The sequence below is a fragment of the Brevibacillus sp. FIR094 genome (assembly GCF_050477165.1).
Classification (GTDB): domain Bacteria; phylum Bacillota; class Bacilli; order Brevibacillales; family Brevibacillaceae; genus Brevibacillus.
This window is the reverse complement of the sequence record NZ_JBEAES010000004.1, coordinates 57672-115342: the sequence shown is the minus strand read 5'-3', so window position 1 is coordinate 115342 and position 57671 is coordinate 57672. Positions and strand designations below refer to the sequence as shown.

Below are 57671 nucleotides of genomic sequence, written 5' to 3'. Positions count from 1 at the left end.
TACTGGGCTGCGGAGCACAATCCATCGGACAGATTCAAGCCGTCATGGAAGTCCGTCCACTGACAAGCATTTATCTCTATAACCGCACACGTGAGAAAGCGGACGAAATGAAACAAACACTACTCTCGCTCTACCCAGAGTGGCAAGGCGAAATCACGGTTATGGACGATGCCAATGAAGCGGTTGCGAATGCCGAAATCGTGATTTGCAGCACCAAGGCTACCAGCCCGTTGTTTGATGGAACACGCTTGCGTCCTGGTACGCATATCAATGCCATCGGTGCTTTTCTTCCCCATATGCAGGAGGTCGACTTGACTACTGTACAAAACAGCAAAGTCGTGGTCGATACATTGGAGGGAGCCGCGCACGAAGCCGGCGATCTGCTCATTCCGATTGAACGCGGCGAATGGAGCTTCGAACAAATGCACGCAGAGCTGGGAGACATTCTGATTGGGAAAAAAACTGGCCGAGAAAACGATGAAGAAATCACGCTGTACAAATCCGTGGGTGTTGCCTATTTGGACACAGCCGTTGCCAAAACGGTTTATGAACGTGCGAAAGCAAACGGCATTGGAATAGAAATCAGCTTGTAAATCTTGGCTTATAGAAAAACAGCCGCCTTTCCACCCGGGATTTGGCGGCTGTTTGCTTTTTCCTATCTACAAAAGTCGTGCGATTGCATCGAGTATCTGCTCTTTTTGAAAAGGCTTCACGACGAAATCACTCGCTCCTGTTTTCATCGCTTCCAGCACCTTCTGTCGGTGCCCGACTGCCGAGCAGATCAAAATTTTGGCATCACAGTCAAAATCCAAGATGTGACGCATGGCTTCAATCCCGTGCATGTGCGGCATGGTAATATCCATCGTGACAATATCTGGCTTGAGCTCCTTGTACTTTTCAATTGCCTCCAAGCCATTAGTCGCTTCTCCACAAACCTCATGTTGTTCGCCTAACATATCCGTCAGCACCCTTCTCGTGAAGGCTGCGTCATCTACTATCAGCAATCGGGCCATGCAGTCTTATCCCCTCGCATCTCGCTTGCTATTCTACTTCCTACTTTTGCAGAAATCGCAAGCCTTGTCCACGAGAGAAAATGACTTCTTTTGTCGAATGGCGCGAACTCCGATCGGTTTTATGAAATAAAGCCGATTCGCTCGCTGCTCTCTTTCGAATCATTGTCGCTGGCGGGTTCAGCTGTCCCGCTCGACGCCAGAGGGCTATCTGGCTTCGGGTGTGGAGTGGTCTCACCAATCTCCGGTCGATCGACCTGTGTTACCTCATCAGGAATATGTATCTGGGGGATTTCCACCATATCGTTTTCCATCGCGTGTACGCCTCCCTTCTGTTCCCGCTTGGCAGGATGTTCTCCATACGATTAGCCTGTCCGTATCCCTTTTTTCCATGCACAACCTTCAGAGAACCTATATAATAGGCATGACATGTATTTATATTTTCATGTGGATTATGCTTTTTTTCTATGGAGGAATCCCGCATGCCAAAGCTGCTGCCATTTCCCGTCTTATTTACCGGTTTGGTAGTCGGGCTGCTAATGCTCATTACCAGTCAATTCGTTACAAGCATGAAGCATCTCGATAAAGTCATAAATAAAAGCAGCCATTCTTCTGACAAAGTGCGTGTCGCCCTGTTGCTGGAGGGCCCCACTTATGATCAGGGCTGGAATAGCAGTGCACTAGAGAGTATGACAGAACTGCAAAAAAGATTTAACTTTTCACTCGAAATCGCCAATAATATAAAACCGGAGCAGATTACGAAGGTGGCTGAGAAATATGCAGCCAACGACTATGATCTCATACTGGGTCATGGCCTCATCTTCTCTGATCCTTTTACAGACGTGGCGCTTCGATATCCGAAATCACACTTTGTTTCCTTTAACGGAGAGGCTCCGCATCCGAATCAGACGACGATTCGTTACGATATGAAGCCTGCTGGCAAGCTCGTTGGCATACTTGCGGCGAAGATGTCGAAATCGGATAAAGTTGGATACATCTTGGTAGACAAGCCCACAGAGCTCCTGCAATTAGAAGGATTTATCGAGGGTGTGAAAAAGGCATCGCCAAACACGTCTATCGTCGTGGGAAAAGTTCCTGATTTCAATGATATTCAGGGAGCCATTCACACGACTCGCGACATGATATCTCAAGGTGTAGATGTCATCTACACCACAGGCGACAGCTTCAATCTTGAAGTGATTACAGAAGCGCAGCGCGCAGGAGTATTCACCATCGGATACATTGCCGATCAGCGCTACATCGCTCCAGACTACGTGCTGGTCTCCATGATGCAGGATGTTCGTCAATGCTACCGCATCATCATGGAACAGTTTATTCAAGGGGATCTCCCAAATGGAAAAGTCATGTACGGACTTGCCGAAGGAGTCAACCATCTCAGTCAATTCGGTCACATGGTGCCAACAAATGTACGTGAAGATTTAGAACGGGAATTGCAAAATCTCATTCCTTCCCGTGGCTCGTATGGAGGTTAATCAGCATGCCCCTTTTCAGCAATCTCGGATTTCAGAAAAAAATCATGCTCAGCTATCTCGTAATGATGCTTCTCATCGGTTGCGTGACGACCCTGTTCAGCTATCAAATGACCAAGGTCACCTCTGATGAAGTGTATTTGACGCAAAACCTCTTGCCGCAAACGAGCGCCTTACTGGAAGTCAAAAATCAGATATACACCAAGACATATGCGTTGAACATGTATACATCGACACGTGACGAGTCTTATCTGGATCAATACTATACAAATCTGATCGATACGGCTCGCTTTTCCTCGCTTCCCAAAACCGAGGCGAACAGTGGCTTATTTACCATTATTGAATCGATATCCCAACTGGACTTTATCTTTTTGAACAAAATCAATCCGTTGCTGCAAGCAGGAAACGTTCCAGCCGTCAGTTATGTACTAGACAACGAAGTAAAGCCCTTGCTCGATCGATTGGAACGAGATCTCTCCTTCTCACTCAATCAGCTAGAGTATCAGACGAACAAAGAGTTTCAGAATTCGAATGAGAGCATCAAAGTCTCGTTGATCCTAACGTATTCGGTTTCCGTAGCCTCTATCTTGTTTGGGCTGTTCTGTACGTTTTACTTCCGTAATGAGCTGTTGCGCCCGATCCAGTCTCTGATGCAGCAAGCACGTGAAGTATCGAAAGGAACATTCGGTCAGCAAATCGTCTATACCCATCAAGATGAATTCCTTGAGTTGGCGCAGGAGTTCAACAAAATGTCGAGCAGCATCGCCAATCTATTCGCACAAGATAAAAGGCAACGGCAAATTTTGACCGAAGAAAAAAATATCCGGGAGCAAATCTTAAACTCTCTGCCTGTTGGGATTATTACCCGTTCTCATGCGACAGTTGGTCTTCATGTAAACCAGTTGGCACAGCATTTGGTCAGGCTCGACGATCACGGCTACCCCTTGTCCAAGGATTCCTTTGAAGCAACCACTCGCAATGAGCTGACTCCATGGTTCGTCAATCGCAAAATGACCTTGTACAAAAAAGACGACACACCATTCATTGCCCTTGTCTCCTACATCCCATTGCACAATCATCACCACAATCAGGAAACGGGATGGATGGTGGCCTTCTTGGACATTACGGAGCAGGAGCAAATTCAAGAGTACTTAAACCAATCTGAGAAGCTGGCCATGGTCGGTCAGTTGGCAGCGGGAGCCGCTCATGAAATCCGCAATCCGCTAACGGTCATCTACGGCTTTATTCAGCTATTGGAGCAGCGTTTATCGAATCAAGAACGCGATTTGTACTATTTGCCCTTAATCTTGCAGGAAATTGAACGGGTCAACCGCATTGTGACGGAGTTGTTGATGCTATCCAAACCGTCCAAGCCCGATTATCGCGAAGTTGCCCTAGCCGGTGTCATTCATTCGATTCTTCCCTTGATGAATGCCGAGGCTATGCTGCATGGGATTCAAATCGTAGACCACTGTGATCCGAGCATTCGCATTCACGTCGATGTCGAGCAATTAAAGCAAATCCTGTTAAATTTAATGAAAAACAGCATTGAAGCCATGAAAGACGGCGGCGTTCTCACCATCGAAAGCCGCCTGGATGATCAAGCTATCCATATTCATGTCAGAGACACGGGCGAAGGCATTTCCCAAGAGTATCTGGTGCGTATATTCGATCCGTTCTTCTCCTTAAAAGAGGATGGGACAGGACTGGGGCTGCCGATTTCCCGACGAATGGTCGAAAACCACGGTGGGGAGTTGCACGTGAATAGTAAGCTGGGGAAAGGAACGGAAATCATCATCACGCTGCCGCTTACACCAAAAGAAGATTAGGCTTGTGCATCCAGCCAAGCGAACATTTTGCGCGTATACATCTCCATATCTTCCCCGACAAACAGATGGCTGGCCCCTTGCGCCAGCCATTTTTCATACGGTTTGCCTGCCTGCGTCAGCGCATCTGCCAATTTATGAGCATGCTCCACTCCCACATTCTCATCTTCCGTGCCATGTATGATCAGCACAGGGCAAGAAATCTCGTCCATCCGATACAAAGGCGTCCGATCGCGGTAGGCATCCTCCTGCTTGCGCGGATGACCGATGATTCTGCGCAGCATCCTTCTCAGATCCACCCGCTCCTCATAGGTCAAAAACATGTCGCTGACACCACTCCATACGACGCAAGACAGCACGCCCTTGCACTCCATTGCAGCAAACAAGGCCATGACGCCACCGCGTGAAAAGCCGTAGACGCTGATTCGCCCCTTGTCCACCTTCTCCAGGCTACGGAGCAATTCAAATGCGGCAAACACATCATACCTGTCTGCCCCACCGAATTCATCCCGGCCCTCTCCACCTTCGTTGCCACGGTAATGAGGAGCGAGGACCACGTAGCCAAAGGCAGCCATTTGACTGATTCGCTCGGGTCTAACGCGTCCCACTCCTTTTATCCCGCCTCGGCAATACAGGAGAGCCGACAGACATGCTCCCTCCTGAAAATAGGCCTCTGGAACAGCCAATGCAGCTTTTACCAGCAAGTCTTGACTGTAGTAGCTGACGGTATAGAGCTGCACTCCCGAATGGACTGTCTCTTCGGGTATACATGCGACAAATAGGGAAGTATCTAGCTGCATCCTGCTCACGACTCCTCTCTCTGTGATCTCGTAATCGTATCCACAAGCGTCACCATCGAAGGTGATAGCCATTTCTTTTTATGATGAACAAGCTGAATGGAAAAAGGCGGCTTATCTGACTGAAACGGGATGGCTGTGAGCACCTCTTCTGCGAGCTCTCTCTTGACCGCCATGAGCGGCAGCAATGCCACACCCAAGCCACAGCGTACACACTGCTTGATCGCTTCCGGATTGCTGAACTGGCAGGCGATTCGCTGATTCATCCCCGCCTCTCCAAAGACCTCCAGCAGCATGCCCCGATACGTACAGCCTTCTTCGGTCAATACAAGTGGCTCGCCGCCCAGATCATGGACAGTGAGTGCTGTTGCTGTCGTAAATCGATGGGTGGGTGGCATGACGATCACTAATTCTTCCTCGCGAATAACGTGGGTGACTAGCTCAGGGTCTGTACAAGGTCGGTCGAAAATGATCCCGAAATCGAGATAGCCATCCTTGATCTGTTGTACAATTTCTGCTTCCCCAGCCGTCCTCAATACTAAATCAACCTGAGGATATTGCTGACAAAAAGCCTGCAAATACGGCGGCAGAAAGAACGCCGCCAATGTATCGATCGTTCCAATGGCAATCGGCCCTGTCGTCTGTTGCTTAATCACTTCTTTAGATTCCCCATACAGACGAATCAATTCCCGTGCATACGGCAGCAAGGCTTCACCTGCTTGCGTCAGTCGCAGCTTGCGTCCGTATCTTTCAAATAGCGGGGCGCCATACGACTGCTCCAGCTTTTGCATTTGTGCCGTTACCGTCGGTTGAGCATAGCCCAGTTCTTCTGCTGCCCGTGTAAAGCTCCCATAACGGGCTACTTCGCGAAAAGTATGTAAATAGACCAGCTCCATCCCGGTTCCTCCCATAGAAATTAGTAATGATCTTTATTGAATAGTATAGATAACTGTGATGATTGCTTCAATGCTATGCTTTGTACATAAACCATCACACGTAATGAGGAGGATTTTGATATGTCCCTTATTTTGCAAATACCCGCCGCGTCACCCGAAGTAGCCCGCGCTCATTTTCTCGAAAAGCTTTCTCTCGAGACAGATGTCGCTGATGTATGGAATGACATCCAAAATCGTGTGGAAGGCTTCTACATCCTGGATGCTCGCAGCGACAAAGCGTATCGGGATGGTCACGTTCCCGGGGCTCTAAATCTCCCCCATTCGCTTATTTCCGCTGAAACGACGGCTGCTCTAGACCCGACCAAGCTCATGGTCGTCTACTGCTGGGGTCCCAACTGCAACGGTGCTGCAAAGGCTTGCGTAAAACTAGCTGCTCTCGGCTTTCGAGTAAAAGAGATGCTCGGCGGGATTGAATACTGGGAAAAAGAGGGGAATCCTCTCGAATAGGAAACGCAAAAAAGGACGGGAGATTGATCCCGTCCTTCTTACGTTATCGCAAGGCTTAGTAGCCGCGTTTTGCGTTCTTTTTGTTGATTGTCGCAAGGTTCTCTTCGCTGTGCTTCATCCATTTTTTCATCTTGTCTTCGAAAGAAGCTCCGCTATCTCGTTTTGCATTCCCTCCGCGGTCGCCTCCACGATATCCACCACCACGGCGTTCTTCACGTTCCGGACGCTCAGGCGCTGGGAGTGCTGCGCGAACCGAAAGCGAGATTTTACCTGCATCATCAATGGAGAGTACTTTTACCTTTACTTGTGCCCCCACGGTAAAGTGATCATTGATATCCTTAACAAAACCGTTTGCTACTTGGGAAATGTGGACCAGCCCCTGCTCCGTTTCGCTGACTGCTACGAACATCCCAAACGGTTTAATCGCTGTCACTTTTCCTTCGATGATGCTTCCCACTTGTACTGCCATCCAGTTTGCACTCCTTTTATTTTTTCAGAAAAATGGTGAGAACCTCAAACCAGAAGCCTCATTCTCTTAGTATAGCAGAGAAATTCCAATACTGAAAAGCCTATTCTTTCTAGGCGCATATTCAAAGCTAGTTATGCCCCAGTTCGAATGCATCCATTGCCATTACAAGTTCTTCATTTGTCGGGATTACCATGACCTTTACCGGAGAGTATTTCGTGCTGATGAATGTCTCACCTTTGCTGGTTCGGTTTATTTCACGATCCAGGTTTACCCCGGCAAATTCCAGACCAGAGCACACCAAATCACGCACGGCAGCACTATTCTCTCCAACACCTGCTGTAAAGATAATACCATCTACTCCATTCAGTCGAGCAAGGTACAGTCCCACATGCTTATGTAGAATAGTAGTAAACAATTCCAGTGCCAACTTGCTGCGGAGATGTCCCTCTTCTGCTTTTTTCATAACGTCGCGCAAATCATTGGATACACCCGATACGCCCATGAGTCCACTATTGTTATTGAGAATCTTAATAGCGCCAGCCGTGTCGGTCTTTTCAATTTCCTCAATATACGGGATGATACCTGGGTCAATGTTTCCACTGCGCGTACCCATGGACAAACCAGCCAACGGTGTCATACCCATCGAAGTATCATACGATTCTCCATTTCGGATCGCCGTGATACTTACCCCGCTTCCGATGTGGCAGCTGATCAGACGAAGCTGCTCTTTCTGGCGACCCATCATTTCTGCTGCACGACCCATGACATATCGGTGAGAGGTTCCATGGAAACCGTATTTACGAATACCGTATTGCTCGTAGTATTCATAAGGCAGTGCGTACAAATACGAGGATGGTGGCATTGTTTGGTGGAACGCGGTATCAAAAACAGCAACGTGAATCAAATCAGGAAACAGACTTTGAGCAACTTCGATCCCGATCAGGTTAATAGGGTTATGCAGCGGGGCGAAACGGGACAGGTTACGAATTTCTTCTTTTACTTGGTCATTGATAATAACGGACTGCTTAAATGCTTCGCCGCCATGGACAACACGATGGGAAACGATATCTATCGAATATTGTTTGAGGGATTCAAACACTCCCCGAATAGCATCTTCATATTGGTCACGCTGGATTTGCTCCAAATAATCATGTGCAATCAATGTTTTGGAAGGCATTTCATATAGCTTGTACTTCACCGAAGAACTTCCGCAGTTCAGTACAAGGACATTCTTTTTTTCTACCACGATCTAATCCACTCTCCAATCATTCAATCGCAGCCTTCTCTCCTCCTAGGATGGATAGGCTCCCTACATTTTATAACGATATGCTCTTCGTGAATACAGGTAATTGAGAGCAATTATCAACAACATCGTGACAGATCCAGATGCATCGAGCAAAACATCCTGCACCATTCCGGTTCGATCCGGTGTAAACGTCTGGTGCCATTCATCCAAAACAGCCGTCATCACACTGCAAAAAGCGCTCCAGGGCAGTGCTTGCCCAAACGAAAGCTTATGCGAAAACACACGATACCAGCTAAAAGCCAAGAGAGCAAAAACAGTAAAGTGTATCCCTTTCCGTATCAAGAACTCAATAAAACCAGCTGCTCCCTTTTCTTCCAAGCTCACATCCTTGCCTCCATAAGGAATGGATATGTCGCCTATACGGTCCTGTAAGCTCTGTTCATCCACTAGCTTGTCTATCGTCCCTCGCATGTCTTGCTTGGCGTATGGCTGTGAAGAAGAAATGAACAACCCGAGTAGAATGCCAATCAAAAGCAAGTAATCCCATACTTTTCGATATCGACGCACGTGTTTACTACCCCCTGCTTTCGATTCTCTTTCCTATCTTACCATGACGTATACCTGATTAGTCGGTTACAGCTACGTGAACGATTGAAAAAGAAAAACGCCAACCTATTTTAGCGGTTGGCGTCATGTGTAGAAGAAGAAAGAGGCAGGAAGTCCTCTTGTACAGGCACATACTCCCGGGAATCGTGGCTCGAGACTTCGACTTGCCCTGTTTTTTGTGAGCGAGCCTGTTCCCGTTTTCTTTCTTTGAAATCGCGGCGACGTACTTGGTTGTTTTCCCACCAAATCCGCAAATGACGAGCAAGGATCGGCAAGGACATCTCAGAATGGGCAGCCTGTCGTTGAACAGCTGCATGTTGCATACCTGGAAGAAGAGCCATTGTGGCAAAAGCCCCCATTAGAATGCCAAACAACAATACGCTGGCAAAAGACGCAAACGAATCATTCCCAGTACCCAAGCCCCCAGCTAGTGGAAGGCTGGCTAACGCAATCGCTACATATATCCCCGCTTGATTGACCATGGTGCGTTTGGCCCCCAGCTTGATACCGTCCCAGACTCGCTCCTGTTCGGCTTGGGCCTTGTACAGCTCATCCAGCGCAAGAAGTGCCTGCAAAACGATGACCGCAATGGCAGCAACCATACCATAGAAGCTCATAATGTTCATGGGTCGATCCAGCCACAGCAATCCCAGCGCAAAGCCTCCAGACAAGACAGGCAAAAGAACGAGGGCAAATAATCCATCGCGCATTCTGCGTTGGAAAAGCAAACTCATGATAAATACGAGGGCAACCAGACTGCCAATCGTCAAGAACCGGCTGGTCCAATCAACCTTGTTGAGCTTTTTCTCCTCCAATTTCTTCAGCTCATCGTCGTTATATACCGTGTAGCCTTCGGGTATCGTCACCTTTTCTTGCATAGAATATGGGATGATGTAAGACCATAGCTCAATTCGACTTGGGTCTGAGACGGCACTGCTTACCTTGAAGACATACAGTCCGTCTTCCCGTTGATAAGTGGGCGGTTCGCTGCCGATCGACCAATCTACCAGCTCAGATAATCGCACCGTACCTTGTGATGTTAGAATCAATATATTTTTCACCTGATCCGGATAGTCCATCCACCCGTCAGGGAATCGGATGTGGATCGGTACCTGACGCTCGTTCCAATTGACACTGCCAGCTGTTTTTTCTCCCAAATAGCTCTCCAGTTGTCTCTTGATCTCCTCTTGCGTAATCCGGTAACGTGCCAGCATCTCTTGTTTCGGACGAATGTCGATAAAGGTCCCCTCTGCACCTGGACCGATTCGTTCATCTGTTACAAGTTCTCGCCCCTCTTTATCCTTCACACTCTGTTTTTCCATGAATGCCAATGCTTCATTCGCAATGTTCTGCGTCGTTTGCAAGGATGGGCCCATGATCGTCAAGACGAGACGTGTTGCCTTGTCTTTATTAATGACCAGCGCAAACGGATCTGTCTGAGGAATATCTCGCAGCTCTTTGTCCAGTACTTTTTCCAGCTCCGAGACTGATTGCGTCCAATCGTATTTGTCCACGAGCTTTAGTTGAAAACGCAGATTTTCTTCGGAGGCAATCGTGTAGACATCTCGGACTTCGTCAATGGCGAGTAAACGCTCCTCAGCTATTTGTGCTGCCCGCATGGCCTCATCGATGCTGCTTCCCTGCACCATTGGCAAAGAAAGCGACTTTTCCCCATAATCAAGCTTGGCGTACGGATCTACAAGAATAAACGACTTGAGTAAAAAGACAAAGACAAGCGAGGCAACCAGCGTGATTCCAAAAGGCAAATACCCTTGTTCCACCAGTCGTTCCCAACGATCTTGAAAATAACTTGTCACCTTATTGGAGGCCCGTGGTGTTTCCTTCTCTCCTCGTTCGGAAGCTTCCAGCCAAGTTCCTGTCAGTACCGGCGTGATAAATCCATAGACAAGAATAAGAGCAAACATCCCCAGCATAAGAACGGGCCAAGCATCGTACAAGACAACCTTGTCTTCTGCTTTGAGGAAATCAGTGAAAACGACACCTGTCCAACAGGCTGCCACTACGACAACCGTGAGTAAAAACGGCTTCATCAAGCCCCACGCCACTTGCAAACAATGAACAAACGAGTACGAGGGCAGGCGAGAAAACTGATGAAACAACGCAGAGCCTGCACCTGTGAATAATAGCGAAAACAACACGAGTGGTCCAAGCGTGGAGAGCGTCAATGAGATTCCGCAAAGCCACATGCCCCCAAGAACACTGCCGACCGCAAGTACGTTTGCAAAAAGCGCAAGTACAGCCCCTGCCCATTGTTTTCGGGTCAGGTACAAAAAGAGCGAACAGATGACAGCAGTTAGAACAGCCAGTGCCCCAAGCTGTCTCAGTGCAGCGGTGATGGTCTGCGCGTCGTCACGAAACAAATCGAGGCGGTACTTGCCGCCTGAAGCCTGATTCAACTCGGCAACCGCTTCCTTTACTTGCTTGCTGATTACAGGCAATTGACCGACATCTGCTGCGTACACCGTGATTCCTAATGCAGGCGAGCCTCGATACATCCCGATTTGTTCGCCTTTGCTCCCGCGTCGATCACGAATGTCAGCCAACGTATTTAGTGGCACGTATCCTTTTTCGGTGGGGATCAAGTGCTTACCCAGATCTTGCATCCCTTCCGATTTACTCGTCCATTGAATAATGGTTCGATCCTTATCAGCTCCAACAGAACCTACCTCTTCCCCTACCACATCTGTCGGCAGTTGCGACAAAACATCAGCAGGTGTGAGCCCGTAGGCGAGTAGCATGGACGGTCGGAAAATGATATCTACCTGCTCTTTCAAGGCTTGCTTGTCCATTTCGATGCGAGCGATTCCTGGTAGATTGATCAATTTGTCGTAGACGGTATTTTGGGCAACGTCAGACAAGGTCTGCAAGTCTGTGCCGTACAGGACATAAAAGCCAATTTTGCTATCTGCCAGATTACTTTGACTGACGCTCCACTCCTGCACTGGCAGCTGCTTCGTGATTTCTCCCAGCTTCTTTTCCAACCGTTCCTTGTAATCGGAACCGATTTGTTCCGATGTTTTTACAGTAATAACCGCTGACCCCGTCCGAGATTCGGAAGCAATCGTAAGCACACTGCCCAATGAACGTACCGATTCCTCTACTTTTCTCGCGACTGATTCGTCTACTTCGGCCGAGGAGAGTTTGGGTGCTGAGAGAGTGATTGTGTATTCAGGCACAGACCGATCCGGAAAAGTTTTGATATCCAGACCGAGCCATGCTCCTAGCGCAAGTAGACAGCATATGACCGCCAAAATGCGGGCAAAGGAGGGGACAATCGATAAAAATGTCTTGTTATTCATCCGCCACCTTCACCGCCTCACCATCCACTACATACGACAAGCCTGCCGCAACAATCTGGTCACCAGGCACGAGGCCTTCCACTACCTCATAGAAGGTTCCTTGCAATGCCCCCACTTTGACAAACGTCTTTTCCACTGAATGTTCATTGATTTTCATGACGTAATATTCTTCATCAGAGACACCGATGCTGCTAACAGGAACGAGCGCAACATTTGACGCTGGCAACGAATACTGACAAGTGACAGTCATGCCACCCTTCCACGCTACATTCTTGCCGTCTACGGTCACCTCGACTGGATAAGAGCCTAAGCTGGTATCCATAACAGGCGAGACAAATGTCACTTTTCCTTCTGCTTCACTGCCGTCCGGAGCTTTCACCTTTACCACTTTACCTGCCTGCCAATGGGCGATTTGCTCCCTTTCTACCTGCAGCTTGACAAGCCAAGAGCTCGTATCGACCATCCGAATGACCTCTGTCCCAGGTCCAGCTTGCTCCGACGCTGTCTTGGTGATCGCAGCTACCACACCTGTAAACGGAGCTTTGATCACCGCATCAGCCGCTTCCTGCTTCGCGCGACTCAATTGAACATTGGCCTGCTGGACACTTGTATTGGCTTCTTCGACATCCAGTGGATCGGCGCCCTTCAGCAGGTTGTTGTACGCAACTTGTTCTTCTTCCAGACTCAGCTCGGCCTGTCGCAATACTGAGGTCAGCTTGTCTTTTTCATCTTTTGAGATGGCTCCATTCGCATACAGAATCTCCGCTTTGGAAAGTTCGTCGCGAGCTTTTTGCATCTGTTCTCTCGCTTTTTCTACCTGCAGCTTCTTGGTCTGCACCTCATGACTCTCCGGTCCCTTGGCGGCCTTTTCCCGCTTGATCGCAGCACTTGCTACCTGTCCTTGGGCTGCGTTAATTCCTTGCTGTAGGGCCGTTCCATCTAATGTCGCCAACGTCTGGCCCGCCTTGACAGTGGCTCCTTTTTCAACGAGAATGCCTGAAATTTTGCCTGAAGCGCCAAACGATAAAGCCAGCTCCTGACGCGGTGCCATTACGCCTGATACTTCCATCAGTCGCTCATCCTTGCCATTCTCCACCGTATACGCACTTACCGTTTTTACCTTGATGACCGTTTCTTCTTTCGTTCGTTTCAGACTTGAAACATCCTCATTTAGCTTTTCGCACCCTACGAGCAGCAGGACCACAACCGTGAGACTCATCCATTTATTCGTATTTTTCATTCCTGCAACCCCACATTTCCCCCTGAATCTTCCTATGCTGACAAAGAATCGACGATTATTGACAAAATATATTTTACAGAAAAACATGGTATAGTTGTACTACTTTTCTGTCATTTTATATTATTTTTTATAATCCAAATGTCTCGTCACTTGTTTGTAACTCGTATCTTGTATGATAGAAGGGCAGGAAAACGGGGCAACTGCATCGCCCCTATTGTTAGCGCTTACACAAATCTTTTATTTTTTCATGGTGGGAGTGATCGTCATGGCCAAAATTTACACTTCTTACACGGACATCGTGGCTGATATTCACGATGGTGCCACTTTATTAGTGGGCGGCTTCGGACTGGTAGGAATTCCGGAGAATCTGATTATCGCCCTGCGAGACAAAGCAGTGAAAAACTTGACTGTCGTCTCAAATAACTGTGGAGTAGATGATTGGGGACTCGGTCTCCTTTTACGCGAAAAGCAAATCAAAAAAATGGTCTCCTCTTATGTGGGAGAAAATAAGGAATTCGAACGTCAATTTCTGTCGGGTGAGCTCGAAGTCGAGTTGACGCCACAAGGAACCCTCGCGGAGAGAATTCGTGCAGGCGGAGCTGGTATTCCAGCATTCTATACCCCAGCTGGAGTCGGCACACCTATCGCTGAAGGACGGGAAACGCGCGATTTCGCGGGAAAAGAGTACCTGCTTGAGTATGGCATCACGGGCGATTTCGCACTGATCAAGGCGTGGAAAGCTGACAAGATGGGGAATCTCGTCTTCCGCAAAACAGCCCAAAACTTCAATCCGATGATGGCAGCAGCCGGAAAAATCACCATCGTCGAAGTGGAAGAAATCGTAGAGACAGGTGAACTGGACCCTGAGCATATTCACACACCAAGTGTCTATGTGCAACGTGTGATACAGGCGCCTTCGTTCGAAAAGCGCATTGAACGACGCACTGTCCGCTCGTAAACAGCAAAAGAGAGAACCGGATTACATTCAAGGGAGGAAATCACAGATGTCGCTTACACGTGAGCAAATCGCCACTCGTGCCGCCGGGGAAATAGAAGATGGCTTTTACGTAAACTTGGGGATTGGAATGCCCACGCTCGTCGCCAACTACATCCCGGAAGGAAAAACGGTCGTTCTGCAATCGGAAAACGGCTTGCTCGGAATTGGCCCTTACCCGACAGAGGAAAACCTCGATCCTGATCTCATCAACGCCGGAAAAGAAACCGTTACGGCTATTCCAGGTGCGGCCTACTTCTCCAGTGCTGAATCGTTTGCGATGATTCGCGGCGGCCATATCGATCTCGCTATTTTGGGGGCGATGGAGGTTTCTGCTGCGGGTGATCTCGCAAACTGGATGATTCCTGGCAAAATGGTCAAGGGTATGGGCGGTGCCATGGATCTCGTCCATGGCGCGAAAAAAATCGTCGTCATCATGGATCATGTCAACAAGCATGGTGAGACAAAAATCTTGAATGAATGTGCCCTACCACTTACCGGCAAGAAGGTTGTCAACCGTATCATTACGGACAGAGCTGTCATGGACGTAACACCAGACGGACTTGTCCTCGTCGAAGTAGCAGAAGGCTATACAGCGGAAGATATCCAAGCCTGCACGCAACCTACGCTACTTATCTCTCCAGAACTGAAAACCATTGGGCTGTAACCTATTTTTCAGGTACAGAACTCCGTTAGTAAAAGAGCCGACTTCATCGCAGCTGCGTGAAGTCGCTTTTTCTTTCCTTTTTTTACTTGGTGTGGACACACTTGCGCGGTCGCCTCCTTTTCACTTTTTCGTATATAATATGGATGATCCATCAAATTTCCCAGTATCTGAGAGGAAGAGATTCCATGTCAGGAACAGTCGGTTGCTTACTCATCCATGGATTTGCCGGAGACATCAACGACATACTCCCACTCGCCAAAAAGCTCCGCGCGGATGGCTATCACGTGGAATGCCCTACCTTGGAGGGTCATGGGACTACTCGTCGTCACATGGCAAAAAGCACCCGCCACGACTGGCTCCGCTCGGCAGAAGAAGGCTACAAGCGACTGGCCATGCGCGCTGACACCATCGTGGTCATCGGATTTTCTATGGGGGGACTGCTCGCTTTTCACTTGACGACGAAATACCCCGTCGCCCTGCTGTTTACCCTCAACACTCCTTATAAATATTGGGATGTCAAAGAGGCGATGCACTATTTGCGTGAGGATTTCTCTACCCACTCCAAACGCTACATACATGGCATCGGCAGAATCCCTTTTAGCAGCATGCTGCAATTTCGCAGGCTGTTGGCAGAAACGAAGCCGCTTTTGTCCAAAATTACGACGCCATACGTCCTGCTGCAAGCAAGGCGGGATGATACTGTCCACGCCGTGAGTGCACAAATACTCGCGACCAGTGTGGATGAAGCGGCTTCCCCGCACATTTCTTGGTACGAGAATTCCAATCATATGCTGCTGCACGGTCCTGACAAAGAGGCTGCGATTGCCCACGTCATGGCCACGATCAAGAGACGTTTTCCATCTTGATCAACTTCGGTCGGCCCAACCAGGCTAGTGCAAGCATAAACAGCACAATAGCAATCCCGATGTACATCACACCCAGTCCTACATGTTCATCCAGCCAAAAGGCAAGGAGCGGCCCCAACGCCGCGCCCAAATCGCTCACGACTGAATATTGTGTCATCAATGCATGGCTATTGACTTGTCTCGCTGCTACATCCGTCGCGAGTGTATCCAACACAGTCGTGATAATTGTCGCGGTCAACTGAATACCGAATAAAATAGCAAACCATATCACGAGTGCACTCGTTCCTTGCAGGGGTGTCGTTCCTTGCAACGCAGCAAACAGAAACGAAGCGACAAGCAAAGTCCCTATGAACATTTTCGTCCTACCATGCTTGTCAGACAGCGCACCAACTAACGGGGCAGCCCACGGTTCCCATCCCCAGCGTATGCCTTGTACCAGACTCGCAATAACTGCTGCCCCTAACACAATTCCGCCGACCACAATAAATGGATCGCGTATTTCGACCACTCTACTTAACGTGGAGGTAAATATCCCTTGGTACACCATCGTGACGAGTAGTGCCGTAATCATCGTCATCAGCACCGCTCTCTGGCTCCACATACGTTTTCCTGCTACCAACCGCTTCACTCCTGTCTGATCCTGACTGGTAAAGGAAGGCCGTATATAGCGAAAAACGAGAATCAATGCAAACAAGGAAGGCACCGCGAGAGCGATGGAAGCAACAGACAGCCCGTACCAAGAAGCCAGCAGCGCTCCGACCAGCATGCCGCCAAGACTGCCCAATCGATAAAGTCCGTTGTACAAACCCATGAGCTGCCCGCGATTATGTCCTTCGGAAACGGTCACGATCAAGGAATACGCACCTAGCCTTAAAAATGTCCAAGCCACTCCCCATAAGCATCGCATCACAAGCCACAGCCAAAAGCCTTCCAAGCTGTACGAGAGCGTCGTTAGAAAAGCAAGCACCACTGCCACAATCAAACCCGTACGTCCTCCCGAGCGCTCATACCATTTTCCAACAAGGGGGCCGAGTGGTACACGGATGAAACGGTTCACCGCAAGCAATACCCCTACTTCCCACAATGAAGTTAACCCCGCCTCCTTCCAGAAAAGAGGAAGCACCACATAAAGCATCGAATCTCCTATCATGCATAATGCTGTCACCAGTGCGACTGCCACGACTTGTGTCTTTCCACTGACCTCTCTCATCTCCTGATCCTTCTCTCTACTCGTTTTCTGTCTTTATGAGCTATACCTTACGCGCAATCACTCATCGTTTCTAATACATCTTCATCTATAACTCATAAACAAAAGTTATGAATCGAGGTACAGAATGAACTTACATGCACTCCGCATTTTCGTAGAAGTAGCGTCACGAGGCAGTGTCACCGAAGCTTCAATCGCACTCACGATCAGTCAACCTGCCGTCAGTGCCCAAATCCGCAAGCTGGAAAACGAGTTGGGCATGACCTTGCTCGTCCCGGAAGGTCGCGGCATTTCTCTCACCTATGAGGGACGTTTTCTTTTTGAAAAAGCACGTCGTATTTACGACTGGGAGCGCGAAATCGAAACACAGCTGACAGAGATGAAGCAAGGGAAGAAGGGACGGCTGAGGATCGCTTCTACCTATCTCCCCTCCCACTACCTCGTACCGCAATGGCTCGCTCAGTATAAGCAGCTCTATGAAGGGGTCGATGTGGAAATCCGTACGCGCAATTCCATGCAATCCATTGAACTGTTTCTTAGCTGTGAGGTCGATGTGGCTATCATCATTAAGGAATCGTGGGATGAGTTGCCCATCAAGCGGCTTCATTTGATGGATGTGCCCTATTGGTTTATTTTGCCCGCCCATCATCCGCTTGCAGGTAAGGAGATCCGTATGGAGCAGCTCGTCGAGGAACCGTTTTTGTTGCGGGAGCAAGGCAGTTCGACCAGGGATTGGCTCTTTGCCCTTTGTCGTGAGCATGGTGTCAAGCGTCCACAGGTAGGTCTTCAATATCATGGTCTGGTTGAATCTATTCACTCCGTTCGGGCAGGGTATGGAACGATGCTGGCGCCTGCTCCAGCCGTTAGCGAAATGGTCGAGCGTGGAGAGGTCGGTCGGGTAACCGTGCCAGGAGTGGAGATCAAGCGTCCCGTTTACGTGTGTACGCGAGAGGATGAGACCGACCAGCGGCCTGTTGTCGCTCAGTTTCTGGAGTTGTTAAAGCGTGAGAGGTCTTCGTGAGTGTAGCCACATGCAAAAAAGAGGCGTTTCCTTCAAGGAATAGCCTCTTCTTATGCGCAATGCTTATGGGAACACAATTGTTTTATTACCGTACACCAGCACCCGATCCTCCAGATGCCAACGAACTGCACGTGCAAGCACCGTACGCTCCACCTGACGTCCCAGCTGCTTCAGTGCCTCGACGTCTTCCTGATGCGATACACGTTGAACGTCTTGCTCGATGATTGGACCTGCGTCTAGCTCTTCCGTTACGTAATGCGCAGTCGCCCCGATCAGCTTCACGCCGCGACGATACGCCTGCTCGTAAGGCTTCGCTCCGACAAAGGCTGGGAGGAAGGAATGGTGGATATTGATAATCCGCATCGCATAGTCCTCCAAAAAGCGCGGGGACAAAATCTGCATGTAGCGAGCCAGAACGATTAGATCAACACCCTCCGCCGCTGCAATCTGCTCTTCTTCTGCCTGCGGCTTGTTATCCTTCGTGACTGGAATGCAACGATACGGAATACCGAAGGACTCGACAGTCTCCTGCATGTCAGGATGGTTGCTGACGACAACCGCGATATCCGCGAACAGCTCCCCGGACTTCCAGCGCCACAAGAGCTCCAACAGACAGTGATCTTCTTTGGAAACAAACAGCGCGACCTTCTTGCGCTTGTTTGCTTCGACCAAGGACCATTCCATACCAAAGCTCTCGGCTACAGGGCTGAATGCTTCCTTGATCTCTTCACAGCGCTCGTCCAGATTGATGAGATCGAATTCAATGCGCATGAAAAACCGGCCTGTTTCCGGATCGGTTGTGTACTGGTCAGATTGAACGATGTTGGCTCCTTGTTGGAACAAGAAGTTCGACACCGCCGCGACGATACCCGCGCGGTCCGGGCAAGAAATCAGCATGCGTGCCCGATCTTTATTTTTCTCTCGATACGCGAGCCATTCTCTCTCTGATAACAATTGCATGGTTTACTCTCCTCCATAAAAAACAGCAAAAAGTTGTTTGCAATTATACCATTCCCAGAAGGGATTTCTATACCCAAATAGAGAGAAAAATGTTCACTTATCGATAAAAATTTTTAGATAGAGTGATTTCCAATCCCATTTAGCAAAATATCTACGGTCAGTGCGATTTGTTCGTCGTCGCTGAACTGCGTAAATTCATCGGTATCCAGAACTTGCCGGAACAAAACGAGCCCGATCATCGAGGACAGAATCGCCCGAAAGACAGCCTGTGTCGGGAGGGGACGTAATTCGCCTACCTCTACCTTTGCCTCGATTAGCTTATTTGCCATCTCCTTCACACCCGTGAAAACTGTAGCGATCAGTGCTTCCCTGATTTCGTCATGGAAAAAGGCTTCTTGCAGCAAAATGCGAATATGCTTTTCATTCGCCAGCACCAAGTCGATCCGGTTTCGGTACAGCTCTGTCACGATTTGGGAGAATGTTTTTTTATTTTGCTCTTTGAATATCTCACGGACATCCTTCAAAATAAAAGGCGCCGCGAATTTGACCAATACAGGTGCTACGACGGCAAGTAAAATATCCTTTTTCGATTTGTAGTGGCGAAAAATCGTGCCCTCTGCCACTCCTGCTTCTTTGGCAATTTCAGAGGTTGAGCTGGCATGAAAGCCTTTTTCGGCGAACAGCTTCACTGATGCACGCAAAATATTGCGCTGCTTCTCCGTCATCTCACTCTCGTCTTTCAACTCTTCTACATATTCCAACAGGCCTTCTACAAATGTTGGCGGCTTGTTCATCCTTCTATTACGCTCCTCTTATTCGATCTTCTTGCGGAATCGCAGGATAGCGATGGTCAGGATCAAAAGACAGAAGCTGCTCATTCCGACGACATCTTTCCAGAGCGCATCGATGTCTACGCCCTTTAAGAAAATTCCCCGCAAGATTTCCAGAAAATAGGTCAACGGGACAAGCCCGCCTAACCATTGTATCACGAGCGGCATCGAATCGCGCGGGAACATAAAGCCGGAGAGAAGCACGCTGGGCAGGATAAAGGCGAATGCCATTTGCATCGCTTGAAGCTGGGTCTTTGCCACCGTAGAAATGAAAATGCCCAAAAGAAGCGTCGTCACTAAAAACAAGACAGACAACGTCACCAAAAGCGAAATGCTACCTTTAACCGGAACCCCGAACCAATATGTTCCAACCAATAGCACCAGACAAAACGAAAAGAGACCTACACCTACATAGGGGGTAATTTTGCCGAGCATCAGCTCCAATGGGCGTATCGGAGTCACGATTAACTGCTCCATCGTTCCCCGCTCCTTCTCACGTACGAGGGAAAACGCCGTCAAAATCATCGTGACGTTTTGCATAATCAAGCCGATCAAACCGGGAATATTGAAGACAATACTCTCCATATTGGGGTTAAACAGCACACGTGTATCCAAGCCGAGTGGCTGTTCCAGCTCCCCCAAGCCTTGTTTTTGCAGCTTTATTTCCTGCAACGTGATCGCTTGATGTTGGACGATCAACTGAGCTTGGGAAGTGGCAGTCCGGGCGATATTCGGATCGGAACCATTAATGAGCATCTGCACATCTACCGGCTCATTTCGATCACGCTTGCGGGTGTAGTCTGGCCCGATAATGAGCGCTACATTTACGGAGCCATCGTCTAACATAGCTTCGATCTCCTCGTAGCCACTTACATGGGCTGCGACCTCGAATACACGCGTATTGACGAACTGATCCACCAGTTCCCTGCTGGCAGCAGAAGGACTTTGATTCCAAACGGCCATCTGGATGTCATTGACGTCTGTATTGACCGCATATCCGAACAAAAACAACAGCATCAGCGGCATGACCAGTGCAATCGCCAGACTGGGACGATCCCGCTTGATTTGGATGACTTCCTTCTTTACTACAGACCAGTAACGCTCCCAGACAAAATGCCTCATCGGACTCCCTCCTCCCCCGCCTGTCTGGCTTCCTCCTGCCTAACCAGATCGATGAAGACATCTTCCAGATTGCCTACTCCCATACGATCGATCAGCTCTTGTGGAGTGCCTTCCGCCAGCAGATTGCCGAAAAAGATAAAGCCGATCCAATCGCATGTCTGCGCCTCATCCATGTAGTGTGTGGTCACCAACACGGTGATTCCCTGTCGCGCCAGCTCATGAATGACGTCCCAAAAAATCCGGCGGGAAACAGGATCGACTCCTGCTGTCGGTTCGTCCAAAATCAACAGCTCCGGCTTGTGTAAAAGAGCGCAGGAGAGCGCGAGGCGTTGCTTCCAGCCTCCTGACAGCGAACCCGCAAGCTGCTTTTCCCTGCCGGTCAGGCCTGCCATCTCAATCAGCTCCGCTTTCCGCTGCTTTCGTTCTGCACTGTTTAATTGATAAACTCCGGCATAAAAATCGAGATTCTCCTCCACTGTCAAATCTTCATACAGGCTGAACTTTTGCGACATGTACCCGATCCGCTGCTTGATTTCCTCGCTCTGTGTCATGACATCGAAGCCAAGTACCGTCCCCTTTCCCGTCGTCGGGGTCAACAAACCGCAAAGCATCCGGATTGTGGTCGATTTCCCTGAGCCATTCGGACCCAAAAAACCGTAAATCGAACCTCTCGGAACCGTCAGCGTCAAACTGTTCACGGCTACTCGATCTCCGAAACGCTTCGTCAACTGCTCGCATTGGATAGCGGCGTTCATTGACCTCCCTCCTCGTCTGCCAACAGCACATCGGCAGGCATACCTGGTTTGATTTTGTCGAGTCCATCTGTGATGTGTATCGTAACAGCAAACACAAGCTTGGTGCGTTCATCCGGCGTCTGTACATTTTTCGGCGTAAACTCCGCTTTTTCCGAGATGCGACTGATCGTTCCCGTAAACGTCTCCTCAGGATAAGCATCCACCTTGATACCAACCTTTTGCCCTTTTTTCACCCGATTCAATTGTGCTTCCGGGATGTACACAACAAGCTCGAGCTGATCTGGCTTCATCATCGTAAACAAGGTAGCACCCGTTTTGGCTACTTCCCCCTGTTCGATAGAGGAGCGCAAGAGAGTACCATCGTCTGTTGCAGTAATCTTGGACTTTTCCAGCTGCAATAAGGCTTGATCCAGTTTCGCTTTCGCCTGCTGCTGGGTGGCGAGTAGTGCCCGAATCGCGTAATCGGTACTTCCTTCCTTCACCTGATCGAGATCCGCCTGTGCTCCGGCTTGCGCGGCTTGTACTGTATCGATTTGGGCCGAAGCAGCAGCGATGTCTTCTTGCGCAGATCGGTACTGTGCCTGTGTCTGAGCTACTTGTGCCGCCCATTGATCTGCCTGCGTTTTTGCCTGGTTCACTGCTTCTTTTTGTGTGTCGAGGTCTTTGGCAGAGATCGCTCCTTTTTCGAAGAGCGCTGTTGCTTCCTCGAGTCTTTTTTGTTGATACAAAAGGGTCTGCTGTGCCCCTTGCCATTGCGATTCTACCTGCGTCATCTGCTCAGTCGCTCGTGCTTTTCCTGCTTCCGCCTGATTTTTTCTCGCTTGTGCCAGTTGGATATTCGCATTTGCCTGCTGGACGTTGGCCATGCTTCTTTGAATCGTCGTGTCGCGTGAACCAGCCTTCGCCTCTTCTAGTCTGGCTGTCGCTTGGTCCAATGCTGCCTGTGCTTCTGCCACAGTAATTTGGTAGCTTCGTTTATCGATTTGGGCTAGCACTTGTCCTTGTTTTACTGCACTTCCCTCTTCTGCCGTAACGTTTGTAACCAATCCGCCTACTTCCGCTACGATCGGCAGCTCGATGGCCTCGATTGTGCCGGACAGAGACGGATGATTTTCGGATGTCCAATTGCAGCCCGACAATGCCAGTAACAGTCCCCCGATACATATGGAGCGAACAACTGGTTTCATAAACGCTTCCCCCTACCTGCGTAATGGAGTGAGTAATCACTTTCTTTTTATGAGAAAAAAACAAGCCATGGAACCAGTCTAAAGATGACCTTTTTCGATTAGCGAGTGATTACTCACTTTTATTTGTGAGTATATGCTCCTCTTTTACGAAATGCAATTCCTTTTTCTTAAATGCGCAATTGAATAGAAATCCTATCTGATTATTCATGCTATGATGAAGTCAAGTTAGACAAGTCCTTTGGCATCGTGTATCAGATACCGTCGGGATGGAAAGGATTAGGAGCGTCGGGTTTTTAACTACCATGTAGGGAGTGGAAAATGTCTATGATGATTAGCAAAGTCGGTCAAATCATGCTGTATGTCAATAACCAAGACCAAGCGGTGAGCTTTTGGACGGAAAAACTCGGGTTTCGTGTTGTTTCAGAAGAAAAGAACGGTGAAATGAGATGGATTGAAATTGCTCCTGCACAAGGCGCTGAAACAAGCATCGTTCTGCACAATAAGGAATTGGTTGCGAAAATGTCGCCCGGAATGAATCTTGGCACTCCTTCGCTCCTGCTCTTTTCGGAAAATATCGAGGAATTGCGTAACGACCTCATGAATAAAAATGTGAAGGTTGGAGACATTGTTACGATGCCTTCGGGCCGCGTCTTTAACTTCGCAGACGATGAAGAGAATTACTTTGCTGTACTGGAGAAAAAGTAAATACAATGAGGCGGCTGACTTGAACGGTCGGCCGCCTTTTGTTTCACGCTTTTGTTTCATGCCTCTTTAGTCTAACTTTAATTTGGACAGTGCGTCTTTCAACGCGGAGTTAATTCCTTCATCCTGCGCCTTGTCCTGTCCCTTCAAATACTTGGCTACTTCATTCTTCGAAACCTTGCTGCCCTTTTCCTTATCGCGACGCTCCTGGAAGGTCTTCAGTTTTTCCTTGTGCCCACAAGCGCAGACAAAGGATTGTCCTTCGCCTTCTCCACGTAGTTCCAATCTTTTGTGGCATTTTGGACATCTGGCATTGGTCTGCTTGGCAATGCTTTTGCGATAGCCGCATTCCCGATCCTGGCACACCTGCATTTTGCCGCGCTTTCCGTTTACCTCGAGCAAAAACTTATTGCACTCCGGGCATCTGCTTCTGGTCAGGTTGTCGTGTCGGAAAGTCTGATCGCTGTTCTTGATCTGTTGGACGACTTCTTTGGCGTACGATTTCATCTCTTCAATAAACACTCGCTTATTCAAGCTTCCCTTGGCGATGGCACCGAGTTTTTGCTCCCATTGGGCGGTCAAGGTCGGCGACTGCATTTCATCTGGGACGAGGTCTAGCAATTGCTTGGCTTTTGCGGTGACAAAAATATGCTTGCCGCGCTTCTCTAGCAAAAAGCTGTTGAACAGCTTCTCGATCACATCCGCGCGGGTGGCTACCGTACCAAGTCCGCCCGTTTCCCCAATCGTTTTGATCAAATCTTTGCTTTCGTTCGCCATGTATTTCGCCGGGTTTTCCATCGCAGACAGCAGACTCGCTTCTGTGAAAGGCTCTGGCGGCTTCGTCTCGCCCTTGGTCTGGGATATCGACTGGATGTGCAGACGATCTCCTTTGGCAAGAGAAGGCAGGATCTGTTCCTTTACGCCATCCTTCGCATCGTCGTCTTCTACATCGTGGTCATACGCCTCTCTCCAGCCTTGGGAGAGCACGGTTTTTCCTTTTGCCAGGAACGTTTCATTCCCTATTTTCGCCTGGATAGTTGTTTGCTCGTATTCGAACGCAGGCAACAGAACAGCCAGGAAGCGCTTCACGATGAGGTCAAAAATTTTGCGTTCCTTATCACTCAAATCACCGAGAAAAACAGCTTGCTCTGTCGGAATAATCGCATGGTGGTCCGATACTTTGCTGTCATCCACGAACGATTTGTTCGCTTTGATCGGCGCACGCAGGATTCTGGCGGCGAGGGGCGCATATGGCTTCATTTGGACAGCCTTGATTCGATCCGGCAGCGTCTCGACGATATCTGCAGAGAGATAGCGAGAGTCCGTTCGTGGATACGTCACTGCCTTGTGATGCTCATATAACCCTTGCATGATGGACAGCGTCTGCTTTGGTGAGTAGCCAAACATCCGGTTAGCATCCCGTTGCAGCTCCGTCAAATCGTACAGCTGTGGAGCATACGTCTTTTTGTGTGCACGAGTAATCTCGATGACTTCTGCGCTTTTTTCTTGTTTGAGTGAAGCTATGAGCTGATCCGCTTTCTCCTTGGAAAACGTTTTGACATCCTTCGTTTGCTGATCTTGCCATTGAAGCTGAACCGGACCTTGGGCCACCGCAGACAGCCCGTAAAATGGCTTGGGCGTAAAGCGACGAATCTCCTCTTCTCGCGATGCCACAATAGCGAGTGTCGGCGTCTGGACACGACCACATGAGAGCTGGGCGTTATGCTTGCACGTCAAAGCGCGCGTAGCGTTGATACCTACGAGCCAGTCTGCTTCTGCACGAGCAGCGGCGGAGGCAAACAAGTTTTCATAGTTTTTGCCGTCCTTCAGATTGCGGAAGCCTTCGCGGATCGCCTTATCTGTCACCGAGGAAATCCACAGTCGCTTGATTGGTTTATTCACGTGCACCAGCTCGAGAATCCACCGGGCAACTAGCTCTCCTTCACGCCCTGCATCGGTTGCAATGACGATCTGTCCCACATCGTTGCGTCTCAATTGTTGTTTGACGACCTGAAATTGCCTGTTGCTTTCCTTGATCACGACCAAGCGCAATGGGGACGGCATAATTGGCAAATCCTCGATTCGCCACGAGCTGAATTGCTGCCCGTACGCTTCTGGATCAGCAAGGGTGACCAAATGCCCGAGCGCCCACGTTACGATATATTTATCTCCTTCAAAAAAGCCGTTTCCTTTTTTGTGACACTGCAATACTTTGGCAATGTCGCGTCCAACCGAAGGCTTTTCTGCCAGTACAACTGTTTTACTCATGTACGACATCCTTTCAAACCAATTCAACAACCTGTTATCCATTGTAAACAAAAAAGCAAGAAAGTTTTAGACTCCATTTTGAAAGTGAGTTATTTTCCCATTGGAAAAAACTTCAAACGACTCCTTGACCATTACGTTACGTAACGGTTTATAGTGAAGTTACCGGTGAAACGCTAGCGATCAAGAAAGGGGCTGATCATGAAACAACATTGGAAAGTCGGAGAACTTGCGAAAATGGCGGGAATTACGATACGGACTTTACGTTTTTACGATCAGATAGGCTTGTTTTCGCCATCCGGCTATTCGCAATCCGGATATAGGCTCTACACTGAAAAGGACATTTCACGCCTACAGCAAATTTTGTCCTTGAAGGAGTTGGGGCTCTCGCTGGAGCAGATTAAAGCTGTTATGGTCGGAGACCAACTCAGCCTGTCAGACATCGTTACCATTCAAATAGACAGCCTGAAGGAAAGTATCCGCATGCAGCAGAAACTCTTGCATGAGCTTGAGAATGTATCGAGTAGGATGCAAAGGAACGAGCCGTTTACTGTTGAGCATTTCATGAGCATCATACGGACGATGAGAATGAAGCATGAGAAATTTTTCGCCGAGAGAAAGTCAAGTATGGATCGCCACCTCGACCGACTTGGTGAATATTTAGATGAGCATCCGGAGGAACCCGGATAAGGAGGTTTTGACTGTGAGTGAACGATCTGCCAAACATTCCACATTTGTTATCGAAAGGAACTATAAACATTCCCCTGCCCGTGTATTCGCTGCATGGGCGGGTCAAGCAGCAAAAGCCGGTTGGTTTCCTAAAGCCGACGAGTTCGATTTCCGCGTCGGCGGCCGAGAATTCAATCGCGGTGGTCCGCCTGGGGGACCCGTTTACACATTCGATGCCTGCTATCAGGAAATCGTTCAGGATAGTCGAATTGTATACTCATACACGCTGGACATGGAAGACAAGCGGATGTCTGTCTCCGTGACGACGGTGGAATTCGATTTCGTAGATGGCGGCACGCGCTTGATCTATACCGAGCAGGGCGTTTTTCTGGACGGTCTTGATACGCCTGAACAGCGTGAGCACGGAACAAAGGTGATGTTGGACCAGCTCGGAAAAGCTCTGGACGAGCAATGATAGATGCTGCGTTTGAATCGAGTAACCGGGCCGGTTTGAACGAATGGATCGGACTTGCCGTGCTTTCATTGCCTGCACTGCTCGTTTCGATAGACTTGTCCGTAATGATTCTCGCACTTCCTCACATAAGCGTCTTTATCGGCGCTGACAGTACAGAACAGCTCTGGATCATGGACATATACGGCTTCATGCTCTCGGGGTTTCTGATCACGATGGGCTCGCTCGGAGATCGACTCGGCCGCCGTAAGCTGCTGATGTTCGGCGCAGCGGCATTCGGTTCGGCTTCCGTGTTGGCCGCTTATTCCACCACCTCTGGAATGCTGATTGCAGCACGGGCGCTGCTCGGCATAGCCGGGGCGACGGTATCGCCTTCTTCCCTGGCTTTAATCAGCAATATGTTCCGCGATCATAAGCAGCGTTCCCTCGCCATAGGCATATGGTTCATGTGCTCCATGGGAGGCATGGCGCTTGGCCCGATAGTCGGCGGGATGATGCTGGAGCATTTTTCATGGGGTTCGATTTTTCTACTCGGCGTTCCAGTCATGGCGCTGCTGTTGTTGACTGCGCCCCATCTTCTGCCCGAATATCGGGATCCCGCACCTGGTCATTTGGATATGACTAGCGTCATGCTGTCGATGTGTACCATTCTACCCGCAATATACGGCCTAAAGGAAATCGCTAAGCAAGGTCTACAGATCTTGCCGCTCATTACCACTGCGGCTGGAGTTGTTTTCGGGACGTTATTCGTAAGACGGCAGCAACGGTTGGACAGTCCGCTAATAGACTTGCGCCTATTCGCAAACCCCTCCTTCAGCACAGCACTGGGCGGCTTGTTCGGCATCACTTTGACAGGCGCTTCCATGCTCTTCATCGCACAGCATCTTCAATTCGTGGAAGGACTATCGCCGCTTGCGGCAGCGATGTGCATGCTCCCGGGAGTGGTTGCGTCGATGGCAGGCATGTTGTTGTCGCCGATCATCGCTCGGCGGATTCGACCGTCGCTCCTTATCGGGGCAGGCCTCGCCGTCTCGGCGACTGGTTGTATTCTACTGTCCCAAGTAGGAGCGGGATCTGGACTCTCTACCCTGATCGTCGGTTATATCTTTTTTAATATGGGTGTAGCCCCGTTTGCGAGCTTGTCCAGCGATATCATTATCGGCTCAGCCCCTCCTGCGAAAGCGGGTTCGGCGGCGTCCTTGCTGCAAACGAGCGGTGAATTCGCATTCGCACTGGGTATCGCTGTATTAGGCAGCATCGAAACATATGTGTATCGCACTCAAATTGCCGGCTTCATACCGAGAGATGTTACGCCATTAATAGCCGGAGCCTCCCGCGAAAGTCTGGCTGGGGCAGTATCGGCAGCTAAAGCTTTACCCGAACCTATTGGTTCAACACTTCTTCATGGCGCCCAGATAGCTTTTATCGACGGCATGCATGCTGTTGTGGCCGTTAGCGGCGGGCTTATGATCGCGATCGCCATACTCACCGTGATCAAACTTCGCCATATCCCCCCCATCGGGCAGAAAACGCCAGGTGAGATGTAATGATTAGCGACAGTCTAGGACTTTATTTTCTCGTCCCAGACTGTCGCTGTCTCTTTTATCAGAACCTTTGCTTACTACTTATACAGTGCCTCCAGTTCTGTGCTAATGTACGTACCTACCTGCTCCCCACGACAAATCTGCGCCATGGCTCCCGGCTGATCAAAGTTAAACACGTGCAGCGGCAATTGGTGGTCTCTGGCCAAAATCATTGCGGCCTGATCCATGACTCTCAAATCTCTTCTGACCACCTCGTCAAAAGAGACCTCCACATACTGCTTCGCGGTAGAATCCTTGCGCGGATCGGCAGTGTACACGCCATCTACGCCGTGCTTCGCGACCAAAAGGGCATCCGTACCTACCTCGAGCGCCCGCTGGACAGCCGGATAGTCAGTAGTCACATACGGTTGACCATTTCCCCCAGCGAAGATGACCACATGCCCCTTTTCCAAATGATGGACGGCCCGTAGACGAATGTACGGCTCGGCGACTGCATTGATCGGAACGGCAGTCATGACTCGGACTTCCCTGTTTACGCGGGCCTTCAAAACTCCGCGCAGCATCAAGCTGTTGATGACGGTGGCCAATGTACCGATATTGTCCGCCTCCACCCGCTCGATTCCCCATTGATCAGCCATGTTCCCGCGAAAAATATTACCCCCGCCGATCACGATGGCTACTTCTACGCCCATATCCAGCAAAGACAAAATCTCCCCCGCGATATGCTCCAGCTGCACAGGATTAAAGCCAAACCCGTTTTCCTTCGCTACCGCTCCACCGCTTAACTTGACCAGGACTCGTTTATACCGCATGGCGCCTCCCCCTACGTTCTTTTCTTTGGAATGGATCACGTTCAAAAAAAAAGAACGAAAGCAAACATCGCCTTCGTTCTTCGAAGCAAAAAGAGTAGATTGGGAACCTTCCGTTCTTGTTATTCATTCCCATCCCCTCCTTTTTTTCACTATGGAAAACTCCTCACCATTCTATGCAAAGAAATTGGGAAAGTCAAAGGCATCGCGTTTCCCCGCTAAAATATCCTGTAGCATCCTATCAGCCGTCTTTGTGGCAAACTGGTGATCCTCGCTCGTGATAACGCCTTTTTTCAATGCCTCATCGAGCTCATCCTGATCGAGCAGGTACACTTCTCCTGTCGGTAGTACCACGATGTCGAGGTACAAATCGTCATACCAGAGATGCCCGTTCTCATCCTTGCCATGTCCCCTGCAAATATCGATATACCATTGCACGGTATTCCCTAACTCATCCATCATTTTCGTAACGGCATGAGCTTGACCATGGGGAAAATACTGCAAGTACACATATCCTCTATCACCCACACACAGAGTTTTGTCCCCGACAGGCATGTAAGCAGGCTCACTTACTTCGTCCAGAGTCAGACGAACAGTGTACCCAGAGAAAGATAAAGATTCTACCCATTTTTGCTGGTAGCCCAATCGCTTCACGCGTCTCCAACCAGGTCGATCTGCTCGTTTTCGCTTCATAGCCTGCTCTCCCTCGTCGTTTTGGTTGCTTTTACTCTACCATGAATTGGATGGCTTTGTCAGATAGCAAACAAAGACATGCTCACGTAGAACATGTCTAACTGGACTAACCTGCCATTTATGTTTGGGAGGAGTCGTCTTTTGCTGCCAATCGACTGTGTTTGCGCCCATAAAGGAAATAGACGATCGCTCCGACCGACAGCCAACCGAGAAAACCAATCTTGGTCAGCGTAGGCAGGTTGAAAACGAGATATCCGCAAAAGAGAACCGCGAGCAAGGGAACAAGCGGAACAAATGGGACGCGAAAAGCCCTTGGTAATTGCGGATGAGTGCGCCGCAGTACAACCAGTCCAATCGAGACCAAAATAAAAGCAAACAGCGTTCCGATGTTGGTGAGCTGGGCCAAGCTTGAGAGGGGCAATAATCCACCGAAGGTTGCTACCAATGCAGCCACAACAAGCGTGCTCTTTTGTGGTACCTGTGTGCGGGGATGTACATGCGAGAAGAGCTCGGGGAGCAAGCCATCTCGGCTCATCGCAAAAAACATCCGTGCTTGTCCATACATCATGACTAACAAAACGGTAGTGATCCCGACGATAGCTCCTAAAGAAATGAAGCCTGCTACCCAGTCCTGATTGACATAACTGAGTGCAAACGCGACCGGATTTTTGACATTCAACAATTTGTACGGAACAATCCCTGTCAATGTCAGTGAGACAGCAATGTACAAAATCGTGCACACGAGTAAGGACGAGATGATCCCGATTGGCATGTCGCGCTGGGGATTGCGCACTTCTTCGGCCGCACTGGACACCGCATCAAACCCGATAAAAGCAAAAAACACCGTTGCGGCACCAGTCGCTACTCCCGCAAAACCAAACGGCATGAATGGACTCCAGTTTTCCGGCTTGACATACATGACCCCAACGACGAGGAACAGGACAACTACCGTTATTTTTATTAACACCATGATGGTATTCAAGCTCGCTGACTCTCTCGTTCCTTTCATCAACAAAGCTGTAATGATGACAATGATGAGGACCGCAGGTAGATCGATAATCGTTCCTTTCGATGCATCAAACGCACTCGTGAGCGCATGCGGTAGGTGGATGTTAAACCCGGCTAGCAATCCCTGGGCATACCCCGACCATCCGCTTGCCACCGCAGCACAAGCCACTCCGTATTCGAGAATCAAGTCCCACCCAATCATCCAGGCGACAAACTCGCCAAATGCCGCATAGCTGTATGTATAAGCGCTTCCCGACACCGGAACAGTCGAAGCAAATTCTGCATAGCAGAGTGCGGCAAATACACAAGCAAGTGCCGCAATCACAAAAGACAAAACAAGCGCTGGTCCAGCATGCAAGGCAGCGGCAACGCCCGTTAACACAAAAATCCCTGTTCCCATGATCGCGCCAATGCCCAGCATTGTCAGGTCAAAAGCACCTAGTGACTTTTTGAGAGAGCTTTCGTTTTTATCCACCTGCTCCAGCATTTGCGCAACTGACTTTTTCCTCAGCAATTGATTTTTCCATGACATCATGTGCGCCCTCCCAAGCGGGTCATTCACTTCCAACCGTGATTGAAAACAGTTGGAGTATGGTCCGTTTGGAGGAAAATTATGCATATGTGCAGTTTAGAGCGGATTTTGTCAGGGCTACCTGCTTGCTAATCCGCGCCCGATGACATTGGCGGAAACTGGCGCAATCCCGAGCTCTCTTGCCCAAATGGACAACTGCCCCATGTGATGAATCTCGTGGGCGATGACATGGCGAAGCAGCTCCCCCTTTGTGTACACTTCATCATCCCAGGCGACCTTTACCGATTCGTTCTCCAGCTCGTCTGACCAATTCTCGATGAAATCTCGCAATTCCACGCGCCATGCATCTGATAGTTCTTTGACTTTTTCCAGAGACTTGTAATCTTCATACGATACCTGAATATCCGGCTTCCCCTGTATACCTCGAAGCCAGCTATATTCCACATCTGTAATGTGAAACAGCGTGTACAAAATCGTGCCAGCCCCACCTGTACGCTCGCGCAGCAATTCATCTGGCGACAGCTGCTTACACCATTCCATCCACTCGTCCCGAACCTGCCAGTTATACTGGAAAAACATCTTCATTGGACCCGCCCCTTGTCTAATTGAGTAGATTATTAAGGAAATTTCAACCAATTATAGCACGTACGTTCGTATTTTGTTACAAATTCTTGGTGATTGTCTTCTAACCGTAGTGGTCGGGCTTTCGTATAGCTTTGATCCTCTTCCGACTCTTAGAACATAATGAGGGCAGTTTAAAGCTGCTTCCTTGAATTCTTTTCACCAAAAGCCGCGTGGGAAGAAGCGCATTTCCAGTCAAAGCGCCTCTGGAGCCCAACCTAGCTTGGAAATGAATGCCGGGGAATTTCAGCTTCACTCATGAAATCTTTCATCGAAACTTCTACGTTTGAAGCGCTCCCGCCATTTATTCCGGAGCGGACAGTCAATCCCCTTTGCGGGGCGTAGGCCGAAGCGAAGAGTGGAAATGCGCTTCTTCCTCTACCACGGTACCTGTAATAAACAAAAAGACCGCCAGAACAAGTCCTGACGGTCCAACATACTAATCCATGCTTTCATCCGAAAACGAAAGAGAGAATCCACCTGAGAGTAAATAAAGATAACTAGACACGTTCCCTTTTGGCTTGATGATCTGATTGATCGCCCGGACGTATAGCCTGATCTGGCCTTCGTATCTTCTCTTCATCTCTTCGATCGCTAAGGCAGTCGCCTCTTTTGCCATCCAATCTGTCTTGAAATCGATCAGGACGAGGCTTCCATCCTGTTCCTCCAACAAGCAATCAATGACCCCTTGGACGACAACCTGCTCGTTGCTCTCTTCACCTAACTCCGCTTCTACTTCATAAGCAGGAAGCACGAGGGTAAATGGCAGCTCTCGATGCACGACCGTAGCCGACTTCATTCGCTGCCCCAAAGGATCAGCGAAGAATCGGGCGATCTGGGGAACATCTACTGCTTGTACCTGCTCTTCAGTCAAAAAGCGGCGTGCCGCGAGTGCCGTCACCTGCTCCCGAATATCTGCTTCATCCAGCGGACGCTTCAAATCGAGATGCTGGAACACTAAGTGCGTGATTGTCCCTTTTTCTGCTGCTGTCAGTCGATTGGATTTTTGCTCAGACAAAAACTTTGGCTTTTCCGTAATCGACGGTAGTGTGAGTGGCTGTCCGCCTTTGCTGACTTTGGCATGTCGCTTGAGTTCGCTGACACTCCATTTCGCAGCGACGCGTGGCGCAATGGGATGAGGGTCCTGCCATCCTAATCTCTTGTCGACAATCTCTCGCAAAGTGTCATCAGACGGTCGCTCCTCGATCGCCTCTCGTCTGGTCATGCGCTCCCACAGAGATGCCTCGTCGTTGGTTGACTCTCCTTGGGCACGGAGCTCATCTGCCTGATAGAAGTGAAACGACCAAAGCGAATCATCCAGCACACTTCTGACTCTCACGACTTCTCCAGAGCCTTGTTGCTCTGGATATGCCCGCAGCAATCCTGCGCCAGGATGTCGCAGCATCGCACGCCCTACCCAATCCAGGTATCCTTTTGCCTGAATCAGGTCTTCGTCACTGAGCCGCTCGCTGTCATCCTGTCTGCCCCAGTCCGTTACACTTTTTGCCAGGTCCTTGGATGAACCGACAAGAATGAGCTTCTCGCGTGCACGCGTCAAAGCCACATAAAGCACTCGCATTTCCTCTGCCAGCATATCCCGACGCAGCTTTTGCCGGATGCCTAGCGCAGCCAGACTCGGATAGCGCAGCTGCATGGAGGGCTCAACAGCCATCGGGCCAAAGCCCAGGTCTTTATGCAGCAAAAACTGGCTTTTCAAATCCATCGTATTAAACTGCTTGCCCATACCCGCCACAAAAACAACCGGGAACTCCAGCCCCTTACTTTTGTGGATCGTCATGATGCGTACGACATCCTCGTTTTCGCTGATGGTTCTTGCTTCGCCCATATCATTGCCCGCCTCTTGCAGACGGTCGACAAAGCGCAAAAAGCGGAATAAGCCACGATAGGAGCCAGCTTCGTATTGTCTCGCACGATCATAGAGCGCACGCAAGTTAGCTTGTCGCTGCTGACCGTTTTCCAGAGCCGCCACATAATCGAGATAACCCGTCTCCCGGTACAGCATCGTCAGCAATTCCGATAAGGCACCTCTGCGAGCCTCTGTCCGCCATAGATCCAATCGGCCAAAAAACAGTCGCAGCCTTCTCTCCCACGATTCTTGAGCCGGGCGTTCCTCTGCATATTGGAGTACGGCTTGGTGAAACGGCCCTGTCGCGTAGTGAATGCGGATTTGAGCAAGTTGCTCCTCCCGCAAGCCGACGATAGGCGACCGCAATACAGCCGCCAATGGAATGTCTTGGAGCGGGTTGTCAATGACACGCAGCAAGGAGAGCATCGTTTCTACCTCAGTCGCCGCGAAATAACCCGCAGTCTGCTCTGCATACACGGGAATTCCTGCCGCGTGCAGTTCCTCTTGCATCGTCTGCCCCCAGCCTGAGGTCGCACGAAGCAAAATAACGATATCGTGATAAGCCAGCGGGCGCATTCCCCCAGCCTTTTTATCGAAAACGAGCAATGGCTCTTCTCCCTCGCCTGGCTCCATCCAACGACGAATGCGGCTGGCGATTAGCCGTGCTTCCAGCTGCGCAACACTCGCTTCCTCTGCGGACTCTCCCGCTGTCTCGGGAATCCCTGCTTCGCCCTCATCTGTGGACTCTGCAACTACCGCCTGACCTTCTTCTACAATCGCTGTATTCCGGTCAATCAGATGCATCTCTGCCTGCAAACGGTTCGGCTGTGCTTCAGGATAAGACGCACGATTAATCAGCTCCGCCGAGGGATCATAACCAATCTCACCTACCCCGTGAGACATGATCTGACGAAACAAAAAGTTAACGGCATCTACGACTTCCCTTCTACTGCGGAAGTTCGCTGCCAGATCAATACGCCGTCCGATGCACGTTTCGTCGGCATCCCCATCTTTTTGATAGGTCACATATTTTTCGAGAAACAGCTTCGGCTCTGCCAAGCGGAACCGATAAATACTCTGCTTCACATCCCCCACCATGAAGCGATTCGCTGGCTGGCCATTTGCTCCGTCTCGGGAAACCATTTGCAAGATTGTCTCCTGCACGAGGTTGATGTCCTGATATTCGTCTACCAGCACTTCAGCGAACTGTTCACGCAATGCGTGGAGATAGACGAAGGAATAGTCTCACGGGACTCATTCGTTTCGGTTAGAACGCGCAGAGCCAGATGCTCCAAGTCGCCAAAGTCGACCAAGCCACGTGAGCGCTTCTCCAATTGAAACGCGTCCGAAAATGCTGTCACCAGTCTTCCCAATGTCTGCATGTGAGGGGCAATCCGCTGCAAATCCGCAACGTACTGCTCGGCTGTCGTAGAAAAGTATTGCTCGATTTGCTCTGCCAGTTCCTTTTTCACGCTGTTTCGCAGGTCTTGCACCTGCTCCTTCACGAGCGGATCTGTGCCTTTCACTGGAGGCAGCTTGGCAAATACAACTCCTCGGACAGCTTCGACAGTCGCTTCCCAGCCATCTATGCAAGCCGCTCCGGCACGCTGCAAGGCAACTGCTTCCGCCTCAAGCAAAGGCAAATAGCCAGCAGGCCCTTCCGGTGAGCCTGCCAATAGAACTGCCCTGCGCATCTTAGCGGTCATTCCACCGAGCGACAGCTCCACAGAACGCAGCACGCTTCTGGTCCACTCCAGTCCGTCCAGTCCGTTTTTATCGTGAACCGCAAACATTCCAGCCGCTTCCCCGAGCCATTGTTCTGGTGCCGGATGACTGCGCGAAAACTCATAGAGCCGGAGTAGCAGTATGGTAAGCGCATGATCGTCCTGACCATCCAGCATCACATCAGCTAATGCATGAAAATCCGCATCATTCTCGTACCAGCTCTCCAGCTGTTCCTCCAAGACATCCTGCCGCAAAAGCTCCCCTTCCATCTGATCGGCAATGCGAAAATCAGGATCGAGTTCAATCAGATAATAATACTGGCGCAAAATCCCCAAGCAAAACGAGTGAAGCGTCGTAATCGTCGCCCGCTGTAGCAGCGCCAGTTGTCGTCGCAGATGAGAAGAATGCGGGTCATCTTTCAATGCTTTTCGCAATGCATCGCCAATCCGGTGACGCATCTCAGCCGCTGCCGCATTGGTAAAGGTCACTACCAACAGCTGATCGACTCCAACCGGGTCCTTTTCGTCCATGATGCGTCGGATAATCCGCTCAACCAGGACTGAGGTTTTCCCTGAGCCTGCTGCCGCGGCCACCAGGAGATTATTCCCGCGCTGGATAATCGCTTGCCATTGCTCGTCCGTCCATTGTTCAGGCTTGGCCTGCAATTGTTGATCCGCCATCGGTCATCCCTCCTTCTCCTGCCATCTGCTGCTCTGCCAGCATGCTCCATATTTGCTTGTTGTTCCACTTGGCAAGCTGTCGGTGCTCATTCCCACCCGCATCTCCATCGAACTTACATACTGGCTTGTACGAGCAGTAATCGCAAGCGGTCATCGTCCCATTGGTGTACGGTTCGATCTGGATTTCCCCGTTGGTCATGCGCGTACTGATTTGCTTCACGGTATCGCGGACATAGGAGGTCAAGGCTTGGAATTGCTCGGCTGTTGCCACAGATGATCGCGACGAAAGCGTTCCATCCTTTTTGATTTCAAATGGCACCAGCTCTGACGCCCCTTGCTCTACATAGCCATCCATCATACGTGCCAGCTCTGGGTCTGCGAGCATCAAGCCTTTCATGCGCAAGCGCTTTGCCCGCTCCTTTGCCGCTTCGTCAGCCGTTAGCAAGCGTTTTGCCGTCACAAAAGGATCGGCTACCTGATAGTAGAAAACGCCTCCCATTTCGGCTTTTTTCCCCAGCCATTCCTCCGCATTCGCCACGACAACATCCAGATAGACGAGTAGTTGCAAGTTCAGACCATTCCACACGTCGGAGAGAGACAGCTGCTTGGGACTGGACTTGTAGTCAATCACGCGCAAATACGGGACCTCACTATCCAGTGATTGGTCAACGCGGTCAATTCGTCCGATTAGCTGAAGGTCCACGCCATTTTCAAGTGTTAAAGCCAATCCCGGCAAATCTGAATTCGGCCCAAACGAAACCTCCAGTCCTACTGGAGCAAAACGGCTGCGCTTCGCATGCTCCCCGAGTACGTAAATCGCACGGCCAACTGCTCGCTTCAGCTTGCCGGACAAATAACGATACCGGGCTGTCCGCGTCAAAATACTGCTGCGAGTCGCAGGAACCAGCTCTTCTACAACCACATTTGCAAGCTGCATGCTATTGTCTTCCGTCAGCTTGCTCCATTCCAGATTGTCTTCGTTCATTTTTTCAACGGCTCGCTTGAGTGAAGCGTGGAACAGCTCTCCCACATCGAAACGCTCCAGCTTGTACATCGTTCTCTCCGACAATCTGAGACCGTGGGAAGAGAAATGCGAGAACGGACATGACTGGAACCGCTCCAGACGAGACACGCTCATTTTTAGTTGTTTGCCGTACAAGGTCGTGCTCGTTTCCAAATCCAGCTCCTGCGGTCGATTGAAGTAACGCAAGCCGGACAACAGCCACTGCTCCCGTTTGACATCGGAAGAAGCGCGAATATACCAGTCGTATACTTCCCACCAGAAGTCTGGCAGTTCTCCTGTTTTCTTCATAGATCGCAATAGCGTCAATAGATGGCGGAACACACGTCTCGGATGACCGAGCAAGAATGCATCGGTCTCGTGCTGCCCCGTCGGTTCGTTATAAAACACCTGATGCGGGATATCCGGCAGCACTTCCCGGATGCGGGTGAACACAGAGGAAGGCAACAGTGCCTTGCCCTCTTCATCTGCCAACGCACAGCTCAGGATCAGTCTCTCCGAGGGTCTCGTCATCGCCTGGTATAGCAGGTAAGGCTCAGCCATCAGCCGCTGCTTCGCACTCGGTGCCAGAGACATGCCCATTTCAGCCAGTCGCTCACGTTCCGCCTCATCCAGAATTCCTTCTTCTTTTGGACGCAACGGAATAATGCCCTCGTTTACGCCAAGTAAAAACAGAGCTTTGACATCCGGTTGACGGGAGCGCTCCATGGCCCCGATCAGCACCTGATCCAGTGCGGGTGGTACGAGTCCCAATTCAATCGTCTCCAGACCGCTGTCGAGCACACGAGCAAATGTAGCCAATTCCATGCTCTCGTCGCCCATGACCTCCACGACCTGATCCATCAGCTCGATCAATCCTGTCCATACTTGTCCGTGCACCTGTGCTGCATCGAGATCACCGTCATTTTCTGCCTTTCGCTGCCAATTCTCCAGCTTGTTAGGCACATCCAGCGCGATCAGAAGGTTGTACAGGGCAAGAGTCATTTCCTGTACGTTATTGCCCGTAGCTTGCTTCATCTCTTTTTCAAAGGACAGGAGCGGCGCTGCGTATTTGCGTCTCAACTCATCGATTTTCGCGTCTTCCTCAGCGCCAGCTTGCCCACGGAAATGCCAAGCAGATTCTTCTCCCCATTGATAGCCAAAGACACCATGTGCCAGCACGTAGTTTTCCAGCCGGTCGATTTCCTTTCGGGCTGTATGCTCATCGGTGATATCCAGCAGGAGCAGGTCTGTTTTCAAGCAGCGGAAAACAGCGTCGTACCGCCATTTTGTGACAATGACCTCCAATGCTGAGCGCACCAGTTCGACCAAGGGATGGTGCATGACAGAGCGCTTCTGGTCCAAGAAGTGCGGGATGCCGTATTCGGTAAACACAGCCGAAATCTCATCTGCGTACGTACCGATTTCCCGAAGCAAAATCGCCATGTCCTTCCAGCGATACCCCTCTTCTCTCGACAGAGTCAGGAGCTTCAGCGCCACAGCCTCTACCTCTGCGCGCCTGTTCACTGCTGAGAGCATCGTCACTTCATCCGCACGTCCGGACTGATCCGGAATAGGCGGGTCTCCCCATTGGAAATACACTTGTTCGACCTGACGCAGCCACGGACTGCTCTTGAATCGCTGTGCCTCGGTCAATAAAAGCGGCTTGGCGATTGATACACCCGATTCACGCGCCATCAATGTCAAGGCTTGATATGTTCGCAGTGTAGGGTGGAACAGCCCCAGTTCATCCACCGAGGCATCACGTTCATTCGGATCAAGTGTCAGCACAATCGTCACCTGCTTGGCGTGCTGCATCAACTGCTCGATCAAGCGCAACTCTTGATTTGTAAACCCGGTAAATCCATCGATAAATATTTCAGCCTGCTTGATGTACATGGAATCACGTACCATCGTGGCCACTCGATTCAGGATGTCGTCTGCATCACAATACCCCTCTGACAAGTAAGCCTCGTACGCATTCATAATCAAGCGAAGGTCATGTACTTTTTGATTGAGATTGGCTCCTCCCCACTCCAGATTCTCGGAATGGGTGAAGGATACCCCATATGATTTGCACTCGCTAATCAAACGACCGAGCTGAGAAGCAAACCCAGGCTGTGTCGCCGAGCGCCCGAATACGTTCAGCTCTTCCTTGTGCCGCTCCAAAAGCATGCGCAAAACCATATGCTTACCCAGATCGTCAACAGGCACGGTAGTCAGGTCGCCCAGCTCCTGCATGAGCCTGTGAGCCAATCGACCGAAGCTGAGCACTTGTGTCCCCATCACACCGCCTAGCTCTGGGAGTGTGGCGAGCGCATACTCTTCCTGAAAGCTGGCCTGCTCCGGTACAAGCAGAATCATAGGCGAACCCAACGGCTTTTCCCGCAGCCGGGCTTGCATCTGCCGATGGATCGATTCTGTCTTCCCCGTTCCTGCCCGTCCCAGTATAAATTGGACTGCCATGATCTTTCCCCTTCCCTACTCCATTTCCAGATGCAGCATGCTGCCTTTTCCCATCGGTTCTGCAGGTGTCACGACTAGACGACGCGGCATGCGCACACGTATTTCCGGGACGTGGCTAATGACCCCGATGGTAAAATCGTCCATGCGCAGTCTCTCAAGCGCATCCATAACGACTTCCAATAGCTCTGGATCGAGTGTCCCAAAGCCTTCGTCCAGGAAGAAAAATTCCAGGCGTCCGCCACGCATTTGAATCTCCATCGACAGGGCAAGAGCCAGCGACAAGGAGGTCAGGAATGTTTCCCCGCCAGACAATGTGCTCACTGGACGCCGCATTCCTCCAGCTCCCTCATCCCGCAAAACAAATTCGCCCTCGTCACCGATTTCCAACCCGTACCGGTTGGCGGTCATCCGCTTCAGGTGATAGGAAGCGTCTCTGGCGATTGATACCAGTTTTTCCTCCGCAATGAACTGGACAAACGCCTTGGCTTCAAACAACTTTTTCAACTCTTCCAAACGGCTCTGCTCATCCTGCTGCTGCACCATCTCTTTATGAAGCTCTTGCCATTTGTCATGATTTTTTTCCATGCGATCCACGTGCTCTTTGGCGACAGCGACTTGCTTTTGCGCCTCTTGGAAGGCATGCTCCCATTGCTCCCATGCCTCTTTTGCAGTGGCGAGCTCTTCTTGCGTAAACGAACGGCCTGCTACTGCTTGCTGTAGCCTTTCTTCCTCGTAACGAAGCTGCCCTGCGATTCGCGTGTAAGCCTCGACTTTTTCCTGCGCCAGTGGCAATTGCTCGCGCTCTGCATACCGCTCCCGTACGTACTCGATAGTACCGAGACCTGTTTCCTGTAAGCCTTGGTACAATGTCTCGTGAGCTTCCGTGCGTTGCCGCGTGAGGATGGCCAGCGTCTCCGAATATTTGACCAGATTGTTTTGCACCGTTTCCCGCGCCTCGGCGGTCTCTTTGCGCTTTGTCTCTGCTAGCGTAACTGCCTGACGCAAACCGAGGAGAGAATCCTCTACCTGCATCAAACACTCCTGCGCAGTAAGTCCCCCCGTGCGTTCTAGCCATTGGGCATGCTTTTGTTCCCACATGCGCTTTCTATCTTCAAGCTTTTCCTTCAGCGCCGCTTCCCGCGATTTGCCCTCTACCTTGCGCGACTTGGCGGCTTCTACCTGCATCGTCAGCTTTCCGCGCAGCGTTTCTTTCTCTGATCGTACCTGCTGTAATTCTGCCAAACGGCGATCTGATTTTCCGATTTCCTCGTACCGCTGTTCGATTTCCTCGATGGGAAGCTCATTGCGCTTCGCGTCCAGCTCTTCTCTGGAATGCTTTTCTTGCACGGATGCAGCGTCCAAGCGAGCTTTATTGTCATTCATTGCCTTCTGTGCCTGCTCGAGCAACAGCGTGCTCCGCTCCATCAAGCGTTTCTTTTCCGCTTCTTCCTCACGCAAGGCCTCTAACTGCTGCTGCAATTGCTCACGCTCTGTTTTCAGTCGCTCTCTTTCCGCTTGCTTGGCGATCAGTTCTTTTTCCTCGCGCTGATAGACGGCGAGTAGCTCTTCGAAAGAATCCACGATCCAAGGCTGTCCGTACCCGCGACACTCTGCCTTGATCGCTTCCAAGCGCGCTTCCAGCTGTTCCTGTTCAGCCTTTACGCTTGCTAGACGCTCATCAAAAGCAGCAAGCGCTCCCTTTGCTGCCAACCAAGCTTCCCTGGTATTGCCTGCTTCTTGCTCAGCCGCACGCAAAGCCTCTTCTGACTCTTTGATTCGGGCACGCAGAGCATCACCCTCCGTCCCCGCTTCAGACGCTTTTGTATGGTTCTGGTGGCCGTGTGGGTGATGTTCGGAACCACATACCGGACACTCCTTGCCTTCCTCTAAACGTTCACGCAAAAATCGCGCCATGTTTTCCTGCTGCCAGCGTTCCCATTCCTGGCGCATCTCATCTCGACGGGCCAGTTGACTTTTCACAAGTGCTTCGCTTGTCTCTACTGCCCGCGTCAGCTCTTGATTGCGCTCATCCAACTGCTTACGCTCCTGAACGATGTGATGCGACTTCTCCTGCCATGATGAGAACGACTGCATTATTTCCCGCCACTGGCGACCTACCTGCTTCATGTCTGCCAGTACATTTCTTGCTTTCTCCCATTCTGCTTCACTCATCAAAGCCGAGTCGGCTGGTGCTGCCAGCTCTTCTCTTTTTTGTGCCAAACGATTCGCACACGCTTCCCAGCTGCGCTTGTGTTCATCGGCAGTATGGGTCGCCGCCTGAATGTGCCCCTGTGCTACGAGTTGTTCTTTTTCCAGCTCACGTACCTTGACATAGTCCCGTTCCCACTGCTGCTTCGCTTCTCTGGCTGCCGCTATTTGTGCTCGCCATTCAGGAGAGATCGTGACCTGCTTCATCTGTTCTTGTAGATCCGCCCACGCAAGCTCCCAGTTTTTTAATTCGGCTTCATCCTTTTCCAGCTGTTGTTCTATGTTGGTTAAGGCGACTGACACTTCATTCCACTCTCGCTCCAGACCTGTCCACTCTTCCCGGATCGCCTTTAGCTCCTCTTCCCACTCCTGCGCCTGTACCAGCCTGCCCTTTTGCTGAATCAATAACGGCTCCTGTACAGCCAACTCGGCATGAACCTTCTGATACGCTTGCTCTGCCTCATCTACGGCCAAACGAGCACTCTCCTGTTGTTCGCGGCTACGTTCCAATGCCGTACCGGTCGCATGCCATTCCTGATCCAAACGCTCATATTGCTGGAGTAATGGCCACAACCGAATACTCGTCTCCCATTCGCGAATCTTCGCCGTTAGGGATGCCATTTCCGCTTCATTTGCTTCCTGCTGCTGTAGTTGCGCCTGGACTTGCAATAGCTCTTGATGCCACTGGTAAAGCTGCTCCAGCTCCTTGAGCTTCCCTGCCAACTCCTGTTTTTGCTGAGTGAATTCCTTCTCTTTTTGCGCAGCTTCCTCCCACGTTTGTCTCGCCAGCTCCAAGGCTTCCGGACCTGCGTCACCCAGGGCTGCACTCGCCAGTTGCAAACGATGCATCTGTTCCTTGACCTGCTCCAACGCGTGCCGTACGCGCTCACTCAGCTTTTCCCCATAAATATGTAGGCGGAACATCCGTTGCAGCATTTCATTGCGCTCACTGCCCTTCAGCGTCAAGAAGCGGGAAAATTGCCCCTGTGGTAAAACAACCGCCCGGGTAAAGTCCTGCAAAGTGAGACCAATCAGTGCCTCAATCGCGGCAGTCGCGGACGTGGCTTTGGACTCCAATACGACATCCGGCTCTCCGGTCAAGGCTCCCGACTGAATCAGCCTCACTTCCGGCTGTCGCTTGTTCCCCTTTTTATCCAGACCAAATTCCCGTTCCACCGTATATTGCTTGCGCTCATCGCCAGTCCCCAACTCAAAGGTAAAGGAAACGAATACGCGCTGCTCCAGCTGATTCAGCACTTCTTTCGGATGGTTTCCCCCGCCCAACCGGACGACCTGCCCGTACAACGCTAACGTGATCGCGTCCAAGATCGTCGATTTCCCGCTCCCAGTCGGACCGAATATCCCAAACAGTCCCGCCTGACATAGTACTTCGAAATCGACCTCTTGCATTTCTCGATAGCTGTGCATCCCTGCCAGCTTCAATCGTATTGGTCTCACTCTTCTTCCCCCTCTCCTCCGGTTTCTGCCAATAGACGCTGGAACAAGGTCACGAGCTGCTCATCCGGCTCTGCTCCCCGTCTCCGTTCATAGAAGCGCTTGAACAATTGATCGGACGTAAGCTCAGTCAGCTCGACCCGCTGTTCCTCTTCCTCCTCACGCTCTTCCCTCACGACAACACGCTGTATTTTCAAGAAATCATCCGAAAGCTTGCGGACACGCTGAAATTCTGCCGGGTCGATCACGCCAGATACATGCAGCTCCAAGTCAATCCACGCCCCTGCATCGCGTCCCTCTTCCAACCAGCGCTCGACTTGCTCGATTCCCTCCGTCGCCCTCCAACGTGCCAATGGCCGTGCGCTCGTCAAATAAATGATCTCCTCGCGCACTTCTTGCCCTGGCTCTACCTCAACCAGTACGACTGCCTTGCTCTGACCTGCTTCGGAAAAGCTATACGAAATCGGTGAGCCGCTGTAACGCACCAACGGCTTGTCACTGAGCTTTTGCAGTCGATGGAGATGGCCGAGCGCCACATAATCAGCGTTCTTCGGAAAAGCCTGCGGCGATACAGTCAACGCTCCCCCAATTTGGATCGGTCGCTCGGAATCTGTTTCCTTACCGCCCATGACGAACAAGTGGCTCGTGACCAGGTTGACCGTATCCTCACGAAAATGAACAGACAGATCAGCAAGCAATTGTGCAATGCGCTCGGAAAAAGCAAGCTGCATCTGCTCTTGAGTAAAGCTTTCGCTCAACAGCTCCTTTAATCGCGATTCAGAAGGATACGGCAAAGCCAAAATGACCGCATTCGCAGCGCAGCCAGGAATCTTCATTTCCAGCCAAGAAGGGCCTCCCTGTACAATTTGTACGCGATCAGACGATGCTTCCTGTGTCAGGAGTGGCGCTTCCTTCGGCAATCCCAACAAAATGATTCCGTGCTTTGTGGCAAGTGGCGCTGCTGCCCGCACCCGCTCAGGCTGGTCATGGTTCCCCGCGATCACGACAACACCTCGCCTGCCTTCCGAAGACAAGCGTTCCAATGCATCATAAAAAAGCTCTTCTGCCCAAGCAGGCGGATTGACCGAATCGTACACATCCCCAGCAATGAGCACCAAATCTACTTCCTGCTCATCAGCGATGTGACAAAGCTCGTCCACAAAAGCTGTTTGTTCTATTCGTCGGTCCCGTCCTTCCAGCTGCCGCCCGAAATGCCAGTCGGCTGTATGTAATATCCGCATGTCTACTATCACTCTCCACGATCATGTGTTTGCTTTTCATTGTAACAAAAGACAGCGCGGTTCGCGGTTGAAATTTACTCCACTTCCCCGTAACTTTTACTCCTGACTGCTCGTCTTCCAACTGAAAAGGTCGCGATTGATCGATCTCATCCCGGAAAGGAGCTCGTTACCGTTGCGTAATTCCCGCTTGTTGCTCACTCTGACAGTAGGACTTGTCGTCTCCAGTCTCGTCCTCACTGCCCCCTCTTCCCTTGCCTCCAAGGAGCCTACCAAGACCCAAGTAATGGATTGGATTAACAAGCAAGCCAAAGATCCAGTTGTTTCCGACTACTTTGATTTTCAACTCGTCAATCTCGATGATGACCCGGAACCAGAAATTGTCGCTAAGCATAACGGCAGCGTCCATATCGGAAATTTTTACATCCTGGATCAAAAGCCTGATCGTACGTATGCCCTCATCGCGGAAGAGGAATGGAACCCACCACGCCTGCAATTGGAAAACAAAGCAAGAGCTAAACCCGGATACAGGTGAACTACTGCCGGGCAAGCCTGAGACTACATTGCAAATGTATCGTTGGGAAAATGGTGTTTTTGTTCCTTTGAATGTTGAAAAACCGTCTGGGCAATAGCCTGACGGTTCGTAAATTCGCTGTTTTCTTTCGTTACTGTTGTGGTGGGGGCGAAGCCCTGCCACATGTTCTCCAGTCGCCTTTTTCCTCACTGCGTTCGGGCGGTCTCCTTCCGAACATGTGACAGGACTTCCCAATAGCTGTGTATCTGATCCGATGCTTTTTCACCATTATGAAAGTGGGACACGAAGCATCTTTGAATCACTCGCAAATTGTTTTATCAAAGTCGCGTTGGAAGAAGTGCATTTCCAGTCCAAGCGCCTCTGGAGCCCTACCTAGCGTAGAAATGAATGACGGGGGTTTTCAGCTTCACTTATGAGATCCTTCCTCGAAACCTCAACGTTTGAAGCGCTCCCGCCATTCATTTCGGAGCGGACAGTGAATCCCCATTGCGGGGCGTAGGCCGAAGCGCAGACTGGAAATGCGCTTCTTCCCCCACCGCAGCCACTTAATAAAAAAAGCCGCCTCCACGAATCAGGAGCGCAGCTTTCCTCTTATCTTCTCAGCTTTTCATTTGTCGGTGACTTCAATGTCTGCAAGCACATGTAGCAGATGATCCCGAACAAAATCGTGATAATCATGGAATGAGTCAGCGTAGCGTACAGGTGTAGCTTGTAAATAATGACGAAGCCGCCGCTGAACACCTGCGCGATGCAAAGAATAAAGCTCAGGATGCTTGCACCGTACAAGTCACGCCGTTTTTCCTTGAAATGACGTATGCAGTAAATCATTGTCCCCAACAACAAGAATCCCAGCACCATCGCAGCGATTCTGTGGGCAAAATGAATACCGGTCTGTCCATACAACTCTGGGATGATCTGTCCCTGACACAGTGGCCAGTCACTGCATGCCATACTTGAACCCGTATGTCTGACATACGCTCCGAGATAAACAACAGCGTACGTATAAGTAGCAACGAACCACATCCAGTTGCGGAAGCCTTTTGAAACGGTCGTTTTCACCAAGCTTTGCGTTTTTTCCCGCTGATAAACGAACACACTCAACAAGAACACTCCTGAATAAGCAAGCAAGGAGAATCCGAAGTGCAGAGCCAAAACAGATGAGGACTGTGGCCAAATGACGGCAGAAGCACCGAGAATGGACTCCACTACGATGAAAAACAAACCAAAAATTGCAAGATTGCGTACTTCTTGGTTGTCTTTGTAATAGCGCCAGCAAAGCACAGAGAAAATCGCGACAACAATACCGGCAATACCTGTAATCAGGCGATGTGAATATTCAATAATGGATGCCAACGTATATTCCGGAACCCATTTTCCGTTGCACAGCGGCCAGTCATTTCCACAGCCGAGTGCTGAATCTGTCTTGGTAACAAGCGAACCGGCTACCATCACGATAAACATGATCAAGGTAGCAAGAAAAGCTAACGGCTTCAGCCATTTTCCCATAGTAATTCACCCTGTTTCTTGTGAGGATCAAACAACACCTCGTTCTATGTCCTCTTTTACGATAATGAAACATCCCCTGCTAAGCAAGGGATGTTCCGTGAACATTTAGTGAGTGTTTCGTGTCAATAATAGTTGACCATGGTACTAATGACGATCGCTGCACAAAACACGGTCAAATAAAGAATGGAATAGCCGAACAGTTTGCGTGCCCAAGCAAGATCATCCTTGGTTTTGAACCCTTGAAAAAGCAGAACCATATACACAATCCCCATCACACCCATAACGAGCAAATACACATAACCTAGGCTAGCGTGGACGAACAGCAACAAAGAAGCCGGGAACAACACCGAACCCCACAGCACCATTTGTCGCTTCGTCTCGGCAAAGCCTTTTACTACCGGTAGCATCGGCAGATTACCTGCACGGTATTCTTCTGTTTTCAACATCGCCAACGCCAAAAAATGGGGAGGCTGCCACAAGAACAAGACCAGGAACAACAGCCAAGCAGTCATGTCCATGGTGCCCGTTACTGCTACCCACCCAATCACAGGAGGAGCCGCACCTGAAATACCGCCAATTACCGTATTGAGAGTTGTCACTCGCTTCAACGGCGTGTAAATCAACACATAAAAAATGTGACCGATCAATCCCCAAACGGCTGCCAAGGGATTCGCATATACAGCCAACACAGTAACCCCTAGCAACAGCAGGCCAATCCCTAAGAGGATCGCGTTACGTGCAGAAATTCTTCCGGTCGCTACCGCACGATTTTGCGTCCGCTTCATTTTTTTGTCCAGATCACGGTCGTAGAAATTATTTAAAGCCGCACCCGACATAATGACCAAAGCGGTTCCTAGCATGGTGAATAGAGCCAGTTTCCAGTTCGGATAACCGTAGGACGCTAACCATAAAGCAGCAAAAGTGGTCATCAAGTTTGACAGGGTAATGCCAGGCTTCGTCAGTTGTACGTAATCCCGAAAGGTAGCTGGCCCTACCGGCTGTGTCTGCAAAGCAGCATCGGCATCAAGCGATTCCTGCATGGTCATTTGCTGGTCCACGTTTTGTACCTCCTGTTTCCTTCTATCTGAACATCCGAATCATGACTGGATAAACTAACTACATTGTATCCAATGCCCCAAAAACTACTAAAACGATTACTTACCAAAAATTACATCCAGCACGCCAGACGTCTCGCCACCTGGATAAATCCAGTACAGCAGCAAATAAACTGCAGCTCCTGTAATGGAAGTCACAAACCATACAATGGACGTCCAAGGACCGATCTTACGATGAGAAGCATAGTTTTTCGTGTAAGCGTATCTGAGTGTAATCAGACCCATCACACCACCGACTGTTGCCAGGACGATGTGGAAGAACAAGAACGTCTGATAGATTGGCTTGATGCTGTCTGGTCCGCCAAAATGCGTGTTTCCGATAAACGCCGTTCTGGAAACATACGTAATAAAGAAGATCGTGGCACAGATCGCAGCCCATTTCATAATCTTCATATGCTTTTCTACTTGCTTTTTCGCAATGAAATACCAGCCAATCGCAACGAGAATTCCACTAATGACGATAAAAGCCGTACTTACCGTAGGCAATATGAGCCCCATTTTTTCACCTCATTCAACAAACGTTTCTTCTGTTCGCGCGTATTTAAAAAGTGGGCTTTTCAGCACCGAAAGATTGATCCATCGGCATGTCGTCCTGCTTCTCTGCCTTATACCAATGGTAGAAGACATAGGCCAGCACACAGCCGTAAACAAGCTCCTGTACCAGCTTCATAATGATTCCGCCAAGACGTTGATCGTTAAACGCGTCGAGGCTTTGGAATAGCTGTGGAGCAGCTATATACGTAGCGTACAGCGGTTCCGAGGCAAAAATAATCAGCGCACAGGCTGGCGTAATCAAGACACCGTTTGCAAAAACGTAAGACAGTTTTTTCAATCCAGCCAATTGTCGCTTGTTATCAGACAACGGACTCACAATTGGCCACCACATCGCAAATGCGGCAATCACGAGAATGACATGATAAAACGTCATCCACTCATGATTGATCGCGACGGCATCAAAAATGAACGGAACATGGTAAAACGAAAACAGTGAGTTGAACAACAGCGCTGCCACTAACGGGTGTGTCAAAGCGTTTAGTATGACCTTCAACGCCTTCGGACGGAAAATCTTGGCCAAAAGCCATTCCGGCATTGCCAGAAGCATAAGCGGTGGCAGAGCAAAGTACAAGATCGATTGTTGGAGCATGTGCAAACTAAACATGTAATGATGGCCGTAATAACTGATAGGGCTTCCTTGCGCGATGTAGAACAACACGATTGCCAACACAAAAAGCAATCTTTGCTTGCCAGTCGCCGGTGTAGCGTTTTCAAAACGTTTATGCATCGGACCTGTTACGAGAAAGTAGACAGTTGTCACGAGCAACGACAAAAGCATCACATCCGGACTCCATAAATCCGAAAAGGTTGCTGATCCGGCAGCCGGTGACATCTCATGCATTTGATGAGCATTTCCCATGTTTATTATCCTCCCTTCCAAATGTAAAATCTTGGACGATCCCACACTCGCTGTGCGTCGTCATATGTACGTTTTGTGTCAATATGAAATACCAATTTTTATCTATTAAATGTTGCCCTTGATCCAATCTCCATTATACCGTTGATTCCCTTTTTCTTTGTAGATAAAAATGAACAAAGTGTTGAACAATACAATTCACAAAATTTACATAATTTAGTCAACATAGTGGAGGAGAAGAAAAAGCATAGTTCTCTTCGACTCTGACACGCCCGCAGGGGATTGACTGTCCGTCTCCATTTCCAAAAGGGGACCGTCGAGCCAAAGCCACCCTACGAGCGGAAGTTTCTCAGGGAAGAAGTGTTCGACAAGCGTGGTCCCCTTTTGGAAGTTCCGACTGGGGTGGCGCTGTCAAGGTCTACGAGCCCTGTGCTTTTTCTTCTCACCAGCTTTGTTTGTTCATCGGTACCTTTTAAAACCTTTCCTATATGAAAATAAAAAAGAGTCCAGATCTTGTCTGAACTCTTCTTCTCTTCTTCTCTTACAGTCCAAAGGAAACGAACTTGGTTTCCAAATACTCATCCATTCCGTAGCGGCCACCCTCACGGCCGATTCCGCTTTCCTTGAATCCGCCAAACGGCGCTTGCGTCTGCGTAGGAGAACCATCATTGATTCCAACGATTCCGTATTCGAGGAGCTCAGCCATACGGAAGCAACGCTGATTATCGCGGGTGTACACATAAGCAGCCAAGCCGTAACGTGTGTCGTTTGCCATCTGTACGACATCCGCTTCCTCTGTAAAACGCACGAGTGGAACGACAGGACCGAACGTTTCCTCAAAGGAAATTTTCATATCCGTTGTAATGCCAGCAATCAAGGTCGGTTCGCAATAGAAGCCCTTCGCATAATCCCCTTCAACCAAACGATTTCCGCCGTATACCACCTGCCCGCCTTTGTCCTTGGCGTCCTCGATATGCTCGAGCACCTTGTTCAAGGCACGCTCGTTCACCAGTGGACCGATCTCTGTTTCTTTCTGGCGACCATCCCCTACTTTCGCACGCTTCAGACGCTCTACCAGCTTTTCTGTGAACGCATCTGCGACATCCTCATGGACGTACAGACGGTTCGTGCAAATGCACATTTGACCGGAGTTGCGGAATTTGCTCTCAAACAGACCTTTTACGGCTGCATCCAGATCGGCATCCGGGAATACGATGAACGGTGCGTGACCACCAAGCTCCATGCTGACGCGCTTCACTTGCTTCGCCGCGCCCTCCATCAGCAGCTTACCGACACGAGTGGAGCCTGTAAATCCGATTTTGGAGAGCTTCGGATTATCGATGAACTCCTTCCCAATCGATTCAGGATTTCCAATAACGAGGTTTACGACGCCTTTAAGAAAGCCAGCCTGCTCAATCAGCTCAAACATACGAATCGCAGACAGTGGCGTACTTTCTGCTGGCTTTAAAACCACCGTGCAGCCCGCAGCCAATGCCGGAGCAATCTTGCGTGCAACCATGTTCACCGGGAAGTTCCACGGGGTAATCGCCCCAACCACCCCTACAGGCTGACGCAGCACCATGATGCGCTTGTTCGCAACGGAGGATGGGATCGTTTCTCCGTTGACACGTTTGGCTTCTTCTGCGTACCAGACAAAGTTATCAGCGGCACCCAGCACTTCGCCTTTTGCCTCGCCCAAAGGCTTGCCCATTTCAGCAGAAATGATGCCCGCCAGTTCATCCCGATTGTTTTTCACCAGCTCGGACAAGTTGTACAAATATTTGGCGCGCTCGCGAGCAGTCAGTCGAGACCAGCTGGCAAATGCCTGATGAGCAGCGTCGATAGCCTTGTTGGCATCACGACCATCGCCGAAGGTTACTGTTCCAACTGTTTCGCCTGTAGCAGGATTCGTAATCTGAATGGACTCGCCACTCTCGGCAGTCACCCATTCTCCATTAATAAACATTTGCTTGTACTCTCCCATGACATTCGCTCCTCTCAATCTCTCTCAATAGATTGGTTTTAGGGCCTCAAACGGATTTTTGCAGTGCCGGCAATACAAAATACTTCGACAAGCAGCAGGGCCAAACAAATTTTCCATTTGTGTATACGGGGAATCACAGTAGGGACATGCCACTTCCCATGTATCTCCCGGTTTGAAGTCAAGCGGTGGTGGCGCGATGCCAAAGCTTTTCAGCTTATCGCGAGCATCTAAGGCGATACGATCAGATGTCCAGGCTGGATCATAGACGAACTTTACCTGAACCTGATTGATTCCTTCAGCCTCCACCAGCTTTTCTGTGATGTTCTTCTTCATGATCTCGAGTGCCGGACAGCCAACAAAGGTAGGGAGCACCTCGACGTGTACGACGTCTGCCTCGACGCGCACTTTGTGAATCATCCCCATCTCCACCATGCTGATCACTGGAATTTCGGGATCTGTTACTTGCTGCAGCAGTTCCCAGCATGTCGCTTCAAGCCCTTCATGCAGTTGCAGTTCTTCTTGCGCCATGAGAGAATCACTCCTTTTTACCAGCCTGCAGCCGGATCAATGCGGTACACTTCAGACAAGGTAGCCAAAGCTTGCACCAGATCAGCAGTATGTTCACCGTGACGACCGCGCTCTTGTGGTACTCCTGGCTCACCCGGCCATTCGAGTCCTGCTTTTCGAAATGTCTTTGGTCAGTGTCAGCCATTTTTGTTTCAGTTGCTCTTCTTCTGCAATCAGGCCAAATTGAACGATATCAACCTGGTTTGATCCAAGATGGGGCAGCTCCCCGGCATCCTTCCAAACTTTTGCAATGGCTGCCAAAAGCTTCTGACGCGCATCAGGCGTACTGTTCGCCAGTTGCTTCAACCAAACTTGCCAGTGCATCAGATGATAGCGATGCTCTGTCATCATTTTGCGACTGACCAGCGCGAGTGGTGCGTATGACGACTGCGTTAGTGCCTCCAAGCGAACTTGCTTGTATAAGCCATACACATAGCTGCGAACAATCGCATACGCCCAATCGTAATGAGGATGATCGTTGTATTCACCATCACCGTTTTTACGCTCTACCAAGATCGCATTGGAAAACGCCTTCGCCTCGCGCAGCTGTGCGAGATCGTCTGCTTTGCCACCCCTAGTTGCTCCAGCATTTCATAAAACATTACGGCATGGCCCATCATGTCCTGAGACATCGAAGAAAAGGCCACATCTTCTTCAATATGCGGAGCAAGCCCAAGCCATTCCGATCCACGATAAGCCAATATAAAATCGTCATCAGCAAGCTGGAACAACAGGTCGGTCAAAGCTTTTGCGAATGCTGGATTTTGTTTTGCTGCTTCCACTGTTTCTACATGTAAACGATCGCCCATGATTGTATCCCTCCTGCTTAACTGCCGTTGCCTGCATGCTTCTGTTTTTCTTCGTACTGCTCGCGATGGTGGCGCCATCTCGACTGCAAATCGCCGTATCCTTTGGTTTCCCGATAGCTCTTGTTGTCGAGTCTTTCCAGGAAAGGACGCTCCTCTGGCGGCAGTCCAAAAATGTCGTCGCGCTTGACTACCCACAAATTAAAGCAAGGCTCACGGCGCAGGAAATTCTCCCTCGCCATGCTCAATGCGACTTCTTTATTGGGTGCCAACAAACTGAACTGTTGGACGAACGGAGCATTTACGGTTTTTTGGCTGAATACTTCGTATATGAAAAAGTTTTCGTTGCTCATCCACATTCACCTACCCTACTTGTCGGCCGTACGACATAATCGCGTCGCGCACCCATTTGGTTTCCTCATAAGACATTACCCGAAGATTCAGACGGTGAGCGGAGCGTGGTCCGTTCCCCTTGACGATTTGCTTGAACTCTTCCCAGTCAGGCTGTTGGTAGACCCATTTGTCTTCTGCCTCGTCGAAGTAAATCGTATCGTCTGGAACTGTGAAGCCAAGGTGGAAAATACGCGGCAAATACTTTTTCAGGAATATTTGTCGCAATTCTTCATTAGTCTGTGTACGAATCTTGTAGCGCATGTTGGATTCCTGATTGCTCGTTATATTGCCGTTTTCCGGTGGTCCGAAAAACATCAAGAGCGCTGGCCACCAACGATGGATCGCTTCTTGCAGCATTTGGCGCTGTTCATCGGTGCCTTCTGCCAGCTCCAAGACGATGCTCTCTCCGTGTTGGGCGTGGAACTTTTCTTCCGCACAGATCCGATGCAGAGCGCGGGCGTAAGGTGCATAAGATGTATCGAGGGACATCGATTGCGTAATGATAGCCGCTCCGTCAACCAGCCAGCCAATCACCCCAGCATCAGCCCAGGTAGGCGCTTCCATGTGGAATACATTGTGAAATTTCAGTCTTTTTGTAAACAAATCATTCATGATATCCTCGCGAGTCTTGCCCAATGGCTCAAGCAAGTCTTCTGCGACGCGAAGCAGCAATTGACCATGCCCCATCTCGTCCTGGACCTTCGCCATAATCGCCAGCTTTCTCCGCAATGTTGGCGCCTTTGGTACCCATTCTTTTTCCGGCAAGGCACCCATGATCTCACTGATGCCATGCATCGAAATCAGCTTGATCAACTGGTTGCGATAGTCGTCTGGCATCCAATCGTCTGCCTCTATTTTTTCCCCGCGTTCGATTCTCGCTAAAAACGCTTCCAACTTTTCGTTTTCAGTCAGATCGGTATGTTCGAGCCTCATTTGCATGGAGAACGCCCTCCTTTTATCAGATATGCATTATGTTAAAATTATAATACGTTTTTATAACGCAATAATAACATAACGTCATACGTTTTTGCAATACGCTTACATTAGGACTCTCCTATTCTCCTCGCCCAGTTATTTCTGCTGCCTTTTTCAATTGCTCGGCCATATGCCGCAGCTCTTGCATGACTGCATCCAGCTCCTGTATTCGCGTTGACTGCTGTACGCTGTGATTCATCGTCTTCTCCATTTCGCCAGTGACCGTCCCAACGAGTGCATTCATTTCATCTAATAGATTGAAAATGCCCTTAGCTGAAGTAGCCGTCGTCTGGGAAAGCTGACGGATTTCCTCTGCGACCACGGAAAAGCCTCGACCAGCAGAACCTGCACGTGCCGCTTCGAGGACGGCATTCAAGCCGAGTACATTGGAGCGCGTCGAGATATTGCGGATCAATTCGTTGATTTGGGTCGTTTCTGCAATTTTCAGCCCTAATTGACCAGCTGCATCACTCAGCGTGTGGCTTGCCTGTGCCAAATTGTCTGCGTCCTTTGCCAGACTTTCTGTGTGCTGTGCGATATTTTCCAGCGCGTCCGTCAAGTTTTGAGCCAAACCGTGCAAGCGATCCTCTTGATCGGTCGTCACGCCTGTCGCCAAGCAACCAACTACTCGCCCGTTTTCGACAAGCGGATAACCGACTGCGATATAAGGAATGCCATAGAGCTCTTTAGAAATTTTCTTCACGACACGCTTGCCCTCTTTTACCGCCGTCGCATTGATACTCCCCGGGCGTAATTCGTCTCCTACTTGAATCCCCAGGTTCAAGCCCTGTGCCGGATAATAGGCGAGAAACTTCTCTTTGTCGGTGACTCCTACCATACATTCAGACAAAAATGCCTTTTGTAAAATCGGTGCGACCGTTAAGACGCTATTCAGCAATTGAGACATGCATGATCCTCCTACCCTTATAATGAAAACAACGATTCCCCCCGCATTCTTCTTCACGACGCGGAGGGAACTGACTTCTTTCACTTATTTAACGAGCTGGAATTTTCCATCCTTCACTTCAACCATGATCATGCTGTCTTCTGTCAGACCGTTATGATCATCAGCCGTGAACTTGAATTCTCCGGTTACCCCTACGTATTTCGCCTTTTCCAATACTTCGCCCAGTTTGGAGGTGTCGCCGCCTGCTTGCTTCAAGCCTTCCACGAGCAAATTCAAGCCGTCGTATCCGTATCCCGCGAAGCCGTCTGGCTGTGTATTATAGGCAGCTTGATAGCCATCCACGAATTTTTTGATGATGGCAGATTGCGGATCGTCTGCAGCTACTTGTTCAGGGATGAGCAGTTTTCCAGCTACCATCAGGACACCCTCACCTGCGTCTCCAATCAGTTCGAGGAATTTACTATTCGCAGAGCCATGGCTGCTAATGATCGGAATAGTGAGGTTCAGTTGCTTGGCTTCCTTCACAATCGTAGCGGGTCCTGGATTCGTACCAGCCACAATCAGTGCCTGCGCATCAGTCCCTTTGATCTTGGTCAATTGGGAGCTCATGGACGGATCTTTTGTGCCATACTTTTCCTCGGCTACAATCGTGATGCCGTATTCGGGCGCATATTTTTGCAATTGCGTGGTCCAGCCACTTCCGTATGGATTGCTGTCATTGAGCGTAGCAATTTTCGTAATGCCTTTTTCCTTCAAATATTTGAAGATGCGCTTCGTTCCGTGTACGTCCGTGTGCGGCGTTTTGTAGATGCCTGCACGAACTGGATTGGTGATTTGATCTGCGGCTGCCATCGAAATCAGCGGGAGCTTTTCTGCTGCGGCATATTCAGCCATCCCGAGAGACGGACCACTGCCTGAGGAGCCGAGTACAGCTACGACCTTTTCTTTCGAAGCGAGCTTTTTGATTGCTTTTACCGCTTCCGTATTGTCAGACTTGTCGTCTTCAAAAATGACTTCCAACGGTCGACCATCTACTCCGCCAGCACCGTTGATTTCTTTTACCAACAGCTCTACCGCTTGCTTCTCCGGTACGCCGAGGGGACTGTTCGGACCAGTCAGCGAGAAAATAGCGCCGACCTTGATCGGGTCCTTGCTGGCGCCACCAGTACCTGACTCTGCTGCTGGCGTTGCGCCGCCTCCACAGGCACTCAAGAAAACGAGCGAAGCGACTGCTGCTGGAAATAGCCATTTTTTGAATGTTCGTTTTTTCATGGGTGTACCCCCTCAAATGTATGTGTCTATCTTAGTCAAACTGCTATTGGCTACACTGCCTCGTGGGAGCTCCCCAAATAAGCAGATTGCACACGCGGGTCATTGCTAATCTCGTCTGCCTTTCCTTCCAGCATGACGGTTCCTGTACTCAGTACGTATGCCCGATCGGAAATCGCGAGCGCTGCGCGAGCATTTTGCTCAACCAACAGCACCGTGGTGCCCCACTCCGAGCGAATCTCCTGCACAATCGTCAGGATTTCTTTGGCAATCAGTGGAGCCAATCCTAGCGAAGGCTCGTCCAACAAAAGAAGCTGCGGTCGAGACAAGAGCGCCCTGCCTATTGCGAGCATCTGCTGTTGCCCCCCGGAAAGCGTTCCCCCGAGCTGCCACTTCCGCTCTGCCAAAATGGGAAAACGCTCGTACACCGTCTCCATTTCTTTGGCAATTTCCTTTTTGCTCGTCTTGGGCATCCGATGCGAAGCACCCAGCCACAAATTGTCCTCTACAGTCAGCGTCGAAAAAATTTGTCTGCGCTCCGGTACATGCGCCATGCCACGCGGTACTACCAGCTCCGCAGGAACCCGCGTAATGTCCGCGTCACGAAACCAAATCTTGCCTTCCTTGTCTCCGTGCAGACCGCAAATACAGTTCAAGAGCGTTGTTTTGCCTGCCCCATTTGCACCTAACAGAGAGACGATCTCGCCTTCGTTCACTTGCAGAGTAATGCCGTGCAACACTTCCACCGGTCCGTAGCGAGCCGTGATGTTGTCTACTGTAAGGACTGCCTTCCCCATGTTTGTCCACCTCTTTCGCGCTTCATTCTGCACCCAGATACGCCGCAATTACTCGCGGGTTCTCCTGAATCTCACGCGGGGTTCCTTCTGCGATTTTTGATCCTTGATCCAATACAACGATGCGGTCTGCAATCGTCATGATCATATCCATGTCATGCTCCACTAGCAAAATAGCCGTTCCGTTGTCGCGAATCTCGCAAAACATGCGGCTCATCTCCGCCGTCTCAGTATGATTCAGACCCGCAGCAGGCTCATCCAACAAGAGTAGCCGCGGCTGGGCTATCATTGCGCGGGCAATCTCCATCAGCCGCAGCTTCCCGTATGGCAAGCTCCCAGCCAGCGAGGACGCTTCCTCTGCCAGTCCTACATTCTCTATCCATGTCTGTGCTTGCTCCTGCATATGCTTCTCTTCCATACGAGACTTTGCCAGATTCAT

At 50.1% G+C, this 57671-nt stretch carries 48 protein-coding genes and 2 pseudogenes (2 of these 50 cut by a window edge); 13 read left to right on the top strand and 37 right to left on the bottom strand.

Annotated features, from left to right (window positions below; genetic code table 11):
* Window positions 1-593, top strand: the 3' portion of a protein-coding gene (locus tag ACQ5DJ_RS04585; RefSeq protein ID WP_429841392.1) for an ornithine cyclodeaminase family protein. It extends 394 nt beyond the left edge of the window; the window shows 593 of its 987 coding nt (coding positions 395-987); its start codon lies beyond the left edge, outside the window; it ends in the stop codon at window positions 591-593.
* A gap of 66 nt (window positions 594-659) precedes the next feature.
* Here the strand turns inward: ACQ5DJ_RS04585 and ACQ5DJ_RS04580 are convergent, their stop codons facing one another.
* Together ACQ5DJ_RS04580 and ACQ5DJ_RS04575 are read right to left on the bottom strand one after the other, a co-directional pair.
* Complete coding sequence (locus ACQ5DJ_RS04580; protein ID WP_429841391.1) at window positions 660-1013, bottom strand: response regulator; 354 nt, start codon at window positions 1011-1013, stop codon at window positions 660-662.
* A 119-nt stretch (window positions 1014-1132) separates the two neighbouring features.
* Window positions 1133-1324: a hypothetical protein gene (locus tag ACQ5DJ_RS04575; RefSeq protein WP_429812570.1), complete on the bottom strand. Its 192-nt coding sequence runs from the start codon at window positions 1322-1324 to the stop codon at window positions 1133-1135.
* 168 nt (window positions 1325-1492) lie between these two features.
* On the opposite strand from ACQ5DJ_RS04575, the gene ACQ5DJ_RS04570 reads away from it, so the two are divergent.
* Entirely contained in the window at window positions 1493-2503 is a 1011-nt protein-coding gene (locus tag ACQ5DJ_RS04570; RefSeq protein WP_429841390.1) for a BMP family ABC transporter substrate-binding protein, read from the top strand.
* 5 nt (window positions 2504-2508) lie between these two features.
* Window positions 2509-4329 (top strand): ATP-binding protein, encoded by a 1821-nt coding sequence (locus ACQ5DJ_RS04565; protein WP_429841389.1) that lies wholly within the window; start codon window positions 2509-2511, stop codon window positions 4327-4329.
* Here the strand turns inward: ACQ5DJ_RS04565 and ACQ5DJ_RS04560 are convergent.
* Both ACQ5DJ_RS04560 and ACQ5DJ_RS04555 read right to left on the bottom strand, forming a co-directional pair.
* Window positions 4326-5126 (bottom strand): alpha/beta hydrolase family protein, encoded by an 801-nt coding sequence (locus ACQ5DJ_RS04560; protein ID WP_429841388.1) that lies wholly within the window; start codon window positions 5124-5126, stop codon window positions 4326-4328. The two genes, ACQ5DJ_RS04565 and ACQ5DJ_RS04560, sit on opposite strands and share 4 nt — an antisense overlap.
* A 5-nt stretch (window positions 5127-5131) precedes the next feature.
* Window positions 5132-6019 carry a LysR family transcriptional regulator gene (locus ACQ5DJ_RS04555; protein ID WP_429841387.1) on the bottom strand — a complete coding sequence of 296 codons (888 nt, stop codon included), beginning with the start codon at window positions 6017-6019 and terminating at the stop codon, window positions 5132-5134.
* A 120-nt stretch (window positions 6020-6139) separates the two neighbouring features.
* Between ACQ5DJ_RS04555 and ACQ5DJ_RS04550 the strand changes: the two genes are divergently transcribed.
* Entirely contained in the window at window positions 6140-6526 is a 387-nt protein-coding gene (locus ACQ5DJ_RS04550) for a rhodanese-like domain-containing protein (protein ID WP_429841386.1), read from the top strand.
* Window positions 6527-6581: 55 nt separating this feature from the next.
* Here ACQ5DJ_RS04550 and ACQ5DJ_RS04545 read toward each other — a convergent pair whose 3' ends face one another.
* The 5 genes from ACQ5DJ_RS04545 to ACQ5DJ_RS04525 all read right to left on the bottom strand — a co-directional run bounded on the left by ACQ5DJ_RS04545 (window position 6582) and on the right by ACQ5DJ_RS04525 (window position 13407).
* Window positions 6582-6995, bottom strand: a complete 414-nt coding sequence (locus tag ACQ5DJ_RS04545; protein ID WP_048034671.1) for a S1 RNA-binding domain-containing protein — start codon at window positions 6993-6995, stop codon at window positions 6582-6584.
* A gap of 127 nt (window positions 6996-7122) precedes the next feature.
* The gene (locus ACQ5DJ_RS04540; RefSeq protein WP_429841385.1) at window positions 7123-8241 is read right to left on the bottom strand and encodes an acetate/propionate family kinase; all 1119 of its coding nucleotides are present in this window, start codon (window positions 8239-8241) and stop codon (window positions 7123-7125) included.
* Between the two features lie 63 nt (window positions 8242-8304).
* A complete protein-coding gene (locus ACQ5DJ_RS04535) occupies window positions 8305-8808 on the bottom strand; it encodes a VanZ family protein (RefSeq protein ID WP_429841384.1) in 504 nt (167 codons plus the stop codon).
* Window positions 8809-8918: 110 nt separating this feature from the next.
* Entirely contained in the window at window positions 8919-12167 is a 3249-nt protein-coding gene (locus tag ACQ5DJ_RS04530; RefSeq protein WP_429841383.1) for an efflux RND transporter permease subunit, read from the bottom strand.
* Window positions 12160-13407: an efflux RND transporter periplasmic adaptor subunit gene (locus tag ACQ5DJ_RS04525; RefSeq protein WP_429841382.1), complete on the bottom strand. Its 1248-nt coding sequence runs from the start codon at window positions 13405-13407 to the stop codon at window positions 12160-12162. The genes ACQ5DJ_RS04530 and ACQ5DJ_RS04525 overlap by 8 nt, the downstream gene beginning before the upstream one ends.
* A 265-nt stretch (window positions 13408-13672) precedes the next feature.
* Here ACQ5DJ_RS04525 and ACQ5DJ_RS04520 point away from each other — a divergent pair, with 265 nt between their 5' ends.
* From ACQ5DJ_RS04520 to ACQ5DJ_RS04510, 3 genes are all read left to right on the top strand, one after another.
* A complete protein-coding gene (locus ACQ5DJ_RS04520; protein ID WP_015893185.1) occupies window positions 13673-14365 on the top strand; it encodes a CoA transferase subunit A in 693 nt (230 codons plus the stop codon).
* A gap of 46 nt (window positions 14366-14411) precedes the next feature.
* A complete protein-coding gene (locus ACQ5DJ_RS04515; protein WP_048034676.1) occupies window positions 14412-15068 on the top strand; it encodes a CoA transferase subunit B in 657 nt (218 codons plus the stop codon).
* Between the two features lie 101 nt (window positions 15069-15169).
* Window positions 15170-15934, top strand: coding sequence for an alpha/beta hydrolase (locus ACQ5DJ_RS04510; RefSeq protein WP_429841381.1), 765 nt, complete (start codon window positions 15170-15172; stop codon window positions 15932-15934).
* On the opposite strand, the gene ACQ5DJ_RS04505 is transcribed toward ACQ5DJ_RS04510, so the two are convergent.
* Window positions 15912-17144: an MFS transporter gene (locus tag ACQ5DJ_RS04505; RefSeq protein WP_429841380.1), complete on the bottom strand. Its 1233-nt coding sequence runs from the start codon at window positions 17142-17144 to the stop codon at window positions 15912-15914. The two genes, ACQ5DJ_RS04510 and ACQ5DJ_RS04505, sit on opposite strands and share 23 nt — an antisense overlap.
* 124 nt (window positions 17145-17268) lie before the next feature.
* On the opposite strand from ACQ5DJ_RS04505, the gene ACQ5DJ_RS04500 reads away from it, so the two are divergent.
* Entirely contained in the window at window positions 17269-18162 is an 894-nt protein-coding gene (locus ACQ5DJ_RS04500) for a LysR family transcriptional regulator (protein ID WP_429841379.1), read from the top strand.
* Between the two features lie 63 nt (window positions 18163-18225).
* On the opposite strand, the gene purU is transcribed toward ACQ5DJ_RS04500, so the two are convergent.
* From purU to ACQ5DJ_RS04475, 5 genes are all read right to left on the bottom strand, one after another.
* Window positions 18226-19122, bottom strand: coding sequence for a formyltetrahydrofolate deformylase (gene purU / locus ACQ5DJ_RS04495; RefSeq protein ID WP_048034680.1), 897 nt, complete (start codon window positions 19120-19122; stop codon window positions 18226-18228).
* Between the two features lie 113 nt (window positions 19123-19235).
* Window positions 19236-19916: a TetR/AcrR family transcriptional regulator gene (locus ACQ5DJ_RS04490; RefSeq protein ID WP_144619278.1), complete on the bottom strand. Its 681-nt coding sequence runs from the start codon at window positions 19914-19916 to the stop codon at window positions 19236-19238.
* Window positions 19917-19934: 18 nt separating this feature from the next.
* Window positions 19935-21074, bottom strand: coding sequence for an ABC transporter permease (locus ACQ5DJ_RS04485; RefSeq protein ID WP_429841378.1), 1140 nt, complete (start codon window positions 21072-21074; stop codon window positions 19935-19937).
* Window positions 21071-21829, bottom strand: coding sequence for an ABC transporter ATP-binding protein (locus tag ACQ5DJ_RS04480; RefSeq protein ID WP_429841377.1), 759 nt, complete (start codon window positions 21827-21829; stop codon window positions 21071-21073). Before ACQ5DJ_RS04480 ends, ACQ5DJ_RS04485 begins: the two co-directional genes overlap by 4 nt.
* Window positions 21826-23016 (bottom strand): HlyD family secretion protein, encoded by a 1191-nt coding sequence (locus tag ACQ5DJ_RS04475; protein WP_429841376.1) that lies wholly within the window; start codon window positions 23014-23016, stop codon window positions 21826-21828. Before ACQ5DJ_RS04475 ends, ACQ5DJ_RS04480 begins: the two co-directional genes overlap by 4 nt.
* 327 nt (window positions 23017-23343) lie before the next feature.
* Between ACQ5DJ_RS04475 and ACQ5DJ_RS04470 the strand changes: the two genes are divergently transcribed.
* On the top strand, window positions 23344-23721 hold the full coding sequence (locus ACQ5DJ_RS04470) for a VOC family protein (protein ID WP_392426765.1): 378 nt from the start codon (window positions 23344-23346) through the stop codon (window positions 23719-23721).
* Window positions 23722-23787: 66 nt separating this feature from the next.
* Here the strand turns inward: ACQ5DJ_RS04470 and ACQ5DJ_RS04465 are convergent, their stop codons facing one another.
* Window positions 23788-25986: a DNA topoisomerase III gene (locus ACQ5DJ_RS04465; RefSeq protein ID WP_429841375.1), complete on the bottom strand. Its 2199-nt coding sequence runs from the start codon at window positions 25984-25986 to the stop codon at window positions 23788-23790.
* 198 nt (window positions 25987-26184) lie between these two features.
* Between ACQ5DJ_RS04465 and ACQ5DJ_RS04460 the strand changes: the two genes are divergently transcribed.
* From ACQ5DJ_RS04460 to ACQ5DJ_RS04450, 3 genes are read left to right on the top strand one after another with little or no spacing between them, the layout of a single operon-like run.
* Window positions 26185-26673 carry a MerR family transcriptional regulator gene (locus ACQ5DJ_RS04460; protein ID WP_429841374.1) on the top strand — a complete coding sequence of 163 codons (489 nt, stop codon included), beginning with the start codon at window positions 26185-26187 and terminating at the stop codon, window positions 26671-26673.
* A 13-nt stretch (window positions 26674-26686) separates the two neighbouring features.
* The gene (locus ACQ5DJ_RS04455; RefSeq protein WP_429841373.1) at window positions 26687-27127 is read left to right on the top strand and encodes an SRPBCC family protein; all 441 of its coding nucleotides are present in this window, start codon (window positions 26687-26689) and stop codon (window positions 27125-27127) included.
* Window positions 27124-28671, top strand: coding sequence for an MFS transporter (locus ACQ5DJ_RS04450; protein WP_429841372.1), 1548 nt, complete (start codon window positions 27124-27126; stop codon window positions 28669-28671). The genes ACQ5DJ_RS04455 and ACQ5DJ_RS04450 overlap by 4 nt, the downstream gene beginning before the upstream one ends.
* 74 nt (window positions 28672-28745) lie before the next feature.
* Here ACQ5DJ_RS04450 and pyrH read toward each other — a convergent pair whose 3' ends face one another.
* The 8 genes and pseudogenes from pyrH to ACQ5DJ_RS04410 all read right to left on the bottom strand — a co-directional run bounded on the left by pyrH (window position 28746) and on the right by ACQ5DJ_RS04410 (window position 44973).
* Window positions 28746-29480 (bottom strand): UMP kinase, encoded by a 735-nt coding sequence (gene pyrH / locus ACQ5DJ_RS04445; RefSeq protein ID WP_429841371.1) that lies wholly within the window; start codon window positions 29478-29480, stop codon window positions 28746-28748.
* Between the two features lie 171 nt (window positions 29481-29651).
* Window positions 29652-30170 carry a DUF402 domain-containing protein gene (locus tag ACQ5DJ_RS04440; protein ID WP_429841370.1) on the bottom strand — a complete coding sequence of 173 codons (519 nt, stop codon included), beginning with the start codon at window positions 30168-30170 and terminating at the stop codon, window positions 29652-29654.
* A gap of 118 nt (window positions 30171-30288) precedes the next feature.
* On the bottom strand, window positions 30289-31710 hold the full coding sequence (locus ACQ5DJ_RS04435) for an amino acid permease (protein ID WP_429841507.1): 1422 nt from the start codon (window positions 31708-31710) through the stop codon (window positions 30289-30291).
* Window positions 31711-31827: 117 nt separating this feature from the next.
* Window positions 31828-32295 (bottom strand): DinB family protein, encoded by a 468-nt coding sequence (locus ACQ5DJ_RS04430; protein ID WP_429841369.1) that lies wholly within the window; start codon window positions 32293-32295, stop codon window positions 31828-31830.
* A 475-nt stretch (window positions 32296-32770) separates the two neighbouring features.
* Window positions 32771-36603, bottom strand: a pseudogene (addA, locus tag ACQ5DJ_RS04425) (helicase-exonuclease AddAB subunit AddA).
* Window positions 36572-40069 (bottom strand): helicase-exonuclease AddAB subunit AddB, encoded by a 3498-nt coding sequence (addB, locus tag ACQ5DJ_RS04420; RefSeq protein WP_429841368.1) that lies wholly within the window; start codon window positions 40067-40069, stop codon window positions 36572-36574. The pseudogene addA and the gene addB overlap by 32 nt, the downstream one beginning before the upstream one ends.
* A gap of 15 nt (window positions 40070-40084) precedes the next feature.
* On the bottom strand, window positions 40085-43735 hold the full coding sequence (locus tag ACQ5DJ_RS04415; RefSeq protein WP_429841367.1) for an AAA family ATPase: 3651 nt from the start codon (window positions 43733-43735) through the stop codon (window positions 40085-40087).
* Entirely contained in the window at window positions 43732-44973 is a 1242-nt protein-coding gene (locus ACQ5DJ_RS04410; protein ID WP_429841366.1) for an exonuclease SbcCD subunit D, read from the bottom strand. Before ACQ5DJ_RS04410 ends, ACQ5DJ_RS04415 begins: the two co-directional genes overlap by 4 nt.
* A 172-nt stretch (window positions 44974-45145) precedes the next feature.
* Here ACQ5DJ_RS04410 and ACQ5DJ_RS04405 point away from each other — a divergent pair, with 172 nt between their 5' ends.
* On the top strand, window positions 45146-45505 hold the full coding sequence (locus ACQ5DJ_RS04405; protein ID WP_429841365.1) for a hypothetical protein: 360 nt from the start codon (window positions 45146-45148) through the stop codon (window positions 45503-45505).
* Between the two features lie 591 nt (window positions 45506-46096).
* Here ACQ5DJ_RS04405 and ACQ5DJ_RS04400 read toward each other — a convergent pair.
* The 13 genes and pseudogenes from ACQ5DJ_RS04400 to ACQ5DJ_RS04340 form a co-directional block, all read right to left on the bottom strand.
* Window positions 46097-47011, bottom strand: coding sequence for a COX15/CtaA family protein (locus ACQ5DJ_RS04400; RefSeq protein WP_429841364.1), 915 nt, complete (start codon window positions 47009-47011; stop codon window positions 46097-46099).
* 122 nt (window positions 47012-47133) lie between these two features.
* Window positions 47134-48069, bottom strand: coding sequence for a heme o synthase (cyoE, locus tag ACQ5DJ_RS04395; RefSeq protein ID WP_429841363.1), 936 nt, complete (start codon window positions 48067-48069; stop codon window positions 47134-47136).
* 96 nt (window positions 48070-48165) lie between these two features.
* Entirely contained in the window at window positions 48166-48624 is a 459-nt protein-coding gene (locus tag ACQ5DJ_RS04390) for a DUF420 domain-containing protein (RefSeq protein ID WP_144619261.1), read from the bottom strand.
* A 43-nt stretch (window positions 48625-48667) separates the two neighbouring features.
* A complete protein-coding gene (locus tag ACQ5DJ_RS04385) occupies window positions 48668-49540 on the bottom strand; it encodes a cytochrome c oxidase assembly protein (protein WP_429841362.1) in 873 nt (290 codons plus the stop codon).
* Window positions 49541-50078: 538 nt separating this feature from the next.
* On the bottom strand, window positions 50079-51521 hold the full coding sequence (locus tag ACQ5DJ_RS04380; RefSeq protein ID WP_429841361.1) for an NAD-dependent succinate-semialdehyde dehydrogenase: 1443 nt from the start codon (window positions 51519-51521) through the stop codon (window positions 50079-50081).
* A gap of 24 nt (window positions 51522-51545) precedes the next feature.
* A complete protein-coding gene (gene paaD / locus ACQ5DJ_RS04375; RefSeq protein WP_429841360.1) occupies window positions 51546-52049 on the bottom strand; it encodes a 1,2-phenylacetyl-CoA epoxidase subunit PaaD in 504 nt (167 codons plus the stop codon).
* 17 nt (window positions 52050-52066) lie between these two features.
* Window positions 52067-52897, bottom strand: a pseudogene (gene paaC / locus ACQ5DJ_RS04370) (1,2-phenylacetyl-CoA epoxidase subunit PaaC).
* Window positions 52898-52914: 17 nt separating this feature from the next.
* Complete coding sequence (paaB, locus tag ACQ5DJ_RS04365; RefSeq protein WP_174226324.1) at window positions 52915-53247, bottom strand: 1,2-phenylacetyl-CoA epoxidase subunit PaaB; 333 nt, start codon at window positions 53245-53247, stop codon at window positions 52915-52917.
* Between the two features lie 10 nt (window positions 53248-53257).
* A complete protein-coding gene (gene paaA / locus ACQ5DJ_RS04360; RefSeq protein ID WP_429841359.1) occupies window positions 53258-54226 on the bottom strand; it encodes a 1,2-phenylacetyl-CoA epoxidase subunit PaaA in 969 nt (322 codons plus the stop codon).
* Window positions 54227-54341: 115 nt separating this feature from the next.
* The gene (locus ACQ5DJ_RS04355; protein WP_429841358.1) at window positions 54342-55169 is read right to left on the bottom strand and encodes a methyl-accepting chemotaxis protein; all 828 of its coding nucleotides are present in this window, start codon (window positions 55167-55169) and stop codon (window positions 54342-54344) included.
* 84 nt (window positions 55170-55253) lie between these two features.
* The gene (locus ACQ5DJ_RS04350; RefSeq protein WP_429841357.1) at window positions 55254-56441 is read right to left on the bottom strand and encodes an ABC transporter substrate-binding protein; all 1188 of its coding nucleotides are present in this window, start codon (window positions 56439-56441) and stop codon (window positions 55254-55256) included.
* A gap of 50 nt (window positions 56442-56491) precedes the next feature.
* Window positions 56492-57235, bottom strand: a complete 744-nt coding sequence (locus ACQ5DJ_RS04345; RefSeq protein WP_017251564.1) for an ABC transporter ATP-binding protein — start codon at window positions 57233-57235, stop codon at window positions 56492-56494.
* Window positions 57236-57257: 22 nt separating this feature from the next.
* Window positions 57258-57671: the 3' portion of an ABC transporter ATP-binding protein gene (locus ACQ5DJ_RS04340; RefSeq protein WP_429841356.1), read on the bottom strand. 348 nt of this gene lie beyond the right edge of the window; only the last 414 of its 762 coding nucleotides appear in the window; its start codon lies off the right edge, out of view — the gene reads right to left on this strand; the stop codon is at window positions 57258-57260.

Coding starts and splice junctions, on each gene's coding strand:
- ACQ5DJ_RS04390 (WP_144619261.1), bottom strand. CDS start 48,624: ATGGGGCTCATATTGCCTACGGTAAGTACGGCTTTTATCGTCATTAGT.
- addB (WP_429841368.1), bottom strand. CDS start 40,069: ATGGCAGTCCAATTTATACTGGGACGGGCAGGAACGGGGAAGACAGAA.
- ACQ5DJ_RS04430 (WP_429841369.1), bottom strand. CDS start 32,295: ATGAAGATGTTTTTCCAGTATAACTGGCAGGTTCGGGACGAGTGGATG.
- paaD (WP_429841360.1), bottom strand. CDS start 52,049: ATGGCGCAAGAAGAACTGCAACTGCATGAAGGGCTTGAAGCGACATGC.
- ACQ5DJ_RS04410 (WP_429841366.1), bottom strand. CDS start 44,973: ATGCGGATATTACATACAGCCGACTGGCATTTCGGGCGGCAGCTGGAA.
- ACQ5DJ_RS04575 (WP_429812570.1), bottom strand. CDS start 1,324: ATGGAAAACGATATGGTGGAAATCCCCCAGATACATATTCCTGATGAG.
- ACQ5DJ_RS04580 (WP_429841391.1), bottom strand. CDS start 1,013: ATGGCCCGATTGCTGATAGTAGATGACGCAGCCTTCACGAGAAGGGTG.
- pyrH (WP_429841371.1), bottom strand. CDS start 29,480: ATGCGGTATAAACGAGTCCTGGTCAAGTTAAGCGGTGGAGCGGTAGCG.
- ACQ5DJ_RS04500 (WP_429841379.1), top strand. CDS start 17,269: ATGAACTTACATGCACTCCGCATTTTCGTAGAAGTAGCGTCACGAGGC.
- ACQ5DJ_RS04545 (WP_048034671.1), bottom strand. CDS start 6,995: ATGGCAGTACAAGTGGGAAGCATCATCGAAGGAAAAGTGACAGCGATT.
- ACQ5DJ_RS04515 (WP_048034676.1), top strand. CDS start 14,412: ATGTCGCTTACACGTGAGCAAATCGCCACTCGTGCCGCCGGGGAAATA.
- ACQ5DJ_RS04440 (WP_429841370.1), bottom strand. CDS start 30,170: ATGAAGCGAAAACGAGCAGATCGACCTGGTTGGAGACGCGTGAAGCGA.
- ACQ5DJ_RS04520 (WP_015893185.1), top strand. CDS start 13,673: ATGGCCAAAATTTACACTTCTTACACGGACATCGTGGCTGATATTCAC.
- ACQ5DJ_RS04355 (WP_429841358.1), bottom strand. CDS start 55,169: ATGTCTCAATTGCTGAATAGCGTCTTAACGGTCGCACCGATTTTACAA.
- ACQ5DJ_RS04485 (WP_429841378.1), bottom strand. CDS start 21,074: ATGAGGCATTTTGTCTGGGAGCGTTACTGGTCTGTAGTAAAGAAGGAA.
- ACQ5DJ_RS04560 (WP_429841388.1), bottom strand. CDS start 5,126: ATGCAGCTAGATACTTCCCTATTTGTCGCATGTATACCCGAAGAGACA.
- ACQ5DJ_RS04570 (WP_429841390.1), top strand. CDS start 1,493: ATGCCAAAGCTGCTGCCATTTCCCGTCTTATTTACCGGTTTGGTAGTC.
- ACQ5DJ_RS04450 (WP_429841372.1), top strand. CDS start 27,124: ATGATAGATGCTGCGTTTGAATCGAGTAACCGGGCCGGTTTGAACGAA.
- ACQ5DJ_RS04550 (WP_429841386.1), top strand. CDS start 6,140: ATGTCCCTTATTTTGCAAATACCCGCCGCGTCACCCGAAGTAGCCCGC.
- ACQ5DJ_RS04345 (WP_017251564.1), bottom strand. CDS start 57,235: ATGGGGAAGGCAGTCCTTACAGTAGACAACATCACGGCTCGCTACGGA.
- ACQ5DJ_RS04400 (WP_429841364.1), bottom strand. CDS start 47,011: ATGGGAAAATGGCTGAAGCCGTTAGCTTTTCTTGCTACCTTGATCATG.
- ACQ5DJ_RS04490 (WP_144619278.1), bottom strand. CDS start 19,916: ATGAACAAGCCGCCAACATTTGTAGAAGGCCTGTTGGAATATGTAGAA.
- paaB (WP_174226324.1), bottom strand. CDS start 53,247: ATGAGCAACGAAAACTTTTTCATATACGAAGTATTCAGCCAAAAAACC.
- ACQ5DJ_RS04460 (WP_429841374.1), top strand. CDS start 26,185: ATGAAACAACATTGGAAAGTCGGAGAACTTGCGAAAATGGCGGGAATT.
- ACQ5DJ_RS04470 (WP_392426765.1), top strand. CDS start 23,344: ATGATTAGCAAAGTCGGTCAAATCATGCTGTATGTCAATAACCAAGAC.
- ACQ5DJ_RS04385 (WP_429841362.1), bottom strand. CDS start 49,540: ATGGGAAATGCTCATCAAATGCATGAGATGTCACCGGCTGCCGGATCA.
- ACQ5DJ_RS04555 (WP_429841387.1), bottom strand. CDS start 6,019: ATGGAGCTGGTCTATTTACATACTTTTCGCGAAGTAGCCCGTTATGGG.
- ACQ5DJ_RS04380 (WP_429841361.1), bottom strand. CDS start 51,521: ATGGGAGAGTACAAGCAAATGTTTATTAATGGAGAATGGGTGACTGCC.
- purU (WP_048034680.1), bottom strand. CDS start 19,122: ATGCAATTGTTATCAGAGAGAGAATGGCTCGCGTATCGAGAGAAAAAT.
- ACQ5DJ_RS04505 (WP_429841380.1), bottom strand. CDS start 17,144: ATGAGAGAGGTCAGTGGAAAGACACAAGTCGTGGCAGTCGCACTGGTG.
- paaA (WP_429841359.1), bottom strand. CDS start 54,226: ATGCAAATGAGGCTCGAACATACCGATCTGACTGAAAACGAAAAGTTG.
- ACQ5DJ_RS04435 (WP_429841507.1), bottom strand. CDS start 31,710: ATGTCATGGAAAAATCAATTGCTGAGGAAAAAGTCAGTTGCGCAAATG.
- ACQ5DJ_RS04530 (WP_429841383.1), bottom strand. CDS start 12,167: ATGAATAACAAGACATTTTTATCGATTGTCCCCTCCTTTGCCCGCATT.
- ACQ5DJ_RS04350 (WP_429841357.1), bottom strand. CDS start 56,441: ATGAAAAAACGAACATTCAAAAAATGGCTATTTCCAGCAGCAGTCGCT.
- ACQ5DJ_RS04525 (WP_429841382.1), bottom strand. CDS start 13,407: ATGAAAAATACGAATAAATGGATGAGTCTCACGGTTGTGGTCCTGCTG.
- ACQ5DJ_RS04565 (WP_429841389.1), top strand. CDS start 2,509: ATGCCCCTTTTCAGCAATCTCGGATTTCAGAAAAAAATCATGCTCAGC.
- ACQ5DJ_RS04480 (WP_429841377.1), bottom strand. CDS start 21,829: ATGAACGCCGCTATCCAATGCGAGCAGTTGACGAAGCGTTTCGGAGAT.
- ACQ5DJ_RS04465 (WP_429841375.1), bottom strand. CDS start 25,986: ATGAGTAAAACAGTTGTACTGGCAGAAAAGCCTTCGGTTGGACGCGAC.
- ACQ5DJ_RS04475 (WP_429841376.1), bottom strand. CDS start 23,016: ATGAAACCAGTTGTTCGCTCCATATGTATCGGGGGACTGTTACTGGCA.